Genomic DNA, 57,671 nt, shown 5'->3' on the forward strand with positions numbered 1-57,671 from the left:
GCTTATCACGTTTGATTTGTCATTAAGATCGATATGAACCGGGGTTGGTGCAATGTGGGACGAATGGTGTCACAATGAGGTTCAAAACCTGCTATTAGCTGGAAGTGCGCAACGGGCTTCGACCGGCAAGGCAGGAACTACGAAAACGTGGCGGCAACCGAACCGGGGGGGCACGCTGCGCAAAGGATGAAGAAAGGGGCCGGCGGCGACATTGATAGAAAACACCGGAGGAGGGCCGATTCAATCATCTGCCGCCCCCCCTGCGGTGTCTTTGATTATTAAGTGGAAATCGACGGTTGCGGCAAACGGCCGCAACCCGCGCCGCTACCAGTTTTCCGCCAGGAGTTCGAAATACCCTTGGGGCATGACGCAAGCCGGGCACTTGGACGGGGCCTCGGTCCCTTCGTGCAGGTACCCGCAATTGCGGCAGCGCCATACGGTGGCCGCTTCGCGGGCAAAGGTGCGCTCCGCGATCAGGTTGGCGGCCAGTTCGCGGTACCGCTTTTCATGCTGCTTTTCGGAAACACAGATGGCCTCCCAGGTGTCGGCGGCCCGTTCGAACCCTTCCTCCCGCGCCGTCCGGGCGAATCCGGGGTAGAGTTCACTGTGTTCGAAACGCTCCCCCTCGGCGGCGGCCAGGAGGTTGTCATAGGTGCCCCGGATGACCCCCGAGGGAAAGGCGCCGGTGATTTCCAGCTCGCCGCCGTTGAAAAACTTGAAAAATCGCAGGGCGTGCTCGCACTCCTGATCGGCGGTCTCGTCGAAAATGGTGGCGATCTGAACAAATCCCTCTTCAAAGGCGTGCCGCGCAAAGTAGGTGTACCGGTTGCGGGCTTGGGACTCGCCGGCAAAGGAGAGCATCAGATTACGGGCGGTTCGGCTGTCACGAAATTTTGCCATGGCGGCTCCTTGGCCTACTCTTCGATCTCGATGGCATCGGCGCCGCACTCTTCCGCCGCCTGGCGCACCAGCGCCTCGTACTTCTCCGGTATCACGTCGAACTTGACCACGGACAGCAGTTGATCTTCATCGTACGCGAACACTTCGGGACACAGATTGTTGCAGTTGCGATCGCCCATACATTGCTTGGTCACACGTGCCTTCATAAGGTTCTCCTTTGTGTCGTCGGTGAAAAAGATTGCGAAAACTGGTTCAAGTAAAGGTCATCGACGGATGATTGTCAAGTTGAACGATGACACCTGTTTCTCGTTGTTTGATTCTCGTGAATGGGAAAAAATTACATTGCCGACGCGACGGCCTCCACCCGGCAGGGGACGTAACGATGCATGGGGGTGCCGACAAAGTCCCGATGGGTGTTCTTGGTCAATCGATTGACGTTGACGCCATAAACCGTCCCGTCATGGACCAGGCCGAAACCGTGCGGCAGGATCACTTGGCCCTCGGCGGCATCGGTCGTCACTTCGGCCTCGATGATCTCCTCCCCTGCTTCGGTGATCACTTTCACCATCTGCTGGTCGGAGATGCCCAGTGCCGCCGCATCCGAAGGGTGTATGGCCAAAGTGCAAGCCCTTTTTCCCTTGTTCCAGTCGGGATCCCGCATGCCGGTGTTGGCGTTCATGTCCATGTGCCTGCCGGCCATCAGAATCAGGGGAAAGCGATTGTCGGGCATGAGCCACCGCGCTTCGTCGGTGGGATTGACGGTTTTGATCCAATCCGCCACTTCCGGGTTGTGGAGTCGAATTCTTTTATTCGGGGTCGAAAGGTTGGCCGCCAGATTCTTTTCCGGATCGCGTATCCCGATCAACACCCCTTCGGGATGATCCATGACCGCCTGACAGATCGACAGGCCCTGTTGCGGCCCCTCGGGAAATCCCGCCTTTGCCGCCGCCTCGCGGCCGGCTTTGGAAAGCTGCATGAATGCGGGCAGCACGCCGGCCAGGTGCACCGACCCCATGGCAGGACCGAGTGTTTTGGCAATGACGAAGTTCAGCACTTTTCCGGCTTCGGGCGTGGCGGTCAGGTAAGCCATCAATTCCCGGCCGTAGCCCATCAGGTTGCCGCTTTTGGCCGCATCGTACAATGTATCGGGAATCGGGGGAATGATGCCCATCGCGTCGGCCAGCAGGGTGTAGATCTCGCCGTTTTCCTTTTGCTCGCCCTCCGGCGCCACCACCGGCGCCGTCATGCGGGCGTGGATGTCGGAAAACCCCTGGCCGGGGAATCCGTCCCAGCACTCGAAACCGGTCTTGCAGGGAAGCACATAGTGGGCCAGGGCGGCCGTTTCGCTCATGACGATGTCGGCCACCACCAGTAGATCCAGGGTTTGGAAGGCCTTTTCGTAGGCCGTCGTGTCGGCATAGGAGCGCAAGGGGTTGGTGGCATAGCAGAGCACGGCCCGCAGGCGTTCGGGATGGTCATGCATGATTTCTTCCGGCAGGACATTGGGTGGGAACATGCCGTTGATGGCGGGGATATCCGTCTTCAGTGTGCGCCACACCTTCGGATCCCTGGGGTCCCGCCCGGGTCCGCCGCCGAGCAAGTAATTGCCGCCGGGCACGCCGATACGCCCGCAAAGGGTCAGCAGCACGACGATCAAATAGGAGACCAGGGCACTGTGCCGGTTCATCAGGATGCCGAGGTCGTCCAATACACTCGACCGCCGCGTGGCGAGCGCTTTGCAGACCTCCACCACCGTCTGATATTCGAGGCCACAAAGCTTCAATGCGGCTTTCACGTCGAAATCGGCAAACCACGGCAGGATATCGTCCAGACCGTCCGCATGCCGCTCACCATAGGCCTTGTTGTACAAACCTTGATCGAGCAAGATGGCGATCATGGCTTTGATCAGAAGGGCATCGGTACCGGGGCGGATCGCCAGGTGGACATCGGCGATCCGGGCGGTTTCCGAATCCCGCGGGTCCACAACGACCAGCAGCCGATCCGGATCCTTGGACATGCGTGTCAATCGTCGCCGGGCCTGCTGAAAATGGTGGCTCATCATGGGATTTTTGCCGATCAGCATCAGCACATCGCAATTTTCGAAATCGGATTCCATCTGGATGTTCTGATTGCCGAAGGTCAGCCCGTGGGCCCAGTACCGGCCGGCAAACTCCTGGTTGGCGGCGGAGTAGTTCCAGCGGGAACCCAATCGACGCATCAGCCGGATGGGAAAGGGCATACTCAAGAAACTGAATTCACCACCGCCGACCAGGGATGCCAGTGCACGCGGGCCGTGTTGATCACGGATGGCCTTCAGCTTTTCCGCGATTTCGCCGATCGCCCGGTCCCAGGAGATCCGCTCGAAGCGGTCCTTCACTTTCTTCAGGGGATACAGCACCCGGTCCTTGTTGTGCTGATGATAGGCGACGTTCAAACCTTTGCGGCAGATATAACCCTCACTGAACGGGCTATCCTTGTCGCCGCGCACCTTGGCGATGCGATTGTCTTCCACCCGGACTTCCAGCCCGCACCGATTGGCGCACAATACACAAGCGGTTTTCTTCCATGTCATGATCGCCCTCCTTGATGGTGAACCGGCCGCCCTTGGGCCGTCTGCGCCCTATTGCCGAATACCGAAGATGTTTTTGAACACATCGATCTCTTCCCGGTCGCCTTCGATCCGCAGGGATCGCGCAAGGCGGCTGCGCTCGCTTCGAGGCGATGAGAAGATGGTCGCCCAGTTTTCAAGGGTTGTCGTGACCGTGACGGCGGCACCAACGGCAGTGTCATCCTGTCGCCGGCTGAACCACCGCCCTTCATCGTAGCAAAGCAGATAGGTTGCCGAAGGGAATCGCACGGCCCAACGGGTATCGCAGGGCAACCGGCGCCCCTTTTTGTTGAGCGCATAGGTCAGCCCACGCATCATTTGGTCGGGATGGACCACCTCCCCGGGCTGCGGCGGCCGCATGGCCCAGCGGAAACCCCAATCCATGAGCGCCTCGATAACGGGCCCGAGTTCGCGACCCGCGGCGGTCAGCTGGTACCACACTTCGCGCCGCCCGGATTGTTTGTCGCGCGCGACAATGCCGGCGGCTTCCAAATCCCGCAAACGCCGCGTGAGCCATTTGGGGGTAATGTTGTTCAGGTAGTGGAGCAGGTCGGTGAACCGCTGCGGGCCATGCAACAGGTCACGAATGATGAGCAAGGCCCACTTGTCGCCGATCTTTTCGAGACTGCGGGCCACCGGGCAAAAATGGAGATAGGATTGGGCCATCGAACATCCTTTATATTGGATAGTATCTTTTAGATACTACGATGCAAGTGGGATGTCAACGCGGAAAAACAGGTGCGGTGTGTGGACAAAGGCGCACCCCGGCAGCGGTTCCGTCCATTCAATGTGCGCGAATGGCGAAGGCGGTTTTTGGGGCGGATGGGGTTTCTCTATTTGCGTCAGCCCTCTAAATGAAATGTGGTTATGCACAAAGCCCAAGAAAGATGAGAAGCGGGCAAAAGCCGTATCGAATCTATTGCCGGAGGCTTCCCCATCCCGTTCGGACTGGAAGCCTGCATCTCCTCTAATATCCAGAATACCCTCGGACTACCTTGCCGACAGTTCGCCTAATCGTGCCTTCACTGTTGCCCTGGCCTTCTCGGTTGCATCTTGATCCCATACGATGGTGGCACCTTTTTTGAAGCATTCGGCCAACGCTTCCCGAGGCGGCACCGGTCGAAGCATACCAGGGAGCACCAAGTCGCAATCCGCCGCGTTCAATACATAACGATAATCGCGCACAGCAGGGTTCATTTCAGCATAGCCCCCCTTTTTCGTTTGCAACATGGGCGCATGGGGCTCGTGTGTCTTGAGGCCGATGTCGACGAGCGCCGCGCACCCCGGAAGGCTTCGGATCGATCGATGGTGGTGCAGGTAAACAGGAGAAAGGTACTTGTATTCGTCCTTAAAGGGCAGACAGTAAGAAGTCAAGCAAAAACATTGGTTTGGAATGACTTCGGCTGGACATTTCCCCTTTCAACCCTGGAAAATTGACAAGCGCTGCTTAAGGGACATTGCCCGGTAAAGAATCTCGGCCCGTCCGGCCGCCTGCAGCTTTCGGGAGAGCTGTTTCAGATGCTTCTTGACCCCGTCCACGCTGATGGCCATGGCCATGGCGATATGGCGGTTGGTGTATCCCAACGGCAGAAAAGACAGCACCTGGATCTCCCGCTCGGTCAGCCCGGCCTTGGTGAGGATCGAAAAGTTCTCCGAAGGCGCCTCGACGGCGAAGCAAAGCAACAGCACCGGTGTGGCCAAGGGGCCCTGGATCACACACGCTTCGCAAACGACCCGCCCCATGGGTGAAGGCAAGGCATAGGTCCATGGGCCGGCCAAGTGGCCCGGCCGCCAGCTTGCAGCAACGCAATTGACCACCCACTGCCAAATCGGTTCGGGCAGCGGTGCCGCCGTCCGAGCACCAAAGGCCCGTTTGAAAAAGGCGCGTGTGCCCGGCAGTATGTCCAAGACCGCCAGGCGCTGGTCCAACACCACGGCGAAGCGGTTCTTTGCGCCCATCAGCTTTTCATAAGTGACACGTTGCAGGGCATTGTCCTGGTGGAGAAGAACCTGCTTCGAGGCCATGATCAAGACGGGGGCCAATCCTTCATAGAAGCATTTTTCTTCGGTTGTAAAATGCTTGCGCGGTTCGCAGCGGTTCAGGTTGATGGCCACAAGCCGCTGGTCGTCCTTGACGGTGTTCAGGCTCATGACATGGGCCGTGTCCGCGTAACGCAGCGCAAAATCGCGGCAGTAGTTTTCGATTTCGTCGGAAGAGTCCCTGAATTCATGGGAGCGGATGACATGCCCGGCTTCATTGAGCAGATTGCGCTGCCGGAAACTGTCCAGATGTGCAATCTCCTGATACTTCTCATCCCAATTGAAAGGCAGGTGGGGGTTGGTGGTCACCGATGTCGCGGCGCCCTGCATTGAAGCGCTGTAAAACCCGACCCAATCCACGGGGATGAAGCGGCGCAGGGTTTGCTCGATCACCAAGGCGATTTCCGTGTAGTTCTCCATTTCCGCAATGGCGGTGCTCAGTTCGATGGCGGCTTCGGGAATTCTTGCGATCAAGTCCATAAAACGCTCCTGCGGTTGGCATGCGGTTGGATCACACCAATGGCGTGAACGGCGGCTCGTTCGTAGCCGGTGGTGCCGCGGTATCCGAATTTTCAGTCTTCGCGGCCCGAATGGGCAATACCACCCGGAGAAGCGCACCTTGGCCATTCGCGCCCATAGCCGCGATGCGACCCCCGCAGGCGACGACCATCTTTCGACATGCACTCAAGCCCAACCCCATGCCGGCATGTGGTTTGGTGGAATAAAACGGTTGAAACACCTTTTCGCAATCCTCTTGCGCAATGCCCACCCCATCGTCGCCCACCTCGATCAGTGCCTCGCTGCCTTGGCGGGCCACCCGTATTCGTATCTCGCCGCGGCCGCGGCCCGTTGCATGGATCGCATCCCGTGCATTCAACATAAGATTCTGCAGCACCGAATGGATCTGCCCCGGCTGCGCCGGGACAAACACCCCGTCGGCGATATCCAATTGAAAAGCGATACCTTGTCGGCCCCAGGTCGTTCCATAAATATCGACCAGCTCCCTGACAATCTTGCCCGGATCGCAAATGGTGCGGATCCCGGATTGTTGCAACATGGCATAGTCCATTAACCGATCGGCAACATTCAATCCGCGTTGCACCGCCTGATCGATCGATTTCAGGGAACCCCGAACGCCCCTGCGGGTCTCGTAAAGCCCGCGCAAGGTTTGCACCGCCACCTTGCGTTCATCCAGTGAGAGGCCATATGCGCACCGAAAACAGTCCAGCAGTTGCCCCATGGGGTTTTCATCGCCCACGTCTTGCGTCAACCGCTCCACCTGCCGCAACCGCAGTTGCGCCGCCCCCAAGGTGTTGCGAATCTCATGAGCCATGCCCCCGGCGATGAAACCTTCCGTCATCATGCGCTCCCGGGCCAGCAATTGCTGTTGCATGGCTTCGATCCGTTCGGTCCGGGATTGGATGATGCGCTCCTGGTTCAAAATGGTCCGCCGGTGCTCCTCCTGGATCTCTTCGGCCTTTGTTATTGCATTTCGCACTGCGGGAATATTGAATACCAGGGCGCGGTACATCCGCTGCCAAAACGCCGGATAGCGATGGTGCAATTCAAAATCGACCACTTTGAAGTGCGCATCCCTCTTCTGCCATTGGACATCGATTTCGGTGGCCCCGGCCAGCACGGCATAAGCGTGAAACACGCCCGCGTGCCAATCCATCCCGAAATCGACCATTTGAATACCCTCGTGGTGCACCAAGCGTATGACGGTCCGCACCCGGCTGCTGTGGAGCAGATAGGTGTCTTTGGTACGGTTGAACTTCCGGGACTCTCTGACGATTGTTTTCAGCAGATGTTGGGTGCCGATCAGCGGGGCGATGATCGCCGCACGCCGGATGGGGTGCGCCAAATGCGCCAGCCGGCCAATGGTGTACCCCGGTCGGGGTTCCGGGATGCGCGTCTCGATGGCTTTGTAAAAGACCATCATGAAACGATTGGAAAACCAATAGCGCGCGTCCGCGAGGTGTTGCAGGGAAACGGGTTCCAGTGCACCTGTTTGCAGATTGTGCAACAGAAAAGGGCCGCCCCGGTTGATCTCGGCCATCATGGCCGCCAAATCGATATCAGGATGGTGTTGCCTCAAGTAACGGATCACCCATAGGGTGTTCAGTCCCGATATCTGTGCGGGCATCGTCGCCGACTGAACATCAAAGTCCATGGCGTCACCCGGACTGCGGATCGCGCACTGCCGCGGACGGAAACAGGAGCCGAAAGGTCGCGCCTCCACCGGCATCGCTTTGGACTTCCATCCGGCCACCGCAACCGGCGACGATTTTGCGACAGGCACTCAACCCCAAGCCCATGCCCCTGTGGGGTTTGGTTGAAAAAAAGGGCTCAAAGATCCGCTCCAGCAAATCGGCATCGATTCCCACGCCATCGTCCGCCACTTCGATCACCGTTTCAGGGCCTGCGCGTTCGACACGCAAGCGGATGCGGCCTCGATCGCGACCGGTTTCCACAATCGCGTCCCGGGCATTGAGCAGCAAATTCTGCAGCACCGAATGAATGCGCTCCGGCGCCCCGCGCACCTCGGCCCCGTCGCTGAGCGCCAGGTCCAGGGCGATGCCTTGCCGCGCCCATTCTTCCCCGTAAATGCCCGCCAAATCCGTTGCGATGTGACTCACATCGGCACTTCGGCCACCGTCCTCAACGCTGAGCGTGGCATAATCCATCACCCGATTGGCAATGGCCAGCCCCCGTTGAACGGCCCGGTCGATCTGTGCCAAAGCGCCGTGGATCCGCTGACGGTTCTCATGCAAAACGCGAATGGCTTGCACAGCCGCCCGCTGGTCGTCCGGCGCTGTTGCGTCGGCCCGTGTGATGAAGGCCAACAAACGGGCCAGGGAAGGATCGCCGGCATTTTGATCCACCGCCACGGCCGCCTGCCGCAGCCGCAACTGCGCCGCCCCCAGGGTGTTGCGAATTTCATGGGCCATGCCTCCGGCAATGTAGGTTTCCGTCATCATGCGCTCCTGGGCCAGCAATTGCTGCTGCATGGCTTCGATCCGTTCGGTGCGCGCCTTGATGATGTTCTCCTGGTTCAAGATGGTGCGGCGATGTTCCTCCTGAATCTCTTCTGCCTTTTGCAGCGCCTCTTTAACAGCGGGAAGATTGAACACAAAGGCCCGCAACAATCGCTGCGGCAGCCACGGGTTCCGGTAGCGGATTTCAAAATCGACGGTTTTCAAATCGGGATCCCGACCTTCCCACCGGATCTCCACATCGCGGGCACCGGTCAGGGCGGCATAGGCATGAAACACGCCCGCATGCCAATCCATGGCGAAATCGTCGACCATGATGCCCACATAATGCACCAGCCGAATCACCGTACGGGTCTTCCGGTTCTCCAGCAGCAGAATATCTTTGGTTCGGTTGAACTTGTTGGATTCCTTGACAATGCGTTTGAGCAGTTGCCGGGGCCCGACCAAGGGGGCCAAGAAGAAAGCGGATCGACGAACCGGGTGGGATTGGTGCGCGATGCGGCCGATGGTGTACCCCAGTCGGGGTTCGGGAATACGGGTTTTGATCGCCTTGTAGAAGGCCATCATGAAGCGGTTGGAGAACCAATAGCGCCCATCGACCAAATGCTCGATGGCCACTGGCTCGCACTGTTGGGTTCGCAGGTTGACCACAGAGAACGGTATCGGTTTGTTCACGGCCGCGAGCATGGCCGGCAGATCGATCTCTGGATGATGCTCCTGCAAATAGCGGATGATCCAGACGGTGTTCAGCGCCGACACTTGCAAGGGCATGGGTTTTGCGGCGTTATCGCCCTCCGGGGTGGGTGCTGCCCGTGTCACGCGTGCATCCCCGTTCAGGCCGGCAAACGCGATGGGAAACCCGCCGCACGACGCACGCAGTCCAGCAGCCGGTCCGGATCGTCCTTGGTCACATAGCCGAAGGGCCGGTAACGGCTTTCGATGTCTTCGCGCACAAAATCACCGGGATAACCCGTGTTGAAGATGATGGGAGCTGAATGTCCCGCGGCCCTCAAACGGTCGGCCACATCCAGCCCGTTGAGGTCGGCCATCTTGATATCCAAAACAATGGTGCGGATATTTTCGTCAATGCGCCGAAGCGCTTCACGCCCACTGCCGCAGGCGGTGACATGAAACTCCATCGCCAAGGTATCGGTAAGGGCGCTGAGGTAGAGCACATTGTCGTCCACAATGAGCACGTGGGGCCGCGGATCGGCAGGTGCCGCCTTCGGCTTTATGCCCAGGGAGGCCTCCACGGCCGCCAGTTCCGCCTCGAAGCCGCCGAGGGTGTCGCTATTGCCGGCAGGGGCGGATTGTATCCACTCTTTTTGCGCCGCCTGGCTGCGAACCATAGATTGCCCGGACGCCCCAACTTGCAGCGCCACCAGCTGCCTGCAATGCGGACAGTCGGCCAAGTGGGCCACCATCCACGACAGGTCCGATGCGGACAATCCACCGTCCATATAGGTGGCCACCAGGACCTCGCCGGGGCACTCCGGTGACGGCGACCGATCCATCCGGTCATCCGCCAGGCAACCCAGCAAGCGTTCAAACGTTTTCTCCGAGGGATCCATATCCACCATCTCCGCGGGCGGACGGTTCAGCTCGCGATAGCACTCCTGCCGCAGGCGAATTCCATTAGGAAAACAAATCCAAATCATTCCGACGTTACCAAAAAAACTCCGCCGGATATTACTCTTGGACACACAACCGATCCCATTCTTACAAGAAATCTTACAAAAAGCCGGCCTTGCGCACCTGATCCCGCAAACGCGCCTTGATCCGAAAGATTCGGGTATAGAGCGCGCCTTTGCTCAATCGGCACACCTCGGCCGCCGCATCGTATCCAAGGCCGTCCTCGAAAATCAGGCGAAAGGCCAACCGGTCCATATCGGGCAGTTGCGCCACGGCCTCGCGCAGGAATGCAACCGCCTCCCGATGCATCAATGCCTCATCTGCCGGCAATCGATCGTCCGCCATGGCGCTCTCCCGCTCCTCCAAGGATGCATCGGCAGAGCGGGACCGCTTCAGATGGTTCAGTACGCGCCGCACGGCCACAGTGTGCAGCCAGGTGCGCAAGGAACAACCATTGCGCCCTTGAAATGAACGCAGTTTAGCACCGTTGTGTTCAAAAAGAGCGGCAAAAAGCTCCTGGGACAGATCTTCGGCAACCCACTCACGGGGAGCGCCGCCCCAACGTCCGAGCACCGCTTGGATGGCCCGCAAAACGCCGGGCTGGTATTGCAGGATCAGTTGTTGACGGTAACCGGGCAAATCATCCGCACAGTTTATGGCAAAATCCGCATCCGTTGATTCAGGCATCCACGCTGTTTCCCAATCTATGGTCAAGGAGGAATTTTCGCTTCAATGCCCCGATATTAAAACCAATCAGATGCAATTGTCAAATCGCGCCGCTTGATTTCTCGAAATAATGTGTAAAAAATTTGCGCAGCGGGTGTCTTTTTTTGTAACGTCCGATCTGTTCATTCTGCCCTATCTGTTCATTCTGGATGATTCGGAAATTGATGGGTCAGGCCTGAACAAAAGGGGGTGAGAAATGGAAAGGACGGTCCATCGTCCCAGCGCGATAAGCACTCGATCGGCAACCATTTTCATCTAAAAAAGCCATGAGGTTGACCCATGGGTGGAATTCATCAGTTGCAGTGGATTGTTACATACTTCAGTAAATTGATCGAAACGGAAGAGGTCTATTTCGCACTATTAAACGTCCACCTGGAGGTGCTTCATCTTCCTAAAAGAACCGCCTACTTTTTGCAAAAACACTATAATACAAATGATATTGGAGGGATACCGGAGGATCTGCTGAAAACCATCCAGCGTGAAAGGCATGTTCCGGAAGACAGCGCCTCCCCCATGCCCACATTCTCTTTTAAACAATACCCGCCCGGAGGCCACTTTCTCTGTCGCGGATTCCCCATCACCTTGAACGGTGGCAAAAACGCCATTCTTCTGAAACTGATTCCCTACGGCCCCACAGAAGATTTTTCACACTTGACCGGTATCGGCCTCACACCCCGGGAAGTCGAACTGCTCTCGTTCCTGCCCTTGGGGTACCCTAACAGCGCCATTGCCATGGCAATGGACATTTCCGACAACGGCGTCAAGAAGCATCTCAACAGTATTGCCGCAAAACTCAACGCCAAGGGAAGAACTGAAATCCTCTACAAAGCGATGTTGAAAAAGCGGGAGATTTTTGCACTCGCCTAATGTCGGTTGTGCATTCAAGTCTTTAGGCAAAACAAAAAAAAGGGAGGCTCACACTGGGCGGTTGCCAGCTGCCCCCCCCGGATAAAAGCATTCTTAATGGGTACGAACCCAATCGTAAGTTGCTGCACTGCTGTAGAAGTTACCGGCTACTGAAAATGCGTTGTTGCTTGGATTGGCGGAGAGGGTCCCGCGCACAAACCTTGGTTGTTTGCGTATGCATCGAAATATCGGCTATTATCATTGTATGACCAGTTTCCATTTCCCGAATAATAATTGACGGATGGATCCACCTCCGTATGGGCAAAAATACCATTGCCGAACAAGGTTACATCGATGTAATATGTGCTTGAATCATAGGCACTATCGGTGATGGTGATTGATTCGCCAGTTTCAGGCAAGAGCTTCCTGCACTAACACCTCCCAAGGCCTTGTTTCTTTATATCCCAACCAATTACGTTGTTTTAGGTTAACACGAGAGATATTGATATTGAATGTCCAAGTATGCCACGTATATCTTCTATAGTCTCCCATAACAAGTTTCTTTCAATCCAGCTCAGAAGAAGAAATAGTTTTAACAGACAAAACGGAAGCATTTCCCGTAGGGAACACCAATATTTTTCCATAAGCGACCTGACCATCTTTAGATGAAACGGCTTGCAGGAAGCCGGACGGACCGCCCTCGATATTCGAAGAATACCAATTATTCATGCTCCCGCTACCGTCATCTAACGCAATATAGTCGTAGCCAAATGGTCGCGGTGCATAGTAGTAATCAAAATTTGTTTCCATCCATACCATTGTAAATTCATCAATTGGAATATCAACATCAACAGATTGTTTCGCGTTGTATATCAATTCGAATTCCTCAAAGGGTGGTGGCCCATTTATGAAATTTGTATAAGGTATCCCTCTGTACCCGTAAACATTGAAGTGTGCTTCAGATTCAGGCAGCAACGGGAACTCGCCACCACCCTCGCCACCATCGTTGAATCCGGACACCTGAACCGGTGTTAAACGATCTGTGGTTGTCCCGTCGCCAAGCTGGCCATAATTATTTCGACCCCAGGACCAAAAGGTACTATTAATACTGCGTGCAAGACTATGAAGTCCTCCGGCAGCAATCATTTCTATTCCATGGAGTCCAGGCACGCGAACCGGTGTAAATCTGTCGGTAGTTGTACCATCTCCAAGTTGTCCGTAGTTGTTTAAACCCCATGCCCATACTGTGCCGTCATCTTTTAGAGCAAGACTGTGAGCACCTCCAGCAGAAAGACTGACTATACCATTAAGCCCTTGCACCTTAACAGGCTTGGCATTGTCATTCGTTGTACCGTCTCCAAGTTGCCCATAGATGTTCGCACCCCATGCCCATACCGTACCGTCATCTTTAAGGGCAAGACTGTGATCGGCTCCGGCAACAATGCTGATGACACCACTAAGATCTAAAACCTGAACCGGAGTAGGTCGATTAGTGAATGTCCCATCTCCAAGCTGACCACTATCATTACGGCCCCAAGACCAGACGTTGCCAAATTGAAGGGCTAGACCATGATATCCACCCGCGGCAATGCTGCGAATCTGAGAGTTAAACAATACCCGAGTCGGGACTGTGCGGCTGGAGGTTGTGCCATCCCCAAGTTGCCCATAGTCATTGGAACCCCAAGCGTAAACTGCAGAGTTCTCCAGAGCATAACTGTGATAAAAACCTGCGGCTATACGAGATGCCTTGGTTAGTTCTGACACCTGAATCGGGACTGTGCTGGTCGTGCGGTTGGTAGAAATTCCATCTCCAAGTGGCCCCCGACCCCAAGCCCATACCGTTCCGTCGCTTTTAAGGACAAGGCTGTGCAACAGGCCGGCGGACACGCTGATTCCTCCATCAAAACCTTCAATCTCTATAGGCGTAGAGCTGTCGGTCAGTGTCCCATCTCCAAAAGTACCCTCATTAGCACCCCAGGCCCATAACATTCCGTCGTTCTCAAGAATAAGATTTTGATAAAAGGCGCTTGCTGCATCAATGTGTTCGAATGTCAAAAAATGTATCCGGCACAGACTATCTGTTATGATCGGTGATCTATAAATGTTTCCAACCCATGAACCACTGCCACCGCAATCCGTAATAACTTTTGCGCCAATCAAGGGCGAGTTGGCGTCAAAGGAAAATGTTGCTGTGTTGCCGCAGTCCACGGCGTGGCGTTCATAAACACCAAGATTATTTGATGTAGTTTCAACAAAACATTGTCTTGGCGTGGACAATTCGAATGTGAAACTCACGGAACATGGTTCGGTAATTACCGGCGTTGTATAAGTATCGCCAGACCAGGAACCGCCAGGACCGCAGTTAGTTGTTGCCGGACCGCGCTCATAGCCTGCGTTGGGGCTTACGGTAAATGTTGTCATTGAGCCGTTGTTTACCGTCCGGCTATTTGGCGATACGCTGCCGCCTGTGCCTGCGCTTGCCGTAACAATAATATCGCCCTTTTTAAAAACGAAAGTCACCGAACAGCTATTTTCAATAACCGGAGTAGTATAAACGTTACCTGACCATGATCCACCGCTTCCACAATTAGTTTCAACACTATCAATTGAAAAACCATTTTCAGGCATTATGTGAAAAGTTGTCACCGTCCCTTGCTGCACTGACCTGCTCGAAGGTGTCACACTTCCACCGCTGGTCGAATTGGTCGTGACAATATGAAGAGCGTTATTGCCAATGGAGTAAGATGCTGTGCTTACTTCTGAGATATCATGGCCGGAATATGCAATTGCCCTAAAGACCGTATCTGCGTTGACCATAATCGGCGTACGATAAGTGAAACCATTTGTGATCGTTGGTATACTTCCGTCAGCTGTATATCTTATGATTGCCCCTGGTGTTGCGGTTGAAATAGATACATATTGTGCCGTTGAATATAGGCCTGGCGGCGGGTGATATTCGGGAGGGGCAACAAAAAGATCTGAAGTTGTGTTAACCAGTGAATAAATAGATGTAATTTTAGTACCATTCGAAGCCCAAATACGAAAACCGTCAAAAAGAAGGCTGGTCCCTTGATGACTTTGGCCATGATGGGGCTCCTTGTTTATGCTCAAAAAATCATATACCTTTGGAGCTTCTGAATGCCTAACATCATAAAGTATCACATCATAGCTTCTACTATATTCTCCAAAATCGCTATTATAAATACCGCCACCCACCACCAAGAAGCCATTAGAAGCGGCGAAGCCGCCGATCCCCTCGATATGACTCTTAACTTCTCCAACCTTCCTCGCAACCCCTGAATTGTCAAGCCGATATATTTCGATTGGTGATTTATAGTGCCCATTTATGTAAAATCTATCGGAATCCGTTTCTAATCTACATCCCGAACATGTGATGTAGTCGACCATTTTAAAATCAGAGCTGGAATTAATATCATAAATACCCACTCCGTTAGCGTGGTTGACGACCAGATATCGCGCATCAACAACGCCTCCCTCTTTCTCGGTTTTGTAAGCCTCATCGATTTCGCTCGAATATACAACAAATAGATTTGAACAGTCTGAAATATTGACAACATTGAGGCCTTTAGTACCGATAATATAAAGAAGGTCGTTCTTAACTTCCATAAACTGTACGTGCCCACAAGTCGAGAGTGGAATACTATCGAGCTTGATATAGTTTGTTTCAGATGAAACATCGAAAACTGATATTTCATTATCTGATGACATGGCAAATAAATAGCGGCCATGGATTGCAAACGCGTTTAAATTGGTAGTGTTCAAATCAATCTTGTAATATAGCTTTCCGGTGTCCTTGTTAAGTACAGAAAGACCGATATATTCACCTACACGCGGCCTACGCTCTAATCCATAAATACGGCCGCTGGAAATCTGAGCCTGCGAATAATCAAGCCATACAAGATCTAAAGTAATGTCATTTAGATGATCAATTTTCCCGTAACGAGAATAATTGAATTGCTCGGCACCCTCGCCACCGCCGCCCCCCCCACCTCCACCACAACCTAACACAACAAACCCAAAGAAAAGGCAGATCAGAAGAATAGGTAAAACATCATATGATCTTTTGGTCCTGCATTTTATTTTCAACATAGAAATTAAACCCCATTATAGAGCTCTTCAGATTAATACCTGTTTCCTTGCCACGTAAATAGGTACCGAATTATCATTTTAATTCATCGTGCTGGTTCTGATCTCCGACCCAAGCAATAGCAATATTGAGCATTTTCCGTGTCCAATACTTGCGAAAACTCTCCTGAAGCGACACTTACTTTTACACGCTTATACACAAAGCCCAAGGACATACCACCGAACTATCGAACTAGAATATTTCCAACGCGTATCTGGGCAGACTGACCATACTTAATGGGACCCCGTTGGATTTCGCCAATATAAACTCTGTCAAATTCTTTCACATCAATTTCAAGGTTGGAAGAATCAACAAATACACTACCATCTTGTCGGAAAATTCTAATACTCATGCTTCCACTGACTTGATCCTTCGATATGACAACATCATACCACTCATTGATTACTGGGATAGTTGGGCTTAGGAATTCGGTGCCACTTTCTGTACGTAACGTGAACTTTTTAATAACATTGTCCGACCAGTTAATGGTGAAGCTTAGTGAATATAAATCACCACCAACGGGAAAATTCGTGCTTGAGCTGACAAAATATAGACCGGGATAATGGCCCCAGTCTGGCTTAACTGGATTAATTGAAAATTCAATATAGAACCCATCCGACTCTTTAACAGGTTCAAAAACAGGGCCTTCTGATAGGCAATACCACTCCGTCGTATTGTCAACCACATGAGCGAAATAACTTCCATTATCCCAGCCCAAATTGCAGACAGACGACATCCCTTCTGAGAAATGGAGTGCATACTCTGGATCAGTGTTAAAATTTTCTTGGAACCTAATCTGGCTATTCGAATCCGTTCGGACCCAATTGTATGTTGCTGCACTGTTGTAGAAATTCCCGGCTACTGAAAATGCGTTGTTGCTTGCATTGGCAGATAGGGTCCCCGTGCACAAACCTTGGTTGTTGGCGTAGGCATCGAAATATCGATTGATTTCATTGTATGACCAGTTTCCATTTCCCGAATAATAATAATTGACGGATGGATCCACCTCCGTATAGGCAAAAGTTCCATTGCTGGACAAGGTTACATCGATGTAATATGTGCTTGTATCATAGGCACTATCAGTGATGGTGATTCGCCAACTACCGGCAAGGTTTTCCTCAGTGATTGGTGTGCTACTACTACCGTCTACATTAAATGTCGCCGTGACGCTGCGCGCCTGATTCATTGTAACTTGGCAAGTGCCTGATCCGGAGCATTCACCGCCCCAGCCAGCGAATGTTGACCCGCTCGCCGCGTCCGCAGACAAGGAAACCGACTGACCGCCGGCAAATGAAGCGCCGCATGTTGAACCGCAGCTAATCCCCGCCGGGTTGCTGGTGACCGTGCCCTGGCCGGAACCGGATTTGCTGACTTGCAGCGTGTGTGTGGTCGATGATGCGACAAAATCGAAGTTTACCGAACATCCTGACGTGATGGTCCCGGTGGTGTAGGTATTTCCGCTCCATGAACCGGCCGGACAGCTACCGGTTGCATTCCCGCGGGTGTACCCGGAATTGGGGGTCACCGTGAATATTGTTGCCGATCCGTGGTTAACTGTGCGCGAAGTCGGGGAAACCGAGCCACCTGTTCCCGCCGTGGCGGTAACGGTGTGCTGTGCTACGCCCGCTGTGTATGCAGAATATAGATTGGCGCCGCTGAAGTCGGCAAAAGCATGAATCATGACATACCAATACCCGGACTGAGGATTCTGTACGATGATGTGTTTACTACGATCATTACTAACCACTTTGAAGTCGGAATTTTTCGTAGTCGGACGGGTGCCATGTCTAAGGTACAAATCCGCGTTCCTAGGAGAGTCAGCGCCAGGTGTGTGCCATATAGATATTTCCAACTTTGACGAGTTTGCCGGAACGAAAAACTGGTAATAAAATTTCTCATCTTTCCGGCCACTTATGTCATTAATTGTTCCGTGGTTTGTTAGCGTTCTGTCCGACCCGCCGCCTGCTTGTACAAAGCTGAAAAACACCGAACAGTCAGATGTAATTTGCTTTGTTGTATAGGTATTGCCGGACCAGGACCCGGAGCCACCTGCACAATTTGTTGAAACAGTATTGCTCCGATTGTAACCGCTTGCGGCAATGACCGTAAAGGCTGCTGTCTGTCTGTTGCTGACCGTTTGTGTTGACGATGATGTTACAGATCCGCCCGTGCCTGCGTTCGCACTGACGGTGTACGAAGGTGCTCTCATTGTATAATTTGCGCTTGCGACTTGCGATATGGCTGTGTCATCATAAGCAACTGCCTGGACAACGGTGTTTGTTGTAACTGAAAACGGTTCAGTGTAGATGGTTCCGTTTGTGCGTGAAGGTATGCTGCCATTGGTTGTATAGCGGATCGTCGCGCCGGGTCTCGATAGATCTACGACCAGCGCGCTGGTATATTCGCCCGCGCTTGGGCTGATCATAGGTGCACTGACAAAAGCATTATCGGGAATATCGCACCGATTTGCTCTGTCAGAAAAAGCGTCGACCCAACGCTTCACTGCCCGAAGATCCTGGTAGGTCTGATTGGGAATCAGAACGTCTACTCCCGAATATTGCTCCTGAAACCAGCGACCGCCATTCGAACCATAATATCCTCCGTTTAATGCATTTTTTGGGGCATTTTGTATTTGAAGGCGGGTGACGTTTATGCGATTTGTATCATTGAATGCTTTGAAATATTTATTGATAACATTCTGACTTTGTTGATTAAGCAATGCGATCACTTTTAGACCATTCGACCCTAATACGACCTCGTGGCCGGCATCTACAAGACGATTGTATAATTCTATATGTTCCCGGTTAGCTGAACCAAGGCACTCTTTCGATAACGCAGCCAGTTCGCCAGAGACATACTGCTCATCTGCAGGAAGCTTGGGGGATCTGGCAAGCAGGAGCAGCTTTTCCGCTTCCGCATAACGTGACATTTCTTGAAATACGGAACATCTTTCGGAATCGGTCATCTGTGCGGCCAGGATCGTATTTTCAATATTGCGAAATCTGGTTTCTATGTCCCCTTGGCTTAAATGGATCATTTCGTAGGCCGCCGAGGGCAACCAAAAACCAAATCCGTGTCCGTCATCGATTAGAAGGCGAGAATCGAGATATGGTTCATAATTCCCGCTACCCAACTCGTTTCTAAATTCCTCTATGAGGGCCATTTTTTCGATGCCGTTTACAGGCATAACGTTTGCTATTTTTAGCGCGACAACGATTACCTTTTCACGAAGATTTTCATACTCGATTCTTGCATCTACCGAGCTAGACAAGGCTCCATAGCGAAATGAAATGCCTGCCAGTTGATTCAGGTTTTCTTCGTCCGCCCCGATTTCCATAAAGGACGCGAGCGCCCGGCTTGTAAATTTGGTAAAATACTCGATGATTTCATCATTTTCTGAAAGGCCGGCTTGCGCATCACCCTTGGGGGCTGGAACCATTGACATTCTTTTGATTCTATCATCGTCATCAATATAATCGATAATAAAATTCTTTATGAATTCAAATGATTCCTTTGTGTTGACCATGAGTTCTTCCACATAGAAGGTCATGCCCAAATTGTAATTGCCATTGGGCCTAATTGCCAGGAAGGTAGGCGACAAACTGCTAAGTGAAAAGGACGCCACCCCTTCAACCGGCGCAGAGGTGTCCGGATAGACATAGCGCGCTTCTTTCCCGGCTGGATCAATGTGAATCAGAATAACATCATCTGCGCTTTGGCCATCGGCAAGATTGTATGTGATGGTAACCGGTTCGTTCGGTTCACGTCCAAGGTTAACGTCATAACCCTTAAGCACGCCAACCGGCAAACCGGAAGGCAGTTGTGTCATTTCGTGAATTGTAACGTGCGCACCATCTTCAAAAGCATCATATGGAATATCAAGGCTAAGATCCGGCGCTGTGATGGTGAATTCGCCTTGCGGAATGGTCCGGGAAAATACCTCTCTGGATTCGGTAACCAAAACAGGCAATGAAACCGTGACCGCTGAGACGCCCTTGCCTGCAAGGCTCAATGTAACATCACCAGTGGCCGGACCACCGGCGTCGACCACAACATCATTGCTGGAAACTGTCGCACCTTGAAGTCCGGTTCTCTCAACGATGGACAAGGAATAGCCTGCGAGCGGTCCAGTTCGTGGCAAAGATAATGTTGTCGATTCGCTCGCTTTAAAAATTGCTGGCCAACGAATGAATATGTATTCCCCAAGAAGATTTGCTCGACTTTGAGCGAGGCTGATTGGCGAACGATCATAGTAGGCGGAGCGAATACTTGCGGCAAAACGATCCACATTTGGATACCCGGTCGGCTGCGGATGTCCATTTCCGCCGACAGATATCATGTCGTCGAGGTATGCCGCTGATATATCCTGGCCGTCTGCCTCTGCAAAGATCAAAAGCGCTTCCGTATAGTTGCTAATAGCGCAAAGATTAGAGGTATAGCGGTCTCCTTCGCTACGGATGTCATCGGCTGATACGAATGAGCGTATGACAAGGTTGTTGACCGGACTTTCGGCGCTCAATACCAGATTATCATCCGCTGCCAGTGCGCTGGCTGTGATCTCCGCCTCCCAATAACCATTGGAATCAGTATTCGCCGTTGCCAATATCTGCGAGGTCTCTGCTGAAAGGACACTTACTTTTGAGTTGGACACGCCGGTGTCCATGATTACGGAACCATATATGGTTATTGTTCTGGCTTCTTCTCCACCGCCACCGCCACTACCACCATCTCCGCCGCCACCGCCACTACAACCAGACAATGTCACCGCTGCCGTGAGGAAAAAAATCAAGTAAATCAGAACACAACAAAGGGCGTTTACCTTTCCATTCAATTTCATCATAATCCGTACTTCTCCCTTTACAAAGGTTGTCCCTCAGATATCGTAGCGTTTACAGCTTCCTCGGTGTCGGCAATGATAGTCCGCTCGTTTTCTATCAATCCCTTGGCTTTCCGAGCCTGTCTTAGTATGGGTTCAATATTTCCGACATTGTTCAACGTATATTGCAAATCACACAAGCATGGATAGTACCCGAATGGGTACCGTCCCTTTTTACACCACTCTTCATGGGCGAAAACAGCGGGCGGTAAATCTTCTGCATCTTATGCAATAGGGCCACCAAACTGCTCAAAGGAAATAATCACTCAACGCCGGAGTTCAAACCAAATAGCTCAAAGCACCCCATGGGCCCATGAGCAGCTCATCAATAGTTTTTCGATTTGATTTTTACATGGTGCCCTAATGTTATCCCTTGGCGGAAGTCCCTTTCGTTTTGGTTCGTTTTCCGTTATTGCTGCCATTAACCTTTGGTACAGGACTCACGATACGATAGCACCACATACACTATTTTCCTCGAATCTCTAAAGTTACAATCTGATTTGCCGATAAGCAAAAATAACGCCTATCTTTAAGAACACATGGCAGAAGGTTCCAAAATCGAGATTTTTGCAAATCGCAATCGCACAATTACAGACCATTACAACACTTTTCCGAGTCCTGCTAATTGATATTTGAAACCGCAAAGGCAATGTATAACTACCAACTACCCATCATATTATCTTGAGGAGGAGAAAAGAAATGCTCAAACAACAATGTCCTTCATCATTTTTCCTTCGTGTGTTTTTGTCACTTATTATGATTATTATGCCTGCAATTTATGGTTGTGGAGGAGGTGGAAGTGTTGAATCGTTCAATAACAATAATGAAAGTGAGCTGCAAATTCTCAGTGATCATTTTTTTGCAACCACAACAACCGATAGTTCTGGAAAAGCCGTTCTGGACACATTTTCCTTTAATAAGGATATTGAATTGGAGGTTACAGATGAGCAGGGACATCCACTCTCAGAAATTGCTGTAGAGTATGAGCAAAATGAAGGTGTTGCTACAATAGCTGTATATGATCCGCAAGCCATCTATGCCCCTTTAATTTACGCGGTGGATCTTATTAATTCCGACCAATGGATTGTTAATAATGGCGGTCCTGCATTTGTAGTAGTATCTGGCCCAATATTGGTGGTTGGTTGCGCGTTAGCGCTTTACACAGGTTATAAAGCAGGTGATGCTCTCTATGAGCTAACAGATTTTATAATAGAAAATGTAAGTGAGGTTGACTATACCAAAACAACTATTCGTTGCACCGTTGGAGAATTAGCTTCTCAGATCCCTAATGTTGTTACATTGGCAAATCTTCCATTCGCTGTTTCAAGTAATGTTGCATTTGTTTCAACCGGAGGTTTATCTTTAGGAATAAAGAAACTCACTGTGCGAAAAGCGATTACACTTAATTTAATAGACACTGCAAATGAATCAATTATGATGCATTTGATCGGCTATTTATCGGAGATGGTTGGCAGACAAGTGGGAGAGAATGAATTGATTGAAATATCAATATTTCATTTTGCCTTCTTATTTTATGGTTCCAACGGCCTTATATCGATTGATTTTGTCAATACAGATGACCCTGTTCCGCCAATCGAACCACCAGACCCCGACCCATCTCAAATGTCAGATTTTGTCGGGACATGGACCGGGAACCTGGCATTCAACAGTAACTATGACAATGATACCCGTCCCATGCGAATCGAATTAGCCATATGGAATAACCAATTAGAAGGGGTACTCATTAACCAATCAAGGCCCCAAGACCAAAATGCATTAGTCGGTTACGTTCAAAATGGTGTTTTCTACTTTAATATGCTTGTTAGCCAATCAGATAGCAACAACCCTGATTGTGCGGGTTGGGATATTGGAGGGACGCTAAGATTGGATACTGAAAAAACAGCGATGACATTCGATGCAGCAGGTTATGTGTGCGGTCCTGGTCAAATTACTTGGGGTACACTTAATGGAGTAATGAATCAACAATAGCATTTTCATTAAAACTTGTGCCAGCGTCGGTTTTGCTTTGCAAACCACCTTTCGCTGGGGGTAACTAAACGCTGCTATACAAGCACACGTGGTGCGGGGGGATCGTGATGGAGCCCCCGCACCACGTCCTCAGCGTAAGGCTTATAGTCCTGAGGTCAGCAAAAGATAGCAGCCCCCAAGGGACCGGGATTCCCCCCTGGAAGCTACAAATGGGAATGATGATGAAAAAATAGGCTTCAAATCCCATCTATCACGTCAACTGCCACGCCGCCACAACACCTCAATGTCCAACTGATGGGCCATTCGGATGGCGGTTCTTAATTTCCTGGCTGCGGGCCAGATAGACATCGAAAGCCTGCTGGCCGCCACTATTTTGTCTTTCGACAGCCTCTATCTGTTGAGGCGGAAGAGGCTATGGGCTGACGTATCATAATGCCGAATCCGGCGGGCGCATGGCATGCAGGCGATGGGTGACACGCCACCGGATGATTCCCCATCAGCGGTTCTCGATCAGGCGTCTTCTTGGTAGCAGGCGGCATTTGGCCGAGCGATCCTTTTCAGGTGGCCAAATGGCCCTCCAGCACATCGGTCAGAGCGACAAACTCGGCCACGGTGAGGGTTTCGGCGCGGCGGCGGGGATCGATGCGGGCGGTTTGCAGCACTTGCAGGGCGGCGGCATTGTCCAGGGGCAGCAGGCCGCCGGCCAGGGCGTTGCGCAGGGTTTTGCGGCGTTGGCCGAAGGCGGCCTGGACCACCTGTTCGAGCAGGGCTTCGTCGCCCACCGGGGGATGGATGGCGGTTTTGAAGTCGATAGCCAGGACCACGGAATCCACTTTGGGTTTGGGAAAGAACAGCTCCGGCCTGACGGTGCGCAGCACGGTGATGTCGGCGCAGTATTGGAGCATGACCGAGAGGCGGCCGTAGGTTTTGCTGCCCGGCGGCGCGCAGAGGCGGTCGCCCAGTTCTTTCTGGAACATCAGAATGGCCCGGCGCACGGCCCGGCGTTCGTGGATCAGCTTGACCAGGACCTGGGAAGAGATGTTGTAGGGCAGGTTGCCCATGACGGTGAGGGGTTGACCCATCTCGTCGGCCAGTCGGGGCAGGTCCAGGGTGAAGATGTTCTGCTCGAGCACGGTCACCTGTTCGAGGCCGTTGGCCAGCAGTTCGGCACGCAGCAGGGGCGCCAGTTGGGTGTCCTTTTCCACGGCAATGATGCGGCCGGCGCGGCGGGCGGCGGCGATGGTCAGGGCGCCCAGGCCGGCGCCGATTTCCAGCACCGCTTCATCAGGGCCGATGCCGGCCAGATCGACGATTTGGGCGGCCAGAGTGGGTTCGGTGAGAAAGTTCTGGCCCAATTCCTTGCGGGCGAGCAGGTTCCAGGCTTTGAGCAGGGTGCGTGGCGATGTCATGGCTTGGGGCCGCCTTTTCCTTGACTTTTGATGCACAATTCATTAGCTATCAGCTTATATGCCTGATAGTTATCAAAATATCAACTGCAACGGAAACGCAACGGGCAAGACGGAGCGCGGCATGGCCAAGAAGAAGGGCAAATCGGTCAGTTTCGATGCGATGGTGAAATTTTTCATGAACAGTTACAGCATTCCCACCAAGCGGGATGTGGAGCGCATCATCGAGCGATTGGACCGGGTGGAACGGGCCCTGACGGCCTTGAGCACCAGCCGCAGCCGGCGCAATGCCGAGGCCCGCAAGGCCGAGCGGGCGGCGACGGTCACCGCAGCCGACATCGTGCTGGATGTGATCGGCCGCTATCCGGATGGGGTGGGGTTTGCCGAGATTCAGTTGCAGACCGGCCACCCGGAGAAAAAGTTGCGCAATATTCTTTTCCGTTTGCATAAGCTGGGAAAGATCCAACGCAAGCGCCGCGGCGTCTATCTGCAGGCTTGACCTCCCCGCCTTGTGTTTTCCCTGAACCTGTAACGAAAGCAGCCCCATGACCCCGACCAACGACCGACCTTCGACCCCCGAGCTGACCGTGGGCCAGGAGATCCATGGCTATCGCGTCATTCGCATCACCCCGCTGCAGGCGATCGATGCGACCCTCTTTCTGCTGGATCACATGGCCACCGGCGCGCGGCATCTGCATATCGCCAAGGCCGACGCGGAGAACGCCTTCGGCGTGACCTTCAAGACGGTGCCCACCGATTCCACGGGGGTGGCCCACATCCTGGAACACACGGTGCTGTGCGGCTCGGAGAAGTATCCGGTGCGCGACCCGTTCTTCTCCATGCTCAAGCGCAGCCTGAGCACCTTCATGAACGCCTTCACCGCGTCGGATTGGACCATGTATCCCTTCGCCACCCAGAACCGCAAGGACTTCTACAACTTGCTGGATGTCTATCTGGATGCGGCCTTTTTTCCGGTGATCGACGAATTGAGCTTCAAGCAGGAGGGCCACCGGCTGGAGTTGGAAGGGGAAGGCGAGCAACGGCAGCTGGTGTACAAGGGGGTGGTCTACAACGAGATGAAAGGGGCCATGTCCTCTCCCGACCAGGTGATGAGCCGCTCTTTGCTCAACGCCCTCTATCCGGACACCACCTACGGCAACAATTCGGGCGGCGATCCGGCGGTGATTCCCACCTTGACCCACGCCCAACTCAAGGCCTTTCACCGGCGCCACTACCACCCGAGCAACGCCTATTTCTACACCTATGGCGATCTGCCCCTGGTGGACCATTTGGCGGTGATCGCCGACAAGGTGATGGGCCGCTTCAGCCGCATCGATCCCAACACCGAGGTGGCGGGCCAGCCCCGCTGGAGCGCGCCGCGCACCGCGCGCTACACCTATCCCCTGGCCCCCACGGAGGACCCGGTCAAACACAGTCAGGCCGGCCTGGCCTGGCTGTTGTGCGACATCCGCGACACCTTCGAGGTGCTGGTGCTGGCGGTGATCGAACAGGTGCTGTTGGGCAATCCGGCCTCGCCGTTGCGCAAGGCGCTGATGGACTCGGGGCTGGGCAGCGCCCTGAGCGACGCCAGCGGCTTCGACGCCGACAACCGGGACACCCTTTTCGCCTGCGGCCTCAAGGATGTGGACGAAACCGATGCCGAGGCGGTGGAGCGGATCGTGTTGGACACCTTGACGCGATTGGCAACGGAAGGCATCGACCCGGAAATGACCACCTCGGCCATTCATCAGATCGAGTTCCACCGCAAGGAGGTGACCAACACCCCCTACCCTTACGGCCTCAAACTGCTGCTGATGAGCATCGGCAGTTGGCTGCACGGCGGCGATCCGGATCGCATCCTGCAGCTGGACGCCGATTTCGAACGGCTGCACCGCGAGATCGCCGCCGGCCCCTTTCTGGAAAAACGCATCCAAACCTATTTCCTGGACAACCCCCACCGGGTGCGCATGGTGCTGGCACCGGACCCGCAGCAGGCGGCCCGCGAACAGGAACAGGAGCGCCGGGAGTTGGCACAGCGCCTGGCGCAATTGGATGACGCGGCGCGGCGCAAGATCGAAGAAGATGCCCGACTGCTGCAACAGCGCCAGGAGAGTGAAGAGGATGTCAGCAGCCTGCCCACGCTGGCGCGCTCCGACATTCCCCCCGAGGTGCAAACCTGCGCCCCCACCGCCTTGGATGGCGAACTGCCCTTGTGGCACTATGCCCAGCCCACGTCGGGGATCTACTATCTGACCGGCGCCCTCGGCGCCGGCGCCGTCGAGGACGCACTGCTGCCCTGGGTGCCTTTTTTCTGCTACGCCTTCACCAAGATGGGCACCCGCAGCAGCGACTATGTGCAGATCGCCCGCCGCACCGACGCCGCCAGCGGCGGCCTGGGGCTCAGCGCCCAGGCGCGGGCAATCTACGGCCGCAGCGGCGCGTGCCTGCCCCTGGTGCAGCTCAGCGCCAAATGCCTAACGCGCAACATCGATCCCATGTACGGTATCGTGGAAGAGCTGATCGCCGAATTCAGCTGCCACGACCTGGCGCGTCTCAAGCAGTTGTTGGGAGAGTATCGCTCGGCCCTGGAAGCCATGATCGTACACAACGGCCACCGGCTGGCCATCTCCCTCTCCGCCCGCGGCTTCGGCACTGCCGGCGCCCTCGGCGAAACCTGGGGCGGCATCCACCAACTGCGCACCGTCCGCGAGACGGCCAAGGCGGCGGACGAGAAGGGATTGCGCGACCTGGCCGATAAACTGACGGCCATTGCCGGTTCCCTCTTTACGCCCGACAACCTGGTCATGGCCGCCGTCGGCGAAACCGAAGCGGTGGCCGCGGCCCGTTCGCGCACGCTGAGCGGTGCGACTCTGGCCGGATTCAAACGGCCGGCGCAGGATCTCACATTCGCCCTGCTGCCGCCGCAAACCGCGCCAAGGGCCTACCGGGAAGGCTGGAGCACCTCCAGCGCAGTGGCCTTCGTGGCCCTCACCGTGCCCACCGTCGCCCTGGGCCATCCCGACGCGCCGGTGCTCAGTGTGCTGAGCAAGCTGCTGCGCTCGGTCTACCTGCATCGCGAAATCCGGGAAAAGGGCGGCGCCTACGGCGGTTTCGCCCTCTACAATCCGGAAAGCGGCCTGTTCAGCATGGCCTCCTACCGCGATCCGCACATCGAACGCACCCTCCAGGTCTATGCCGGCGCCGCCGATTTTCTGCGCGCCGCCGGATTGACCGACGAGGACATCAAGGAAGCGCTGCTGCAGGTCTGCTCTGAAATCGACAAGCCCGATCCGCCCGGCGCCGCCGCCCGCAAAGCCTTCCTGCGCCGGGTGGTGGGCCTGGACGACGACACCCGCCAGGCCTTCAAACAGCAACTGCTCCAGGTGACCAAGGCAAAAGCCCTGGCCGCCGCCGACACCTATCTGACCCCCGGCCGCGCCCCGACCGGCACCGCCGTCATCGCCGGCCGCGACCACCTGGAAACAGCCAACCACCAGTTGACCGACAACCCCCTGACGCTACACACAATATAACCCAGTGAAGGTGCCCGGCCCCCGGGCACCTTCACCCAACCCAAAAAACCCAATAAACTCAACAAACTCTATAAACCCGAAAAACGCGACTCACTTGACACGACTGCTCAACGCCCTCATCGATCATCGCAAGATCTGCTTCTGGTGTGCCCTGGGGGCGACGGTGGTCTGGGTTTTTTTGGCATTGCGCCTGGAGATGGACCGCCGGTTCGACGCCTTGATCGACCTGGAGGCGCCCCAGTACCGGCGTTACGCCACCTATCTGGAACGCTTTGGTTCGGACCGGGTGATCATCGCGGCCCTCACCTCGGACAACGGCGCCGATCACCCGCCGGTGCTGGCGGGGTTGGCGCGCACGGCGGAGCGGTTGGCCCAAATACCCGATGTGGTGGCAGTGACCACCCTGCTGGACATGGCCACGGTGCAAAACGCCGGCGGCGGCATCACGCCGCGGCCGCTGGCGGCCGAAGGGCCGACGGGGCCGGTGCTGGATTACGAACTGCTGCAACGGATGCGCAGCACCTGGCCGGCGATCCATCAACTGATCTCCCTGGACGGCCGCACCCTGGGCGTCCTGATCCGTCTGCAACCCATCGACCGCCAGCAAGTGGCCACCACCGTGTTGCTGGAACAATTCCGCACCATCGTCGGCGAGGCCTTCGCGCCCCTTGCGGTGGAATTGCACATGAGCGGCGTGCCGGTCTTCCTGGAAGCGGTGAGCCGCTATAACGCCGCCCATGCCTGGCGTTTCATGCTGCTGTCGATGGTGGTGGGCTTGCTGGTGCAACTCTACATTTTTAAAGGCGTCCTTGTCCCCTTGGTGATTTTAACCATCTCCGGCACGGCCGTCCTTTGGGTCGTCGGCTTGATGGGGCTTCTGGGCATCACCTTGAACCCCGTATCCAGCATGGCCTTCGGCATGCTTCTGATCCTGACAGCCATGGCGGTGATCCACCTGGTCACCCACTATTACGACCGCTTGCGCGATACCGCCGATGGCGAAACGGCCCTGCGCGCGGCGGTGCACACCGTGGCTCGGCCCAGCCTGATGTGCGCCGTTACCACCGCCGCGGGCTTTGCCGCCATCACCCTGTGCACCATATCAGCCGTGCGCCAATTCGGCCTGATCATGGCCCTGGGCGCCATATTGGCCTTCGTCCTGGTCTACCTGCTGCTGCCTTTCCTGTTGTTGCGGCTGCCCGCCTTAACCCCCCGCGCCATCGCCCGCCGCGAGAGCGACTTGCTGGCCAGGATTCATGAAGGACTGGGCCGCCTGGTCCTGGCCCGTCCGGGCTTGTTCGTGGCCGGCGGCCTGCTGTTGCTGGTCCTGCTGTTCATGGGCATGCCGCGCATCACCGTGGACACCCGCTTCCTGAGCCTGTTTCACGACGAAGCGCCGGAGATGGTCAGCCACCGCCTGATAAAAGAGCGTTTGGCCGATCCGGACGCCATCCACGTGATGGTGGAAACCGATCCGGACCGACCCCTCAACGCCCAAGCGCTGCTGGCCATTCAAGGGTTGGAACAAGCGCTGTTGCAACTGCCCGGCGTGACGGCCGGCCACTCCTTTTTCCGCGTGCTGGAAACCTTCCACCAGGGGCTGTTCGGCATCGATGGCGGATCGCTGTACGACTCCCCATACCTATTTCAGGAGATGTATCGCCGGGCCCTGTCCCATCCCGACAGCCGGCGCCTGTTCGAAGGCAGTGTCGATTTCGACAGCCGCTGTTTCTGCATCTCCCTGTGGACAGAAGAGGAGAACGGCACGGATTTCGACCAACTGCTCCAGCGCATCGACGCCCTGGCCGATCAGCAGCTGCAAGGCGTAGGGCAGGTGTGGGTCACCGGCAGCCTGGCCCTGGCCCATGCCCAGTCCCAGCGGCTCATCGCCGCCCAGTCCCGCAGCCTGGCCCTGGCCCTGGTGCTCATCGCCCTGCTGTTGATAGTGCAATTCCGGTCGTGGCGCCTGGGGCTGTTGAGCCTGATTCCCAACCTCTTTCCCCTGGCCGCCCTCTTCGGCGCCATGGGCTGGCTGAGCATTCCGCTGGACAACATGACCATCATGGTGGCGGTGGTCTCCTTCGGCCTGTCGGTGGACGACACGGTCCACTACCTGACCCATCTCAAGACAGGACTGGGCCAAGGAACGCAGGCGGCGCCAATCCGGGCCGCCCTGGCCCATGCCTATCGGGTCAGCGCCAAGGCGCTGATCGCCACCTCGGCCATCATCGTGCTCTCCTTGCTGACCTTGGGTCTTTCACCCTTCAAACCGGCGGCCGCCTTCGGGCTGTTGGCCGCCCTGGCCGCCGCCGCGGCACTGGCCAGTGATATCCTGTTCATGCCGGCCCTGATCCTTTGGTCGCGACGGCTGCAAAACACCCTCCTGGCTGGATTTCGCACTTCATCGGTGTTAAAACGAAACGAAAGTGGATCCGGGCGTTCCTTATTTTAGGGGAACTTCCAGCCAAACGCACCATGATGGATCGCGCCGATGCAACTTTTGGGCGAACCATCGGGTGCAATGGCCGCCGGACGGATAACGCCTGCCACGCGCCTGCGGCCTTGTCCTTGCTTTATGGCGCCGATGGAGAGTCAACAAACCATGCCCGTTGAGCGAACCGCCGCCCATGCACCACCGGATTCCATGCCTTGTGAAGCGCCACATCCTGACACACCGCTGGAGTGGTGGTTTGTGCAAGGCTGGTTCGAAGGACGGCACACACCCCGGCGCCACTTTCTGTCGGTCCTGTTCAAAATCCAAGAAACATTGCCGGATGGCGCCGATACCACGGGTCATCTGCTGCTGACCTCGCACCTCGACCCCGCCACAAGGCGCCATCAATACCGCAGCGAAATCTGCCCGGCGGTGATCGACATCTTTCTGTCCAAGCTGGAATATCAGCAACGACACAACCTGGACGCCGACATCATCGCCATACTGGCCGATGAACTCCGCCGATACGGCCCTCCCCACCCGATCCGCCTGGAATCCGCGCCGGTGCATCACACCATCGACCGGCTGGATTGTTCATGGGGCGACACACGCATCCGGCAAACCGAAAATCGAATCCACCTCCTGTACCGCTCACCGGAAGATGAAGCGATCTGTTCTTTGCACTGCGAACCCGTTTCCCACCGTTTTTTTGTGTCCGCCGACAAAGCGCGCGATTTCAAGATGAACTATGCTTGCACACCCCGGCTGACGCTGGCCGGTTCGGTCGCCGGCCAGGCGGTGCACGGCGAGGCGTGGTTCGACCACCAATGGGGGGACCACGGCTTGCTCAACAGCGGCGCGGACAAAAAGCGGGTGCTGGGTTGGGAGTGGTTCGGCATCAATCTGGATGACGGCACGGACATCATGCTGTATGTCAGCCGTGACATGCAGGACAACACAACGACCCTGCAACAAGCTTTTGTTTCCGATGGGATTAACGGCCCCCGACTGTTGACGGACTTCGCGGCGCATGCCACCCGAACCTGGGAAAGCGGCACCACCCGTTGCCGTTACCCGCTGGATTGGGAGCTGCACCTGCCGATGCAGGCACTCCACCTCACCCTGACCCCGCTGGCGGATGACCAGGAAATCCCGTTGTTCGGCACCATGCGCACGGTTTGGGAAGGCGCCTGCCGCGTCACGGGATTTCGCGGCCGACAGCCGGTAGCCGGTCGTGCACGCCTGGAGCTGCACGGCTATGGGTACATCCACCGCTTTCAGACCTACCTGGACCGCTGGATCGAACACATCGACGACCTGATCAAGGCGTTTCTGCCTCCCGTGTTGGACCACGACAGCTGTGCCCGCTTCGTGGACCGCCCCGAGCCCGGTGAACCGGAGTTGCACACCACCATGCTGGCCGAACCGGTCTGGGACATGTTCAGTCGGGGCGGGAAACGGTGGCGCCCCATATTCGGTTTTCTGCTGCTCGAAGCCCTGGGTCGATCCCACAAACCCTTTGAACAACTCCTGGCGGCCACCTTCGAATTGAACCACCTGGGCTCTCTGATTATCGACGACATCGAAGACGACTCCCTGCTGCGGCGCAAGCGGCCTTCCATCCACCTGCAATACGGCCTCGACCTGGCCATCAACGCCGGCAACACCCTCTACATGCTGCCACTGTTGCTGCTGGAAAATCACCCGGCCCTCACGGTTGTCCAGAGGGAACAGATTTACCAAGTAATTATAAGGCATTATGTTAAGGCCCATTTCGGACAGGCCATGGACATCCACTGGTCCAAATTCATGTCCCGGGACCGTTTGGAGCACTGGCTGTCCGATGGCCTGGCGCACAAGGTGCTGCGCATGTATGCCGCCAAAACCGGCGCCTCGGTGGTGGGTGTGGCCCAAACCGCCTGCATCATCACCAATACGCAGGGTGAAGCGCGGCGCAAGTTGATGGCTTTTGCCGAAGCCTTCGGCGTGGCGTTTCAGATCCTGGACGATGTGCTCAACTTCAGTCCCTCGCACACCTGGACCAAGACCGTCGGCGAGGATCTTGCCGCGGGCAAACCCACCTACGTGATTATCCAGGCCCTGGAGCAGGTTCGGGGAGATGCGGGCACCCACCTGCGACGCCTGATGTGGGATGCTGATTTGCGGAGCGACGCGGCCGCGCTGGACAGGGGGATTGAGATCGTCCAGCATTCAGGCGTGCTGGAACAGTGCCGGGAGGAAGCCCGGGCCATGGTGCGCGGCAACTGGGAAGCGGTGGCCGATATCCTGCGCCCCTCCGAGGCCAAAACCATGCTGCGCCTGTTGTGCGCCAACCTGACCGATCTGACCTTCGTCAGCTAGGGGCTCGCGATACAATAAATTCGCATTTGAGGCGCCATGATTTGGGTCGGATTGGTTTGATCAAGTGCGCTGCTTACGCCCTGTCAGGGTTTGGCCAGGGTGCCGATCAGTTCCCGCAGCCGCCGCGACAAGGAGTCGGGCACCTGGGCTTTACCCGCCTGGCGGCACAGGGCAACGGTGCGCTGCAGCGTGGTCATGCACACTTTGCAGGCGTGGCAGCGCTCCAGATGGGCTTCGATCTCGCGGCACAGGCTGCCGTCCAGCTCGTTGTCCAGGTATTCGGACATGCGGGCGAACAGCTCCCGGCAGCGTGGATCCGGGTGGGTATGAACAGGATGTTCACTCATCGTCGTAATAGCTTTTCAAGCGGTCACGCAGAAAGAGGCGCGCACGGTGCAGGCGCACTTTCACGTTGGCCGGTGTCAGGTTCAAAATTTGCCCGCTCTCCTCGGTGGAGAACCCCTCGATATCCCTCAACACCAGAACCACCCGGTACTTGTCGGGCAATTCGAGGATGGCCGCCTCCAACCGGTGCCGCAACTCGTTGTTGAGCACCCGGTCCAACGGCAGCGCCGCCCAGGAGGGAACCGCCTGCTCCACGGCGGCTTCGTCGGCCGGCAAAAATTCATCCAGGGAGAGCTCCCGTTCGGGTGCGTATTTGGACTTGCGACGCTTCTTGATGCAGATGCTGGCGGCGATGCGATAGATCCAGTTCTTGAACTTGGTTTCATTGCGAAAACCATCCAGGTACCTGAATACATTTAAAAAGGTATCTTGAACAAGATCCTCCGCATCGCCGGCCACGCCGCACATTTTCATTCCGAAATTGTACAGGGCCCGCTCGTAGCGCCGGACCAGTTCGGGGAACACGGCCCTCGGATCGCTTCGGGCGGCCCTTAACAATTCGGCGTCGGGATCACTCTTTGTCGGGCAACGGTTCGCTTCGCTCATCTTGATCCTTGCGTGTCACCTGACACGCATCACGCATTCATGTCGAAATCCCCAATCGGGGCAGGATATAGATCTGCAACGCCAACCATCCCCCCAACACCACCAACAATATGATCAACTCTTTCATAGGGCCTCCTTTAAGGCTGTTCATGCCACACCTTTGAAGAGACGAGGGGCCGGTTTTGGTTACAGAACGGGGCCCGGGGTGACGCCCCCTTTGCACTGCAAATGCAAATGCATTGCTCGCGCGCCCTTATTGTCGCGCCCGCAGGCTGTGGGCATCGATTTCATATTTCTTGATCTTGTAGTGAATCGCCCGGCGGCTGATGCCGAGGAGCTTGGCCGCCTCCTTCTGAATACCGCCGGTCTGCTTCAGGGCACGAATGATGGCGCCCCGTTCGGTATCCTCCAGGGAAAAGGAGTCGTCGGCCGCCGGCGCCTCGGCGGTCACGGCAAGGGTAGGCAGTCCCGACTGATGCATATCCTCGGGCCGCAGCACATTGCCGCGGCACAGCACGATACCCGCCTCGATGGCGTTCTTGAGTTCGCGCACATTGCCCGGCCACGGATACTTGGTGATGTAATCGACGGTCTCCTTGGGCACCTGCACCGACGGCAGGCCGCTCTGGCACGCATAGGACTGCACGAAATGCTTGGCCAGCACCGGGATATCCTCGCGGCGCTCCCGCAGCGAGGGAATTTGCAGGGTGACGACCCGCAGCCGGTAATAGAGATCTTCGCGGAAATTGCCCTTTTTGATCTCCTGTACCAGATCCGCGTTGGTGGCCGCCAGCACCCGGCAATCGACGCTGTTCTCCTTCAGATCACCGATGCGGCGGATTTTGCGATCCTCGAGAAAACGGAGCAGGCGCACCTGCATATCGGAAGAGATGTTGCCGATTTCATCCAGAAAAAGGGTGCCCTTGTCGGCGGTATCGATCAGGCCGCGCTTGTCGCTGACCGCATGGGTGAAAGCGCCGCGCACATGCCCGAAAAGCTCGCTCTCCAGAAGGCCGGCCGGCGTGCTGCCGCAATCGACCACCACGAAGGGGTGCTTGTGGCGGGCGCTCAAACGATGGATCAAGCGGGCGATCCGCTCCTTGCCCACCCCGCTTTCGCCCAGGATCAGCACATTGACATCGCTTTGAGCCACCCGCTGCACCAGGGTGTACAGCTCTTTCATCTTGGGGCTGGCGGCGGCCTCCATGTCCCCGATCAAGGCATCCTCATCGCCGTTGCCGGCGGCGCGGGGCTGTTCGGAGAGCACTTGCCGCAATTTGTAGACCAGCTGACGCCCGTCGAAGGGCTTGGGCAGATAGTCCACGGCGCCCGCCTTGACCGCCTGCACCGCGTCGGCCACCGTGCTGAAAGCGGTCAAAAAGATGATCGGCAGCCCCGGTTGCAGATCGCGGGCTTTGGCCATCACCTCCATGCCGCTCATGCCGGGCATCTTCATGTCGGAGATCATCAAATCCACCCGGTTGTCCTTGAGCAGGCGCAGCGCCTCCTGCCCGCTTTCGGCCGTGAGGATGTTGAACCCGGACGATTGCAGGCGCGCTTCGAGCACCTGCAATACATGGGGATCGTCATCGACGATCAGAATTGAAGACGGTATTGGATTGGGCACTTGTGCCATATGGATAATTCCTCGGTCGGGCCGGCCATGGCGGTCCACCAATGGGGAATAACCCCACGGCCTTTGGTTGCCTGAAGCGATGTGGCCCGACGTTCAATGCGTCTGATGGATCAATGGATCAATCGGTTGAGGGAATAGCGCTTTTTCGTTCCTGGATCCGTTGGTCGATCTTTTCGAAGGCTTCGATTTGCTGATTCAAGCGGTCGATCTCATTTTCAAGCGTCTTGATTTGATGTTCTTTGTTTTTCACCTGCTGCTCGGTGGCATCCAGACGCAGGGTCATCTGCCGCAGGGCCTGGTTGGCTTCCACCATGTACCATTTGGGCGCACCCGGGTTCGGTTGCCCATTGCCCCCCGGCGCGTCCAGATCCGGTGGCATGTGGGAAAAGACCATCTTTTCCCGAACCAGGGGCGCGAACAAGCGTGCATCCTCATAGCCGACCGCCCCGGGATCGGTATCGAGCCATGCCTCCCAGAGCGCCAAAGCCCGAGAATAATCGGATACCGTTTCGGCGGCCATCAATCGGGCGCACGCCTCACCATAAAGTGCCATGCGTGCCATGACAGGGTTGCCGGTCTGCTCGCGCAGGGTTGCAAAACGTTTGGCGGCCCCTGTGTAATCGCCTTGCGTGTAACAGCGAACCGCTTCCTCATGGGATTGCAGGGCAGGTGCCGGCAGTTCTCCCGGAGCCGTCACCGCCGGCGGTCGGACCGGCCAAGGGCAGCCGGTCACCATCAGCGTCAAACCGCAACACATTATAATAAAGGCCAAAACCGTAACCGACCGGGGTCGCTTGGCATACGCCATGTTCGGCAGCCCACCGGCAGGGGCGTTTCGGCTAAAAACTTCGGTATGGGGCATTGGCATCCAATCCAGCTCAGCACCCTGCGCAGCGCAGTGAGGTCGAGGCCATTCCGACCACAAGACCCATCCGGCCTTTCGCCCGCAGGTCCGAGGGGTGACGAAAACAATCTATGGATTCTATATCATGTCCACCGGCATGTGCAATAGATAGTAGGGGCACGCCATGCCGTGCCCGACCCGAGGCGCGATCATGATTGCAGCGCCCGCAGCGGCGTGGCACTGGCAACGGGTTGCCAGTGTTGCGCAGCAACAAGAGGTCATGCGCATCACTCCCGAAACACCCTATATCCCCACATTTCCCTCGAACGCCGTGGGGCAATGGCTACCGGATCAAAATCCTTTCCACATGATTTCTGCACCCGATTGCCGGGCCATATCCCCCCACACATCTAAACGACAGAATTCATTAACTTAACACTTAACACTTAAAACTTAAAACTGCCCGCAGGGCACCAAGCCGCGATCATGATTGCAACGCCCGCAGCGGCTTGCGCTTGGCGTACCAGCGCCGCCCGCCCGCCCCCTGTTCCGCGGGTGCGAACAGCGGCAGCGTGAAACTGAAGGTGGTGCCTTGTCCCACCCGGCTCTCGACCCAAATGGTGCCGCCGTGGGCCTCGACAATGTTCTTGGTGATGCTCAAACCCAACCCCACGCCGTCCAGATGCTCCCGGACGTTGGTGGCCCGATAGAATTTATTGAACAGGTTGCCGATCTCCTCGTCCAGAATCCCCGGACCGGTATCCACCACATTAAAGGTAATCTGTTGCTGGACGGACTGCAACCCTACGCGAATCCAGATTTTAGCACCGGGCTCGGCAAACTTCACGGCATTGCCGATCAGATTGAGAAACACCTGCCGCAGATATTGCCCATCGCCCCGCACGTCCGGTGTTTCGGGCGGTATTTCGGTCATTACATGCACCTGCTTGGCTTCGACGGAAGGCTTGAGGCTTTGCACACAATCGGCCACAAGGGCATAGGTGTCCACCGGCCCATGGTTGAGTTGCAAGGCGCCCGGTTCCAGGCGCGAGGCCTGCATCAGGTGATTGAGCAGATCGCACAAGCGCCCGATCTCGGCGCCGGCGATTTCCAAAAACTTTTGTTGCCGGTCATTGATCGGCCCCATGACTTGCTCCTCAATCATGTTGACCGATTCGCGGATGGAAGTCAACGGGGTGCGGATCTCATGGCTCAACATGGAAATGAAATCGGAACGCAGCTGCTCCTCCTGCCGCAATCGATCGGTCATCTCATTGAAGGCCGCGGCCAGCTCGCCCAATTCGTCCTTGGAGTGAATTTGCAACGGGGAACTGGAACGATTCTTGGTGATGGAACGAATGCCGCGCATCAGCTCTTTGAGAGGACGGATCATGGAATAGGAGAGGAACACCACCCCCAAGAGCCCCACCAGGCTGGCGATCCCCAATCCGATCAGCGCATTGTGGGCCGACTGCACGCCCCTGCGATTCAGCTCGCGGGTGGCGTTTTCCACCTCCAGGGAGTTCTCCAGGCGGGCGGCCGAGATCTGCTCGATCCAATCGTTGATCACCGTCTCGGGGATCCAGAGGGTGCCTCCCGGCGCCACGGCCTCCGGGGGCGGCTGCGCCGTCGCATCCACCGGCATGGGCGGAAACTGTTCATAGGCATCGGCCACCGTCTGCCAATGGGGCGACAGGTCGGCACCGTGATCGGCCAGTACCAGCACCCGGTTCAGGCCGGCCTCGAACTCCTGGCGGGCACGGATGAAAAATTCGAGATAGTCCTGGCGCTGCAGGAGTTGGTATTTTTTCTCATTCTCTTCCATGCTGATCAGGTTTTCCAGCATGCGCTTGGACAGATCCGAGACGGCGTAGTTTTTACTGACGATGCTTTCAGAGAGGTGAACCACTTGCTGAAAGTTGACATAGAGCAACAGTATCGTGCCGTAAAAGAAGGCCACAATGGCAAAAAACCAGATCAGCAGCTTGCCCGTAATTCCGTAGCTTGGGTCCATAAAGTTTGCTCGTCCGCCTGTTTTACCTCCCCACGGGATCGGCGCCCCGGGCCGGCACCAAATGCCGCCCCTGTCCCATGGAGGAAGCCCACTCTAGCAGAATCGTTGCCACAAATCAATTTGGATGGAAGTGCGAAATTCCAGCGGGACACGGCACCACAGTGCCACCGATAAAAACGCGCTTGGCAATATCGAAATCGGGATCGGGATCGCTATCGAAAACCAGGCGGCACACATGGCAAAAATGGTACTCAAATGGGAAAATTTGGGTAGGATTTCTGTCCCCCCGGCCATGGTCGGCAAACCGCAAACCCGCTGTATCGGCAAGGCCGGCGCCGGTTGCCGGGCATCGGCCCCCGGTCACCGGACAGCGGCATATAAATTGCTGGCTGAAAAAATACGGCATGCGCCGTGACAAACCGCGGCACGGACCGACAGCCGCCCAACCGAAAGGAGCTGCAACCATGATCAGCGGGGCCCTATCCCGGCAGCAGGACGAAAGACGACTCAGCATAGAAAGGCGTCGGTTTTGTTACTCCAATCATATCCCCGAAAGACGCTCGGGCCACGAGCGGCGCAACACGCCTGCGGCTTTCGAAAGCGACGCCACAATGCCGGTGCGACTGCAACTGATCCGTCCGCACACGCGGTAAACGACCCGGCGGCGGAAACTGCGATAAGGTGATCCCGCCTTCAGCCCCCCACCCACTTTCCGGTCCGACCAACCCACCCGGCCGGCCGCAACGTAGCCGTGCCCAATTCTTGAACCGCCTGCGTTGAAGCGCAATGCTTGCACTGTATCGTATTCTGCGAGAATAGCAGAAGGCGACGCATTCCCCTTGACTTGAACACCGCCAGAGGCTAAAAAAGCCACCATATCGGCACCAGCGATTATGCCACCCCCGCCCACTTGCTTGATACCGCCTTAACGGAAAGGAAGATGATGCTGCGATTGGGCGCGCCACCCACCGAAACCAGGGAAATGGACCTGGACGATATTTTTTTCGCCCGTCTGAAGCTCTTGTTGATCATGGCCAAGGCCTATCTGAATGGCTGGCCCATGGGCGAACAGCGGCGCCAAGCCATGTTGGCGAATGCCCGCCATGTGGAAAGCGAATCCATTGATCTGGGCCGACTGGCGGAAGGATTGCACCCCGGGGAGAGCCCACCACCCGCGCCCACCGAATTCGATCACCTGTTTTATCAACGTGTTAAATTGTTGGCCATCATGATCAAGGCCGTGGCCAAAGGCTATCCCATGGGCGAACAGCGCAAACGCGCCATGCAGGAAAACTTGGACGCCATTTGCCAGACCCTGATTCTCAACCGGGGCGAAGCGGACATGGCCTTTTTGAAGGTGGCGTAAACGCCTATGGACAGCACCCGGGCCTCGACACGCTGCAACATCGTGATCGTGGATGACGACCAGCTGGTGCGCGACTTTGCCGCCCATGCCGTGATTTTCCATACCAATCGCCGGATCGTCGCCTTGGAAAACGGGTTCGACGGTTGGCAATATATCCAAAACCGGCGCCACGAAGTCGACATGGTTATCGCCGACGCCCATCTGCCGGACATGGACGGCCTGGAATTGCTCACCCTGGTCAAGCAGGACGATCCCGGCAAACGCTTTATTCTCACCTCAAGCAACGGAACCCATGAACAAACCGCCGGCCGGCTGGGCGCCGATGCCTTTCTGGCCAAGCCCTACGACGTGCAAGACCTGCTGCGCATCATCCAGGAGCTGGTCCGCACCCACGGTGCCACCCGGCCGACGCAAGCCACCATCGCTTTTCCGACACCCGACCATAAGCCATCTTGATTCAACGAAACCTCTTTCGGTGCCGATCCCGATAGCGATTTGGATTTGGATGATATCGACATGGAATGCGCATCTTTTTCAGTCAGCGGTGCCGCTCTGCAGCCCTTTGCTTTGACAGACGTTACCCGCTTGTTATAGTTTGAAAAAGAGGCTGCGACAGGTTGCCGTGGGACAAACGTCCGGGAGGTTGATATGAAAATGCGAATCTGGTGGCTGGTGGGGCTTTGCCTCATTCTGAGTGTCACGATCATGAACGCGGACACCATTTACACCTGGACCGATGAAGAGGGGGTCCGCCGGTTCAGCGACCAGCCCCCGACCGAGGCCGCCGATGTGGAAACATTTGCGGCCGAGCCCGCCGCCCCGGCGGATCCGGGCGCCCGCGACAGCTATCTGCGCATGCTGGAGGAGGCCGAACAAGATCGCCGCCGGCTTGAAGCCCAGCGGGAGCAGGAAGCGGCCGAGGCGGCCCGCAAGGCCGAAGAGGAGGCCCGGGCACGGCGCCAGGCGCGCATCGAGGCCGAACGGGAACGGTTGCAACGGCAAATCGACGAACTGAACAACCGCATGTTGGGCCCCTATTTCAGCCAGGGCATGCGCCAAGCGCAAATCGATGCCATCCAAGAAAAGATAGATGCCTTGGAAACGGAGGAGTGAGGCTCGCCCGCATTAATCCTTGTGATTGCCGTTACTGCCCGACTGGTCTCCGGCAGTGCCTCTCGAACGCGCCATCCGGATCTTGCTTTCCAATGTTTGCCGCCGCCGGAAAGCCGCCTCCGCCTTGTGAATCAGATGGTTGATATCCGTCGGTTTCATCAAAAAATCGAATGCCCCGTTTTCCATACCTTCAATGGCGGATTCAACAGTTGCGTGGCCGGTCAACATGATCACCTCCGCCATGGGGAATCGGCGCTTGATCTCCCTGAGTGTTTCTATACCGTCCATGCCCGGCATCTTGACGTCCAAAACCACTACTGGAAAATCAATATCCAACAACATTTCAAGTGCTTGCCTTCCGCTGGAGGCGGTTTTAACTTGATATCCAAGACGCCTGAGCAGTTTGCTTGTGGTGCTCAAAAACCGCTCTTCGTCGTCGACAAGCAGTATCACCATGTCCTTTTCCATGGCCACCCTTCTTACCTTGATCCTTTGGAGGTGGCACCGGCAAGGGCGAATCTGGCGGACACCCTCGCCGGCCATTCACACCCGGTGCACACGAGCGATGCTCAGGGCCGCAACACACGCTCGATTTCGAAAAAGAGATCCTGCTCGCGCAGTATGCCGACCACCTCGCCGCCCCGCATCACCACCATGCGCCGCAGGGCGCGCGTCACAAAACTATAGGCCGCCTCCATGAGGTTGGCATCGTCGTTGATGGTTTCGGGCACCGGTGACATGATCTCGCTGACCGGCCGCTTCGCCAACAGCGCCACTTCACGGTTGAAAGCCCCGCGCCAGAACATGGGGGAGTATTGGATGGCATCGGCCATGGAGGGTTTGGGGGCGGCAAGATATGCCGGCATGATGGCCCGCAGCAGATCCAAAATGGCCAGCACCCCTTTAATGCGCCCCTGACGGTCGAACACGACGATTGAACGGTGGCCGGTCTCCATCAAACGGCTGGTACAGGCCGCCGCGCCGAAGGAGGCGCGCAACTGTTTCACCGCCTCGCCCACGCTCTGTTGCTCGTCTATGGTGGTGTACTCGCCGATGGGGACCATGGCGTCCCGCACCAGTTTCTCCTCCCGCGGTTTGTCGTGCCCGGCAAAGCGGAAGGCTTCGTCCACCTTCGAGGACAGCAAGTCGATGTCGCACGGCTTGGACAGGTAATCGAAAGCGCCTTGGGCCAACGCCTCCTTGGCCGAGGGCATTTTGCCATGCCCCGTAAGCATGATGACCGGCAGATCGGGCTGGCGCTCCTTTATCTTACGCAGTACCTCATGGCCGTCCATGCCCGGCATTTTGACATCCAACACGACCACGTCCGGTTTCTCCGTCAGCTGCTCGAGCGCCTCTTCCCCGGTCGCCGCCATTATTGTCTCGAAACCTTTCTTTTGCAATATTTTCTGGGTGGTGGCCCTGAACTGGGCCTCATCGTCCACCATCAAGATGCGAATTCCTTTCGTCATTGGTCAAATCTCCTCTTGTCTCCTGTGTTGGGATATGAGGTTGGCTTGTGCATGGTCCTCTCAGACCCCCGCCAAGTGTTGCAGCCCATAAAACAAAAGCAGCAGCATTACAGTGGCACATAGAATCGCCCCGAAAGCCTTCCACCCCCCGATGCCGCCTGTCCTGGTCAAACCGAGACCGATCAGACCGTATTTCAAAAGCTCGGCCCAGGGTGCAAGGCCCGGAATCCAGGCGAACAGCACCACCACGTTGGCATAGGCCGTTACAGCCAGCAACAAGGCGAAATCGAAGCGCCCCGGCGCCCAGACGCGCAACACCGGATACAGCAACGACGCGGTGATCACCGGCATGGCCAGCGCGTTGAGCATATGCAGCCCAATGAAGATCGAACCGCCGGCCTGCATCAACAGGGATGCCGGCACACTGTGGATGATTGTCACCAATCCCATGAAAATCAGGGCGTCACGCAAGCGCCTGGTGTCCGCCAGGGTCCCAAAAAAAACGCCCGGCCGCACAAGCAGTTGACCGACATCCTGGAAAAACCGTCGCCCCATGGATGGCCGGCAGCAGGTTGGGTTGAATTGGGTGCTTTCAATCGTCATTGTTCTCGCCTTTCCGCCGCGCATGCTAATATCCAGGCAGGCCGGGAAAGCCCATCCAAGACCAGTAGGTGGATGCCAGTAGCATTAGCCCGGCCATGTTGGTAAACCAAAGAATGATGCCCACCCGCAGGAAGTCCTTGGGTTCCAAATAGCCGCTGGCATAAACAATCGCGTTGGGCGGGGTCCCGATCACCAAACAGTAGGCAAAGGATGAGGCGATGGAGGTGCCCATGGCCACGAAGGGGATCATCGAGGTGCCGGGATGAACGATGCCGGCCATCGCCAATGTCACCGGCCCCACCGCCGCGCATGCCGGACCATCGGCCATGAGCTGGGTCATCAAGCCGACGATGATGTTGCCCGACAACAACAATCCCAGGCCTTCCCCCAATCCCAGGGGCGCTGTAAGATTCAACATGGTCTGCGCGATCCAATAGGCACCACCTGTCTCCACCAGAACACGGCCGAAACAAATGGCCCCGGCGTACAACCACACGACCCCCCAATCCACGCGGGTTTGATAATCGCGCCAGTTAACGACCCCGGCAAGGATATAGGCGATACCGCCCATCACCGCCAGTACGCCGATGCCGAAACGAATGCCGGTCCATTGCAGGATCAGATTCTTTTCCGTGACCCAGGTGAAAAGCATCACCACAAAGATCACCACGGATATAATTTGGGGGCGGGTCCAACCGCCGCCGTCTTTATTGACCTCGCTCTTTACCACCGTCATGGCGTGGGACAGATCGGTGATCGCGGGTTTGAAGCGCCAGTTGATCACAATCCAGGTGATGGGCATCAGCCACAGCAACAGAGGCGCACAGTACATCACCCACTGCCCGAAACCAATGGATACGCCGAACATATCCTCGGCGTAACTCATCATGATAATATTGCGGGCGGCACCTGAAGGCGACAAGGATCCGCCCAGGTTGGCGGCCATGGCCACCGTGATCATCAACATCTTGGCCAGCTCGGGGTCTTCGCGGCCGGTGGCCTGGGTGGTGGTGACATAGAGCAGGATGCCGATGGGCAGGAACATGGCCGCCAGTGCATGGTCGCTCATGAACATGGTCAAGGGTGCGATGATCAATATGATGATCATCGATATCCATCGCACATTGGGCTTTTTGAGTCGTCCGAACATAGCCATGGCGATGCGCTTGTCCACGCCGGTCTTCACGAAGGCCACTGCGAACATCAGGCTTCCCATGATGAACCAGGTGGCATCGGACCAATACAGCCCCGGCATGGTGCTGCGGTCCACGATGCCGGTGATCAGAGCAATCACACCGATACTGAAGGCCACCATGGGCAAGGGAATCGCCTCGGTCATGAAGCAGAGCACCACGAATAGCACAATCCCGACCGCGGCCTGTACGTGGAACCCGCCCTTACGCGCCTCGACTTTCTCTCCTTCCGTCAAATCGTCAAAAGTCAATCGTTCCGTACGCAGCTCATGGCCCCTGCGCATCAGGGCGCGGAATTCCTCGGCGGGAATGGCGCTTGCGAAGGCCCGCACCTGTTCCAAATGTTCCGGGGTCGAAGGAATGCCTTTGCTCTCGCACCAACGTTGGTTGCGGCGCAGAAATGAAGGCTGACCGAAGGATGAAGACTGCACGCTCTGCTCCATCATTCGCACCATCTGGATCTGCCACTGTTCCAACTCCCCCGTGGGGCTATTGAACAGCTCCAGGGCGAAATGGTCCTCCACATATTTCGGTCCCATGGTGTACTCCACCCCGACATCCAACATGCTGTCCGGCGTCGGCATGAGTAGTAGAGTCAAGAGCAACACCAATGGCACGGCAAAGAGTTTCCAATTGATATACTTGTCATAACCGGATACCTTGACCTTCTCCTTTTTATCGCTCATTGCTATCTCCCTTTTGCGCTTGGGCACATTTAAAATCAACCTCTAAACGCCATGGGCGCAAGATGATTGCAAATCCCACCTTGAATTATCCAACCCCCAAAAACCGATTTAGAAGATAAAGGGCAATGAGAACCATTGTGGCATAGAAGTAAATTGCCCGCTCCTTTTCCCTGGATATTCGAATTGCTCCCTGTTTGAAAAACCCTTTCAATGCAGCATTCATGGCACCTCCTGTAAATAAATTCATTAAATTACGATTCAGCAGTCCGCGAGCGTCGAAAAGAAAGGCGCTATCCTAAGCCGCACGCCCTTCCTTCGGCCGGGCAGACCATTCCAGCTCATCCCACGGCACCCGCCTGGGGCAAATGGATTAAAAAAGTGGTTCCTTCGTTCTTTTGGCTCTCTACTTCCATGTGCCCGCCAAGACTGTCGACAATGCCATAGCAAACCGACAAGCCGAGCCCCGTGCCTTTGCCCACCGGCTTGGTGCTGAAAAACGGCGTAAAAACCTTTGACAAATTCTCCGGACTGATGCCGGCACCATTGTCGCTTACCCGGATGACCACCTCGGCATCCCCGTCGGCTTGAGCTGTCACCTCGAGCAATCCTCCTTCCACGCCATGTTGCTCTAAAATGGCATCCATGGCATTATTGAAAAGATTCAACAGCACCTGCTGCAACTGAGATGCATCCGCGTTGACCGGCGGCAGATTTTCAGCCAATTTCTCCGCCACTCGAATACCGTGCACCTCCGCCTTTTTAGCGACCATGTGCAGCACATCCGGAATGAAGGACTGCAGATGCATGGGCTCGATGCGCGGCGTCGTCTGGCGCCCGAATTTCAACACCGACTGGGTTATATCCGCGCAACGGCTGACCTGCTTTTTGATCTGCGCGAATCCATCTTCTATCTCAGCCAACGTTTCCGAAGGCGGCAGTGTTCCATCGGCTTTGAGTTCCTCCATGTTCATTTCGATCAGCGCATACTCGCTTTTAATTATCTGCAAAGGATTGTTGATCTCATGGGCCACTCCGGCCGCCATCTGTCCAAGCTCCGCCAGGCGCGTCGCACGCACCAATTGCGCGTTGAGCTGCTGTTGATTCTGCTCTGCCGCCTGCATGCGCCGCAGGATCACTTGGGTCAGTGAAATGGCCAGCAGAATAATGCCGGCGCCGCCGACCACCAAAGTCAAAAGAATCAGGTAACCGGCGGTCCGCATCGCTGAAAAGGCGTCGGCCACCTCTTGCCGGACCACCATGCGCCATTGACCGTTTTTCAAGTCCATGGTGAAGTAAATATATTTAAGACCGCTCTCGTCCGGACTGACGAAATAGTGCAGGCCATGATCCACTTGGGGCATAAGAAAATGGTCGGGAGACGGTTCCATCAAATTGCCGCCGGAGCGCCGGTCCGTTTGCAGAACGCCATGAGAATTCATGATGTAAGCTTCGCCGGTGCGGCCAATGCGGACATTCTTGACCAACTCGTTGAAGAAGAAGCTATCGATGGTGGCGCGGATCACCCACCTTCGCTCACCTTCCTGGCGGGTAATGGCGATAATAAAATGGGGCACATTGCGATACCCTAAAAAGACATCGCTCACATAGGTGCCGTATTCCATCACCTGCTTGAACCACTCGGCATCCTTATATAGTATGCCCGCCAGGTGATACGGGCCTTGATAAGCCAAGTGCAGCCCCCGCTCGTCGAATATTCCCAAGTCGCCGAAAGCCGGTGATCGTTGCTGCAAGGCGATGAAAATCCGTTCTAGATTGTCCGGTTCAGCCAGTTCATCGAAGCTGTAGGTATTGAGCAGCAATTCCAAGTCGGCCTGCCGTTCGAACAGGAACCGTTCGATCATCCGACCGTGATCGGTGATGATGCGCTTCATGCTTTCGGTGGTGGTTCTTTCGATGGAGGTTGTGAAATAATAGTATCCTATACCTAGGATCAAAACCATTATCGCCAGTGGCACAAGGATCATGCTGATCAGCAGCATGTTCTTGATTTTGGCCTGTTCCCGATTGGTGGTTGTTGTCATGTGCGACCGTTCCTTTTCGGCATCTCCCTGTAAATGGATGGCGCCCATATTTTTCGTCGGACGTGCCATGCAACTCAAAGCAACGGCCATGCCATTCTATGCCACCCCCCCCGATTCGAATATTCGTTTTAATTACTAAGAGATAAGGCATCCATGGAGCAAAGCATGACCGCCGTCCACGGAAATATCCAGCAGAGGGTGTCAGTGATTTTTGCACGCTGTAAATCGGACAAGGAAATCGAAACAAAGGGCGCGCCTGTCGGCGCGCCCTCTCTTCGCTTACTTTTTAAGGTTCTTTTGGGGTGTTGCCGCCGCCCTTGTGCCTCCCTTCAACGATTGGCGCCGCGCCGTAGATAGTGGCCGGTCCTATCGCGGTCGGCCGCCAATCAAATCACTTGTCCACCACCAGCTCATACCCCGACATGGTCAACTTGGCCGGTGTTTTCATGTTGTCGATGTTTCCCGGCATATTGACCAGCGGATACCAAACCATCATGGACAAACTCAGCAGGATGATGCCTAGAAACGCCCGGAAGACAAATACCTTGAAGGCCTCCCACTGGGTGAAATAACCGAAGCCATAGGCGATCAAGGTCGGCGGACAACCGATGACGAACAACACGAAGGTGGTGGCTAGCGGCACGCTCATGGCGATGGGGACCACCGGTGTGCCGGCCAGGTCGGCCATGGGCACCACCACCGGCACCAGCAGGGAAGTGGCGGCCGCATTGGCCATGAAGCTGGTGATGAAAGCGCTCAACCAGGACGCACCGGCGGCCACGACCGGCCACGGCGCTCCGGTGAAAAGAGGAAATATTTGCGAGGCGATCCAAGCGCCGGCGCCCGTATCCAACATGGCGATGCCGAGGGAAAAGCCGGCCCCGAACACCATGATGGGGTTCCAGGGATACTCCTCGAGACACTTTTTCCAATCCACCACGTTGAAGATCATGCAAACAACGATGAAAAGTCCGCCGACGGCGGTGATGTGAATTTTGGTCAGATCGGTGAAAAACCAGAGCAGGAAGGTGACGCCCAGGAACCACGAAAGCAATTTTTCGTTCCTGGTCAGCGGCGGCATCTGCGCAATGGCGATCTCCGCGGGCAACTCCTTGATCTTGGGGGGATAGATGATCCATATGGCCAGCCAGGTCGCCAGTCCAAGGAGCATGGAGGGCACGAATTGATACAGGGCATACTCCATGAATCCGATGTTGTAACCCGTGATCTGGGCGAGCAGTTCGGCCGAGGCCGGTGAGCGGCCGCTGCCCAGGAAGGTGGCACCGCCGCCGCAGGCCGAACCCAGAGGGATCACGAACATGAAATGTTTGGTGAAGTTGTTGGTCTTATCGGGGGTCAACCCCATTTTCAAAAACATGGGCATCATGGCATACAGCAAAACAATGGTGATGGTGGCGTCATGGGTCCAGGCCGCCAGAAAGGTCGCCCCCATGCACAAAGTGAAACTCAGTCGCTTGACCTTGACGCCGCCCAACTTCAACAACCCGCCCATGATGCGATTGGGCAATGTGGTTTGTCCCAACATCACACCGAGCATGATAATGAAAAAGACGAACACCACGGAGCGGTTGGCGTAAGGCCCCCACGCTTGGGCGGCGGGTTGGATTTTCAGGACGATCATCCCGCATCCGACCAAAATGGCCGTTACGCCGATGGGGATGGCCTCGGATGTCCAAAGCAACACGATGGTGACCAGAAAAGCCAGAAAACGATGGGCGTTGGGAGACAAGCCTTCGGGGGTGGGCAACAACCAAATGATGAAGCCCACGGCAAAAGAGATGGCGATCCACATCCAGGCCAGCTTGCGACTCTTGGCGGCAGCGCCCCCTTCTTCCAGTTCCGCAATATTGATATCGACACTCATGCGCGCCTCCTATCGAGTCATTGGGTGATGATGTGGACGATTTCAAAGAAGAGATCCTGCTCTCGCAAGATGCCGATGACCTTGCTGCCGGACGTGACCACCAAGCGGGTCTTTTGGGTCTTGTACAGCAGCTCCGCCACATCCATCAGGTTGGCCGCCGCATCGATCATGACCGGCGGCTCCAGGTCCAGTTCGCCGACCTTCTTATCGGCCAGTGCCTTGAGTTGAATGGAGAAAAGGCCGTATTGGTTGCCGCTGAACACTTGGGAAAAGCGAACGCTTTGGGCCATGGAGGATTGCGGCACCGACAGGTAATAGGGGCGTACCGCCCGGATCAGGTCTTTGATGCTCAGCAGGCCGCGCAGCCTTTGGCGATCATCGAAGACCAGCAGGGAACGATGGCCGGCCTCCCGGATGCGGCTGCTGGAGGCCAATTCGCTGATGGACTTGAAGAGCGTTTCCACGGCTTGCCTGACCGTGGCGTCAATCGTCACCGAAGAGTAATCTTCGATGCCGGTCATGATGTCCCGGACCTTCTTCTCTTTACGGTCCGCCTTGCTTTGCCGGACGGCATAGGCCTCATTGATCTTCGCGGCCAGCAAATCGATGTCGCAGGGCTTGTTCAAGTAATCGAAGGCGGCCAACTCTTTTGAATTGACCGCCGATTCGAGGCTCCCGTGCCCGGTGAGCATGATGACCTGGGTCTCCGGCGCGATCTTCTTGATCTCCGCCAGCGCCGCGTGACCGTCCATGCCCTCCATCTTCACGTCCAGCACCACCACGTCCTGGGGCGCCTCACGGATGATGCGCAACGCCTCTTCCCCGCTAGCGGCAATGGTGGTCTCAAAGCCTTTCCTGGTCAGGATGGCGGACGTCTTCTCACGAAAACGCGCCTCGTCATCCACCATCATCACTTTTATCTTCTTCTTCATGAGTTGCTCTCCTTTTTCACAGTGCTTTGCGTTTGGGTGTCCGGCGAATGATCGCGCTGTATGACTGGATGTACCGACGGGGGCCTCCTTATTTACAGTAGATGGTTCAATCAACAGCCGGTTTCACGGCAAGTGGTGGTGCCGGTGCGATGGCTATCGCAATGGCCGTGCCATGATCAAATTCGGATCGGAAAGATTTTAATCTATTTTTTTTGTTTGATTCCAGAATGTTACAGTCTTGCACCAACAGGTGCATCGAAGGTGGAAGAAGTATTGTCAGCCTTTTTTACAGTCTGTTAACGAACCCCTTGCGTGTCGCAACACGCCAGGATCGACAGAAATGCAGGACAAACGGGCAAAGGTAGGAGGATGGGGCATTTGACAAGAATGTACGGCAGGCATTCATCCTGACTGAATGGATCTTCATTCAAAAATTGCGGTTTGACAGGTGGCGGGCCCTTTGGTATTTTGAATTTACTGCAATCTGAATCTAAACGGATGTGCCGACGTTACAGCGCTCACACGGAATTGCGAGGTCCGTCATAACACACACGACCAAGCCAAACTTTCAATTCGATACAAAACAACGGCCGGCATTGTGAAACAGGCCGCCGGTTGTTCACGGACGACCCGCACCAGACGTGCCGATGATTAAATAAGGACGTCCAGCCGTCTGTATGTGGATACACATAACGCTCGTGTGTTATTAAAATCACCTGTTCTTGATTTAAAACATTTCGGCTTTTTGTGCGATCCAGCCAAAAGTTCCACCTGTGGCTGCATCGCCGTTCGGGACCACTGCCGGACAGCAAAGATTCCCATCCGCAAAGCCAAATCGCAAAGGAGGCAAGACGATGAAACGACGCAATCGCGTGAGCCGCTCCCTCAACCCCCGTATTCGCAGCGCCATGCTCCTGCCGGCGGCGATCCTGATACTGAGCCTTGCCTTGGCGTACACGGCATGGGCGGCGGCCGAACCGCAGTACGGGGGCACTTACCGGATTCACAGCACCCCTATCCGTTCCCTGGACCCCCACATGGAGACCGCCAGCCAGACCACCATGGTGACGGTCAACACCAACAACGGTTTGTTGTGCTTCAGCCCGGACATGACCGGTGTCGAGCCCGACCTTGCCGAAAGTTGGCGCCAAATCGACGACCTGACCTATGAATTCAAGCTGCACAAGGGGGTGCGGTTCCACGATGTACCGCCGGTCAACGGCCGGGAGCTGACCGCCGCGGACGTCAAATACAGCATCGAGCGGATCGCCGGCATGCACGGCCGCGCCTCCGACTTCAAGCACAGTTACTATTTCGAGGGCAAGATCGACAGCATCGAAACACCCGACGACCACACCGTCATCATCAAAACCAAAAAACCCTATGCCGCCTTTCTCAAATACATCGCATCCCCCTGGTCCGCCATCGTGGCCAAGGAGGTGGTCGAGCAATTCGGCGACCTGAAACGGCACGCCATCGGCACGGGACCTTTCATCCTCAAAGAGTATGTCATGGGCTCGCATGTCACGCTGGTCAAGAACCCCGACTATTTCAAGGCGGGCAAACCATACCTGGACGGCATCCATATCCGCATCATGACCGACCCGAGCAGCGTGGTTTCCGCCTTCATCGCCGGCCGCCTGGACGGCGCCCAGGTCACCTACCACTTCATGCCCACCATCAAAAAGCAGGTCCCCGACACCATCGTCGAGCAGTTGGAAGGCACCTACATGTGGACCTTGCGCTGCCCGCCCTGGATCGAAGGGGTCAAGCCGCTGCAACCCCCCTTCGACAAGCCGGAGGTGCGCCAGGCCATCGCCATGGCCATCGACAAGCAGCGACTGCTGGAATTGGCCTGGGGCGGCTTCGGCAAGACCCAGGTGGGTCCGGTGCCCTCGGCTGCGATCTACTCCCTGTCGCAAGAGGATCAGGTGCCCTACGACCCCGAGAAGGCCAAAGCGCTGCTGGCCCAAGCCGGCTACCCGGACGGTTTCAGCGCCGAATTGATGACCTGGAACCTGTCCTACATGACCCAACCGGCCCAGATCCTGCAGCAGATGCTCAAGGAGGTGGGCATCGAGATCAAACTCAACCTGCTGGAGTTCGCCCAATACTTCAATCGGGCCTACCGCTTCGATTACGAGATGGCGCTGCATCTGATGACCGCCGGCGTCGATCCGGAAGAGTGGCTGATCCCCTATTACGGCAAAGTGGAGGAAGCCACCTACTACAAGTGGAGCAATCCCGAACTGTGGGATATGATCGACCGCCAGCAGCACATCATGGACCCGGCGCAGCGCGAAACCTTGATCAAGGAGATCCAGCGCAAGGTCATCGCCGATGCGCCCAACCTCTTTCTCTACACCCAGGACCGGTTCCTCATCCGCAAGCCCAACGTGCATCTGAAACGTTACCTGCTGGATGTCCAGGGGCTGATGGGCGAGTATATCTGGATGGCGCAGCAGTAACATTAAAGGCCACCGCCATGGCGTCGTCGCTGCGGCCGCGGCGGCGCCCGAAGCCACAGGGGCATGACACGCGCCTATGAAACGCTATATCACCAGACGGCTCTTGCTGCTGCTGCCCACTTTGCTGCTGGTCTCCTTCCTGGTCTTTTGCATCGTGCGCATCATTCCCGGCGATGCGGTGACCCTCATGGTGGCCGAAATGGGCTTCGCCGACGACGAGGCCGAGCTGCGGGCCGTCCTCGGCCTGGACCAGTCCTTACCCCGCCAATACTGGAACTACATGCGCAACGCCCTGCGGGGCGATCTGGGCACCTCCCTTTGGAGCGGTCAGCCGGTGCTGGAGGAGATCACCCGGCGCCTGCCCCTGACCTTTCGCCTGGCCCTCATGGCACTGTTCTGGACCTTGCTGACCGGCATTCCCCTGGGTGTGCTGTCCGCCCTCAAGCAAGACACCTGGCTCGACTACCTGCTGCGCAGCGTGTCGGTGGGCGGGCTCTCCATTCCCAGTTTCTGGCTGGCCACTTTGCTGGTGGTGTTCGGCGCCATCTGGTTCCGCTGGGTGCCGCCCATCGACTTTATCCCCTTTGGCGAAGACCCGCTGGCCAGCCTGGGCCAACTGGTGGTGCCTTCGCTGGTGTTGTCGGTGGCCCTGTCGGCCAGCATCATGCGCATGACCCGCACCATGATGCTGGAGGTGATGCGCGAAGATTACATCCGCACGGCGCGCGCCAAGGGCTTGAGCGAGTGGGTGGTGGTGATCCGCCACGCCCTGGCCAACTCCCTGATCCCGGTATTGAGCATCATGGGCATTCAGATGGCCTTTTTAGTGGGCGGCACGGTGATCATGGAGAGCATTTTCGTTCTGCCGGGCATGGGCAAATACCTGCTGGACGCCATCACCTGGCGGGACTACCCGGTGATTCAGGGCATCAACCTGTTCATCTGCACCCTGATCATCTGCATCAATCTGGTCATCGACCTGCTTTACGGCGTTCTCGATCCACGCATCCGTTATTGATCCATTGCTGATGCACCGGCACTGATGCACCGGCTTTGCAAGACGGCTTGACAAGGACGACAATGAAGAAGCAACCGCACAAGCGCACACGGGATACCATTGCGGCGCTCAAACCCCACTACCTGCCCGCTTCCGCCGACGCCGGCGGCGCCGCGCCGCACCGCTACCACTGGCTGATCGATCTTTTCATCCAGCTGGTCAAAACCAAGCCGCTGGGCGCCTTCGGCGGCGCCCTGGTGCTGACTTTGGTACTCATGGCCCTGGCCGCACCGCTCATCGCCACCCACGACCCCAACGAGATGCACGGCATGCAAACCCTGGTGCCGCCGGGCAGCGACTTCTTCTTCGGCACCGACGCCCTGGCCCGCGACCTGTTCAGCCGCATCGTTCACGGCGCGCGGGTCTCCCTCACCGTGGGGTTGGGCGCCGTCGGGCTGAGCATTTTCCTGGCCACGGTCATCGGTGTGCTGTCGGGCTACTTCGGAGGGGTGCTGGACACGATTCTGCAGCGCTGTGTGGATGCGATCATGTCCTTTCCCTGGCTGATCATCATGCTCACGGTGATGTCCATCCTGGGCCCGGGAACGGGCAATGTCATCCTGGCCCTGGCCCTGGCCGGCTTCGCCGGCAGTTCGCGGGTCATCCGCAGCGCGGTGCTGGCCATCAAGCACAGCGAGTATGTGCTGGCGGCCCGCTCCATCGGTTGCCGCCAACCGGCCATCCTGATCCGCCACATCCTGCCCAACGTGGCCGCCCCCATCCTGGTGCTGGCCACTCTGGGGCTGGGCAACGCCATTCTGGCCGAAGCGGCCCTGAGTTTTCTGGGCTACGGCGTGCCGCCGCCGGCGCCCTCCTGGGGCCGGATGCTCAGCGGCGACGGCCTGGACCACATGCTGCGGGGGCCCTGGCTGGTCATCTTCCCCGGCCTGGCCATCAGCGCGGCGGTGTTCGGCTTCAACATGCTCGGTGACGCCTTGCGCGATCTGCTCGACCCGCGCCTGACCGGCGGCGCGAGGGCCAACAAATGATGCCGACACCGATGCAAAACCAACAACAGGCCAAACCGATCCTCGAAGTCCATGGGCTGATCGTGCGCTTCACCCTGCGCGACGGCGCCCTGATCGCCGTGCGCAATGTGAGCTTCGATCTGTTTCCCGGCGAATCACTGGGGGTGGTGGGCGAGAGCGGCTGCGGCAAGTCGGTCACCTTTCTTTCGGTGATGCGCCTGATTCCCACGCCTCCGGGCAAGATCGACGCCGTGAAAATGCGCTTCAGCGGCATGGACCTGCTGGATGCCTCCAAAAGACAGATGCGCCGCATCCGAGGCAACCGGATCTCCATGGTGTTCCAGGACCCTATGAGTTCTCTCAATCCCGTCCTGACCATCGGACGCCAAATGCGGGAAGGCATCCAGCTGCACCTGGGGCTGAGCGGCAGGTCGCTGGACGACCGCTGCATCGAGCTGCTGGACAAGGTGGGCATCTCCGCGCCGGAAATGCGCCTCAAATCCTATCCCCACCAGCTCAGCGGCGGCATCCGACAACGGGTCATGATCGCCATGGCCTTGTCCTGCAACCCCTCCATCCTGCTGGCCGACGAGCCCACCACCGCCCTGGACGTCACCATCCAGGACCAGATCCTGCGGCTCATCCGGGACCTGACGCGGGACCTGGGCACCGCCAGCGTGCTGATCACCCACAACCTGGGGGCCGTGGCCGGCACCACCGACCGCATCATGGTGATGTACGCCGGCCGCATCGTGGAAAAGGCGCCCACCCCGCTGCTTTTCAAAGACCCCCGTCACCCGTATACCCAGGGGCTGTTGCGATCCATCCCGCGGGTGGACCAGCCCGCCGGCCGGCGCCTCTACTCGATCAGCGGCGCGCCCCCCGACCTGCTCCGGGAGACCATCCAAGGTTGCGCCTTCGCCCCGCGATGTCCCCTGGCCGAGGAACAATGTGTGGCGCAGGCCCCCTCATTGGAGCCCTTCGCTCCCGAACATCTGGTATCCTGCTGGAAGGCCGCCGATGCACATCAACACGGATAAGATCCTGCAAGTGCGGGACATGAACATTCATTTCACCTTTGGCGGCGGCCTACTGAAAAGCGGCCGCAAGGCGGTGCTCAAGGCCGTCGACGGGGTCAGCTTCGACCTGCTGACCGGCGAAACCCTGGGTCTGGTGGGCGAAAGCGGATGCGGCAAATCAAGCACCGCCAAGGGCGTGCTGCAACTCTACAAACCCACCAGCGGCCAGGTGCTGTTCAAGGAAGAAAACTTGTGCGACTTGCAGGGCGAAGCGCTGCGGCGCATGCGACGGCAGATGCAGATGATTTTCCAGGACCCTTACGCCTCCCTCAATCCCCGCATGACCGTCCTGCGGATCATCGAAGAGCCCATGAAGGTGCACCGCACCCATGGCAACCGCAAGGAGCGCCGCGAACAGGTGATCGAAATGGTCCAACGGGTGGGGCTCAATCCCAGCGACATCCACCGTTATCCCCACGAGTTCAGCGGCGGCCAGCGCCAGCGCATCGGCATCGCCCGCGCCCTGGCGGTCCGACCCGAGCTGGTGGTGTGCGACGAGCCGGTGTCGGCCCTGGATGTCTCCATACAAGCCCAGATGATCCATCTCATCGAAGCGCTGCGCGACCAGTTCAACCTCTCTTATCTCTTCATCTCCCACGATCTGTCGGTGGTCAAACACATCAGCCACCGGGTGGCCGTGATGTACCTGGGCATCATCGTGGAGCTGGCCGCCAAAGAGGAGCTCTACGCCCGACCGCTGCATCCCTACACCCAAGCCCTGCTCTCGGCCATCCCCATTCCCGATCCGGAGGTGGAGCGGCAACGCACCGCCATCGCTCTGGAAGGGGAGATCCCCAGTCCCTTGGCCCCTCCCCCGGGCTGCCGCTTTCACCCCCGCTGCCGCCTGCGCGAAGCCGTCTGCAGCCGGCAAACCCCCCAATGGCGCGAAGTGGCGCCCGGCCACCACGTGGCCTGCCATCTGGTGTGAGCATCCGGCCGTACAACGTCTGGCCGTTCCCGCAAACCGCCGCGCGGAACGGGCGTCAAAGCGCATACAAAGGGGAGTTGAATGGACCATCGCCGGCGCCGTCCGACCAGATCGGTCTTTAATTTTATCCCACTTGACGATATGGTGTTGGCGGATCTCAACAACGCCATCGTTGCGCGCATGGCGAAAACCAACCGACAGCGGAAAGCGGATGTGCCCATGACCTACGCGGAGTTCAGCAAACTGGTGACCATCTCCAAAAAGGATATATTCCAGGAAACCATCGCGGAAAACCGCGAAACCATGCGGGTGAAAAAAGAGAAGACCGTTGCCAAGAATCTGGAAAAAATCTTCAGCGCGGTCTTGAAAATCAGCAATCGCAAGGGGTTCAAGGCCATGAGCATGCGCGACCTGAGCCGCGAAAGCGGCCTGAGCATGGGGGCCCTGTACTCCTACTTTTCCAGCAAGGACGAGCTGCTGGAGATCCTGCAGCACCAGCGGCGCTCCATTTCCGAACGCATTCTCAGGGAACGGGTCAATGCGGCCGGCACGGCACCGGAAAAGCTCAAGGCAGCCATTTTCACCCACCTCTATCTGAGCGAAGCCATGCAGCCGTGGTACTATTTTTCCTTCATGGAGGCCAAGAACCTGAACAAGATCGAACGGGAAAAGGCGGTGGCCGGCGACCTGAACCTGGAACGGGTGTTCGAAAGCATCATCCAGCAAGGGCACAAAGAGGGGGTGTTCCGCGCCCAGAACCCCCAATTAACGGCCAGTACCATCCAGGCCATGCTGCAGGACTGGTACCTCAAGCACTCCAAGTTCGCCAAACGCAACATCACGGTGGACCAATACGCCCAATTCGTGCTGGATCTGCTGACCGCCTTTCTGGCCAAAAAATAGAACGAACGCTCGATTTTATTAATTGACACGCATTTGGACCCCTGGTAATATTCCGGGATTCACCCTACCATTATAATGGTGAATGGCCCGGCTGGATCGCAGGTCGTCGGACCCCGCGCGGCGAGTGATGACACCGATCCCGCCCACAAACACCCAGTTTGCCGGCCACGGCCGGACAAGGAGGCGCCATGAGGAGCAAGCAGGACTACATCGACGGCCTGGCCAAGATGAAGCGCAACATCTATTTCAACGGCGAGCGGATCGATCGCGTCGACCAACGCCAGATGGATTGCATCAACACCATCGGCACCACCTACGACGAAGCGGCCAAGCCGGAAAACCAGGAGCTGTGCACCGCCATCTCCCATCTGACCGGCGAACGCATCAACCGCTTCAACCACATTCACCAGAACACCGACGACCTGCACAAAAAGCAGGACATGACCCGCATGCTGTGCCAGAAGGTGGGCGGCTGCATCCAGCGCTGCATGGGCATCGACGCCACCAACGCCATCTACAACGTCTCCTACGAGGCGGACAAGATGAACAACGGCGCCACCGAGTATCATGAAAACTTCAAGAAGTGGCTGACCCGCTTCCAGAGCGAGGACCTGATCGGCTGCGCGGCCCAGACCGACGTCAAAGGCGATCGCATGCTGCGGCCCGCCGATCAGCCCAATCCGGGCGCCTATGTCTACATCAAGGAGCGGCTCAAGGACGGCATCGTGGTGGAAGGGGCCAAGCTCCACATCTCCGAGGCCTCGGTGGCCGATGAAGTGCTGGTGGTACCCACCCGCGCCCTGCGGCCCGAGGACAAGGATTACGCCGTGGCCTTCGCCGTGCCGGGCGACTGGGACGGCCTCAAACAGGTGGTCACCATTCACAACCTGCGCCCGCGCGAGCATTACAAACGGGGCTTCGTGCCCGGGGCCACCGACTCCTACATGATTTTCGAAAATTGCTTCATCCCCTGGGAGCGGGTCTTTCTGGCCGGCGAACATCAGCACGGCGGCGTGCTGGCCCTGCTGTTCGCCCTG

The 57,671-nt window shown here is 56.7% G+C and carries 42 protein-coding genes (1 of these 42 only partly in view); 17 read left to right on the plus strand and 25 right to left on the minus strand.

Annotation, left to right across the window (positions count from 1 at the left end; genetic code table 11):
- Positions 1–324 precede the first annotated feature (324 nt).
- From rbr to MRX98_RS06505, 10 genes are all read right to left on the minus strand, one after another.
- Positions 325–900: a rubrerythrin gene (gene rbr / locus MRX98_RS06460; RefSeq protein ID WP_246904072.1), complete on the minus strand. Its 576-nt coding sequence runs from the start codon at positions 898–900 to the stop codon at positions 325–327.
- A gap of 14 nt (positions 901–914) precedes the next feature.
- A complete protein-coding gene (locus MRX98_RS06465) occupies positions 915–1,106 on the minus strand; it encodes a ferredoxin (protein WP_246904074.1) in 192 nt (63 codons plus the stop codon).
- 131 nt (positions 1,107–1,237) lie between these two features.
- Positions 1,238–3,472 (minus strand): molybdopterin-containing oxidoreductase family protein, encoded by a 2,235-nt coding sequence (locus tag MRX98_RS06470; protein ID WP_246904076.1) that lies wholly within the window; start codon positions 3,470–3,472, stop codon positions 1,238–1,240.
- Between the two features lie 48 nt (positions 3,473–3,520).
- Entirely contained in the window at positions 3,521–4,174 is a 654-nt protein-coding gene (locus MRX98_RS06475; RefSeq protein WP_246904077.1) for a winged helix-turn-helix transcriptional regulator, read from the minus strand.
- A 324-nt stretch (positions 4,175–4,498) separates the two neighbouring features.
- Positions 4,499–4,738 carry a hypothetical protein gene (locus MRX98_RS06480; RefSeq protein ID WP_246904078.1) on the minus strand — a complete coding sequence of 80 codons (240 nt, stop codon included), beginning with the start codon at positions 4,736–4,738 and terminating at the stop codon, positions 4,499–4,501.
- 189 nt (positions 4,739–4,927) lie between these two features.
- Complete coding sequence (locus MRX98_RS06485) at positions 4,928–6,028, minus strand: helix-turn-helix transcriptional regulator (protein ID WP_246904079.1); 1,101 nt, start codon at positions 6,026–6,028, stop codon at positions 4,928–4,930.
- Between the two features lie 31 nt (positions 6,029–6,059).
- Positions 6,060–7,721: a sensor histidine kinase gene (locus tag MRX98_RS06490; protein WP_246904080.1), complete on the minus strand. Its 1,662-nt coding sequence runs from the start codon at positions 7,719–7,721 to the stop codon at positions 6,060–6,062.
- A gap of 4 nt (positions 7,722–7,725) precedes the next feature.
- Entirely contained in the window at positions 7,726–9,363 is a 1,638-nt protein-coding gene (locus MRX98_RS22160) for a sensor histidine kinase (protein WP_246904081.1), read from the minus strand.
- Between the two features lie 14 nt (positions 9,364–9,377).
- Positions 9,378–10,115 (minus strand): response regulator, encoded by a 738-nt coding sequence (locus tag MRX98_RS06500; RefSeq protein WP_246904082.1) that lies wholly within the window; start codon positions 10,113–10,115, stop codon positions 9,378–9,380.
- A 160-nt stretch (positions 10,116–10,275) separates the two neighbouring features.
- Positions 10,276–10,863: an RNA polymerase sigma factor gene (locus MRX98_RS06505; protein WP_246904083.1), complete on the minus strand. Its 588-nt coding sequence runs from the start codon at positions 10,861–10,863 to the stop codon at positions 10,276–10,278.
- Positions 10,864–11,181: 318 nt separating this feature from the next.
- On the opposite strand from MRX98_RS06505, the gene MRX98_RS06510 reads away from it, so the two are divergent.
- Positions 11,182–11,769, plus strand: coding sequence for a helix-turn-helix transcriptional regulator (locus tag MRX98_RS06510; RefSeq protein ID WP_246904085.1), 588 nt, complete (start codon positions 11,182–11,184; stop codon positions 11,767–11,769).
- Positions 11,770–12,312: 543 nt separating this feature from the next.
- Here the strand turns inward: MRX98_RS06510 and MRX98_RS06515 are convergent.
- Together MRX98_RS06515 and MRX98_RS06520 are read right to left on the minus strand one after the other, a co-directional pair.
- On the minus strand, positions 12,313–15,858 hold the full coding sequence (locus MRX98_RS06515; protein ID WP_246904088.1) for an RCC1 domain-containing protein: 3,546 nt from the start codon (positions 15,856–15,858) through the stop codon (positions 12,313–12,315).
- A 221-nt stretch (positions 15,859–16,079) separates the two neighbouring features.
- The gene (locus MRX98_RS06520) at positions 16,080–20,735 is read right to left on the minus strand and encodes an InlB B-repeat-containing protein (protein WP_246904090.1); all 4,656 of its coding nucleotides are present in this window, start codon (positions 20,733–20,735) and stop codon (positions 16,080–16,082) included.
- A 735-nt stretch (positions 20,736–21,470) separates the two neighbouring features.
- Here MRX98_RS06520 and MRX98_RS06525 point away from each other — a divergent pair.
- Complete coding sequence (locus MRX98_RS06525) at positions 21,471–22,760, plus strand: hypothetical protein (protein ID WP_246904091.1); 1,290 nt, start codon at positions 21,471–21,473, stop codon at positions 22,758–22,760.
- Positions 22,761–23,317: 557 nt separating this feature from the next.
- Here MRX98_RS06525 and rsmA read toward each other — a convergent pair.
- Positions 23,318–24,169 (minus strand): 16S rRNA (adenine(1518)-N(6)/adenine(1519)-N(6))-dimethyltransferase RsmA, encoded by an 852-nt coding sequence (rsmA, locus tag MRX98_RS06530; protein WP_246904093.1) that lies wholly within the window; start codon positions 24,167–24,169, stop codon positions 23,318–23,320.
- Between the two features lie 121 nt (positions 24,170–24,290).
- On the opposite strand from rsmA, the gene MRX98_RS06535 reads away from it, so the two are divergent.
- The 4 genes from MRX98_RS06535 to MRX98_RS06550 all read left to right on the plus strand — a co-directional run bounded on the left by MRX98_RS06535 (position 24,291) and on the right by MRX98_RS06550 (position 32,494).
- Complete coding sequence (locus MRX98_RS06535) at positions 24,291–24,665, plus strand: hypothetical protein (protein WP_246904094.1); 375 nt, start codon at positions 24,291–24,293, stop codon at positions 24,663–24,665.
- A gap of 46 nt (positions 24,666–24,711) precedes the next feature.
- Entirely contained in the window at positions 24,712–27,699 is a 2,988-nt protein-coding gene (locus tag MRX98_RS06540; protein WP_246904095.1) for an insulinase family protein, read from the plus strand.
- Between the two features lie 94 nt (positions 27,700–27,793).
- On the plus strand, positions 27,794–30,151 hold the full coding sequence (locus tag MRX98_RS06545) for an efflux RND transporter permease subunit (RefSeq protein ID WP_246904096.1): 2,358 nt from the start codon (positions 27,794–27,796) through the stop codon (positions 30,149–30,151).
- A 150-nt stretch (positions 30,152–30,301) separates the two neighbouring features.
- Complete coding sequence (locus MRX98_RS06550) at positions 30,302–32,494, plus strand: polyprenyl synthetase family protein (protein ID WP_246904098.1); 2,193 nt, start codon at positions 30,302–30,304, stop codon at positions 32,492–32,494.
- A gap of 83 nt (positions 32,495–32,577) precedes the next feature.
- On the opposite strand, the gene MRX98_RS06555 is transcribed toward MRX98_RS06550, so the two are convergent.
- The 5 genes from MRX98_RS06555 to MRX98_RS06575 form a co-directional block, all read right to left on the minus strand.
- Positions 32,578–32,841: an anti-sigma factor family protein gene (locus tag MRX98_RS06555; RefSeq protein WP_246904100.1), complete on the minus strand. Its 264-nt coding sequence runs from the start codon at positions 32,839–32,841 to the stop codon at positions 32,578–32,580.
- Entirely contained in the window at positions 32,834–33,445 is a 612-nt protein-coding gene (locus MRX98_RS06560; RefSeq protein ID WP_246904102.1) for an RNA polymerase sigma factor, read from the minus strand. The genes MRX98_RS06555 and MRX98_RS06560 overlap by 8 nt, the downstream gene beginning before the upstream one ends.
- Positions 33,446–33,698: 253 nt before the next feature.
- Positions 33,699–35,081: a sigma-54-dependent transcriptional regulator gene (locus MRX98_RS06565; protein ID WP_246904104.1), complete on the minus strand. Its 1,383-nt coding sequence runs from the start codon at positions 35,079–35,081 to the stop codon at positions 33,699–33,701.
- A 118-nt stretch (positions 35,082–35,199) separates the two neighbouring features.
- A complete protein-coding gene (locus tag MRX98_RS06570) occupies positions 35,200–35,826 on the minus strand; it encodes a hypothetical protein (protein WP_246904106.1) in 627 nt (208 codons plus the stop codon).
- A 583-nt stretch (positions 35,827–36,409) separates the two neighbouring features.
- On the minus strand, positions 36,410–37,939 hold the full coding sequence (locus tag MRX98_RS06575; RefSeq protein ID WP_246904108.1) for a sensor histidine kinase: 1,530 nt from the start codon (positions 37,937–37,939) through the stop codon (positions 36,410–36,412).
- Positions 37,940–38,403: 464 nt separating this feature from the next.
- Between MRX98_RS06575 and MRX98_RS06580 the strand changes: the two genes are divergently transcribed.
- The 4 genes from MRX98_RS06580 (at position 38,404) to MRX98_RS06595 (ending at position 40,418) form a co-directional block, all read left to right on the plus strand.
- Positions 38,404–38,592 carry a hypothetical protein gene (locus MRX98_RS06580; RefSeq protein WP_246904110.1) on the plus strand — a complete coding sequence of 63 codons (189 nt, stop codon included), beginning with the start codon at positions 38,404–38,406 and terminating at the stop codon, positions 38,590–38,592.
- A 287-nt stretch (positions 38,593–38,879) separates the two neighbouring features.
- Positions 38,880–39,305 (plus strand): hypothetical protein, encoded by a 426-nt coding sequence (locus MRX98_RS06585; RefSeq protein WP_246904112.1) that lies wholly within the window; start codon positions 38,880–38,882, stop codon positions 39,303–39,305.
- Positions 39,306–39,311: 6 nt separating this feature from the next.
- The gene (locus MRX98_RS06590; protein WP_246904114.1) at positions 39,312–39,761 is read left to right on the plus strand and encodes a response regulator transcription factor; all 450 of its coding nucleotides are present in this window, start codon (positions 39,312–39,314) and stop codon (positions 39,759–39,761) included.
- A 192-nt stretch (positions 39,762–39,953) separates the two neighbouring features.
- Complete coding sequence (locus MRX98_RS06595; protein ID WP_246904116.1) at positions 39,954–40,418, plus strand: DUF4124 domain-containing protein; 465 nt, start codon at positions 39,954–39,956, stop codon at positions 40,416–40,418.
- A 12-nt stretch (positions 40,419–40,430) separates the two neighbouring features.
- Here MRX98_RS06595 and MRX98_RS06600 read toward each other — a convergent pair whose 3' ends face one another.
- From MRX98_RS06600 to MRX98_RS06630, 7 genes are all read right to left on the minus strand, one after another.
- Entirely contained in the window at positions 40,431–40,886 is a 456-nt protein-coding gene (locus MRX98_RS06600; protein WP_246904118.1) for a response regulator, read from the minus strand.
- A gap of 101 nt (positions 40,887–40,987) precedes the next feature.
- On the minus strand, positions 40,988–41,890 hold the full coding sequence (locus MRX98_RS06605) for a CBS domain-containing protein (protein ID WP_246904120.1): 903 nt from the start codon (positions 41,888–41,890) through the stop codon (positions 40,988–40,990).
- A 60-nt stretch (positions 41,891–41,950) separates the two neighbouring features.
- The gene (locus tag MRX98_RS06610; RefSeq protein WP_246904122.1) at positions 41,951–42,493 is read right to left on the minus strand and encodes a hypothetical protein; all 543 of its coding nucleotides are present in this window, start codon (positions 42,491–42,493) and stop codon (positions 41,951–41,953) included.
- A gap of 25 nt (positions 42,494–42,518) precedes the next feature.
- On the minus strand, positions 42,519–44,372 hold the full coding sequence (locus MRX98_RS06615; protein ID WP_246904131.1) for an SLC13 family permease: 1,854 nt from the start codon (positions 44,370–44,372) through the stop codon (positions 42,519–42,521).
- Between the two features lie 338 nt (positions 44,373–44,710).
- A complete protein-coding gene (locus tag MRX98_RS06620) occupies positions 44,711–46,414 on the minus strand; it encodes a sensor histidine kinase (protein ID WP_246904139.1) in 1,704 nt (567 codons plus the stop codon).
- Between the two features lie 391 nt (positions 46,415–46,805).
- Positions 46,806–48,299 (minus strand): SLC13 family permease, encoded by a 1,494-nt coding sequence (locus tag MRX98_RS06625; protein WP_246904141.1) that lies wholly within the window; start codon positions 48,297–48,299, stop codon positions 46,806–46,808.
- A 17-nt stretch (positions 48,300–48,316) separates the two neighbouring features.
- Positions 48,317–49,231 carry a CBS domain-containing protein gene (locus MRX98_RS06630; protein ID WP_246904143.1) on the minus strand — a complete coding sequence of 305 codons (915 nt, stop codon included), beginning with the start codon at positions 49,229–49,231 and terminating at the stop codon, positions 48,317–48,319.
- A gap of 854 nt (positions 49,232–50,085) precedes the next feature.
- On the opposite strand from MRX98_RS06630, the gene MRX98_RS06635 reads away from it, so the two are divergent.
- The 7 genes from MRX98_RS06635 to MRX98_RS06665 all read left to right on the plus strand — a co-directional run.
- The gene (locus MRX98_RS06635; protein ID WP_246904145.1) at positions 50,086–51,699 is read left to right on the plus strand and encodes an ABC transporter substrate-binding protein; all 1,614 of its coding nucleotides are present in this window, start codon (positions 50,086–50,088) and stop codon (positions 51,697–51,699) included.
- Positions 51,700–51,775: 76 nt separating this feature from the next.
- The gene (locus tag MRX98_RS06640) at positions 51,776–52,717 is read left to right on the plus strand and encodes an ABC transporter permease (RefSeq protein WP_246904147.1); all 942 of its coding nucleotides are present in this window, start codon (positions 51,776–51,778) and stop codon (positions 52,715–52,717) included.
- Between the two features lie 62 nt (positions 52,718–52,779).
- Entirely contained in the window at positions 52,780–53,745 is a 966-nt protein-coding gene (locus MRX98_RS06645; protein ID WP_246904149.1) for an ABC transporter permease, read from the plus strand.
- A gap of 11 nt (positions 53,746–53,756) precedes the next feature.
- On the plus strand, positions 53,757–54,764 hold the full coding sequence (locus MRX98_RS06650; RefSeq protein WP_246904151.1) for an ABC transporter ATP-binding protein: 1,008 nt from the start codon (positions 53,757–53,759) through the stop codon (positions 54,762–54,764).
- Positions 54,745–55,731: an ABC transporter ATP-binding protein gene (locus MRX98_RS06655; protein WP_246904153.1), complete on the plus strand. Its 987-nt coding sequence runs from the start codon at positions 54,745–54,747 to the stop codon at positions 55,729–55,731. Before MRX98_RS06650 ends, MRX98_RS06655 begins: the two co-directional genes overlap by 20 nt.
- Before the next feature lie 81 nt (positions 55,732–55,812).
- On the plus strand, positions 55,813–56,634 hold the full coding sequence (locus MRX98_RS06660; RefSeq protein ID WP_246904155.1) for a TetR/AcrR family transcriptional regulator: 822 nt from the start codon (positions 55,813–55,815) through the stop codon (positions 56,632–56,634).
- Positions 56,635–56,822: 188 nt separating this feature from the next.
- Positions 56,823–57,671, plus strand: the 5' portion of a protein-coding gene (locus MRX98_RS06665) for a 4-hydroxyphenylacetate 3-hydroxylase family protein (RefSeq protein WP_246904157.1). It continues 648 nt past the right edge of the window; only the first 849 of its 1,497 coding nucleotides appear in the window; the start codon lies at positions 56,823–56,825; its stop codon lies beyond the right edge, outside the window.

The sequence above is a fragment of the Desulfatitalea alkaliphila genome (assembly GCF_022968795.1).
GTDB classification, from domain to species: Bacteria; Desulfobacterota; Desulfobacteria; order Desulfobacterales; family Desulfosarcinaceae; genus Desulfatitalea; species Desulfatitalea alkaliphila.

Excerpts from the sequence above, each read along its gene's own strand:
- rbr (WP_246904072.1), bottom strand. The coding sequence starts at position 900 with ATGGCAAAATTTCGTGACAGCCGAACCGCCCGTAATCTGATGCTCTCC.
- MRX98_RS06465 (WP_246904074.1), bottom strand. The coding sequence starts at position 1,106 with ATGAAGGCACGTGTGACCAAGCAATGTATGGGCGATCGCAACTGCAAC.
- MRX98_RS06470 (WP_246904076.1), bottom strand. The coding sequence starts at position 3,472 with ATGACATGGAAGAAAACCGCTTGTGTATTGTGCGCCAATCGGTGCGGG.
- MRX98_RS06475 (WP_246904077.1), bottom strand. The coding sequence starts at position 4,174 with ATGGCCCAATCCTATCTCCATTTTTGCCCGGTGGCCCGCAGTCTCGAA.
- MRX98_RS06480 (WP_246904078.1), bottom strand. The coding sequence starts at position 4,738 with ATGTTGCAAACGAAAAAGGGGGGCTATGCTGAAATGAACCCTGCTGTG.
- MRX98_RS06485 (WP_246904079.1), bottom strand. The coding sequence starts at position 6,028 with ATGGACTTGATCGCAAGAATTCCCGAAGCCGCCATCGAACTGAGCACC.
- MRX98_RS06490 (WP_246904080.1), bottom strand. The coding sequence starts at position 7,721 with ATGGACTTTGATGTTCAGTCGGCGACGATGCCCGCACAGATATCGGGA.
- MRX98_RS06500 (WP_246904082.1), bottom strand. The coding sequence starts at position 10,115 with ATGGATCCCTCGGAGAAAACGTTTGAACGCTTGCTGGGTTGCCTGGCG.
- MRX98_RS06505 (WP_246904083.1), bottom strand. The coding sequence starts at position 10,863 with ATGCCTGAATCAACGGATGCGGATTTTGCCATAAACTGTGCGGATGAT.
- MRX98_RS06510 (WP_246904085.1), top strand. The coding sequence starts at position 11,182 with ATGGGTGGAATTCATCAGTTGCAGTGGATTGTTACATACTTCAGTAAA.
- MRX98_RS06515 (WP_246904088.1), bottom strand. The coding sequence starts at position 15,858 with ATGTTGAAAATAAAATGCAGGACCAAAAGATCATATGATGTTTTACCT.
- MRX98_RS06520 (WP_246904090.1), bottom strand. The coding sequence starts at position 20,735 with ATGATGAAATTGAATGGAAAGGTAAACGCCCTTTGTTGTGTTCTGATT.
- MRX98_RS06525 (WP_246904091.1), top strand. The coding sequence starts at position 21,471 with ATGCTCAAACAACAATGTCCTTCATCATTTTTCCTTCGTGTGTTTTTG.
- rsmA (WP_246904093.1), bottom strand. The coding sequence starts at position 24,169 with ATGACATCGCCACGCACCCTGCTCAAAGCCTGGAACCTGCTCGCCCGC.
- MRX98_RS06535 (WP_246904094.1), top strand. The coding sequence starts at position 24,291 with ATGGCCAAGAAGAAGGGCAAATCGGTCAGTTTCGATGCGATGGTGAAA.
- MRX98_RS06540 (WP_246904095.1), top strand. The coding sequence starts at position 24,712 with ATGACCCCGACCAACGACCGACCTTCGACCCCCGAGCTGACCGTGGGC.
- MRX98_RS06550 (WP_246904098.1), top strand. The coding sequence starts at position 30,302 with ATGCCCGTTGAGCGAACCGCCGCCCATGCACCACCGGATTCCATGCCT.
- MRX98_RS06555 (WP_246904100.1), bottom strand. The coding sequence starts at position 32,841 with ATGAGTGAACATCCTGTTCATACCCACCCGGATCCACGCTGCCGGGAG.
- MRX98_RS06560 (WP_246904102.1), bottom strand. The coding sequence starts at position 33,445 with ATGAGCGAAGCGAACCGTTGCCCGACAAAGAGTGATCCCGACGCCGAA.
- MRX98_RS06565 (WP_246904104.1), bottom strand. The coding sequence starts at position 35,081 with ATGGCACAAGTGCCCAATCCAATACCGTCTTCAATTCTGATCGTCGAT.
- MRX98_RS06575 (WP_246904108.1), bottom strand. The coding sequence starts at position 37,939 with ATGGACCCAAGCTACGGAATTACGGGCAAGCTGCTGATCTGGTTTTTT.
- MRX98_RS06580 (WP_246904110.1), top strand. The coding sequence starts at position 38,404 with ATGATCAGCGGGGCCCTATCCCGGCAGCAGGACGAAAGACGACTCAGC.
- MRX98_RS06585 (WP_246904112.1), top strand. The coding sequence starts at position 38,880 with ATGATGCTGCGATTGGGCGCGCCACCCACCGAAACCAGGGAAATGGAC.
- MRX98_RS06590 (WP_246904114.1), top strand. The coding sequence starts at position 39,312 with ATGGACAGCACCCGGGCCTCGACACGCTGCAACATCGTGATCGTGGAT.
- MRX98_RS06595 (WP_246904116.1), top strand. The coding sequence starts at position 39,954 with ATGAAAATGCGAATCTGGTGGCTGGTGGGGCTTTGCCTCATTCTGAGT.
- MRX98_RS06600 (WP_246904118.1), bottom strand. The coding sequence starts at position 40,886 with ATGGAAAAGGACATGGTGATACTGCTTGTCGACGACGAAGAGCGGTTT.
- MRX98_RS06605 (WP_246904120.1), bottom strand. The coding sequence starts at position 41,890 with ATGACGAAAGGAATTCGCATCTTGATGGTGGACGATGAGGCCCAGTTC.
- MRX98_RS06610 (WP_246904122.1), bottom strand. The coding sequence starts at position 42,493 with ATGACGATTGAAAGCACCCAATTCAACCCAACCTGCTGCCGGCCATCC.
- MRX98_RS06615 (WP_246904131.1), bottom strand. The coding sequence starts at position 44,372 with ATGAGCGATAAAAAGGAGAAGGTCAAGGTATCCGGTTATGACAAGTAT.
- MRX98_RS06620 (WP_246904139.1), bottom strand. The coding sequence starts at position 46,414 with ATGACAACAACCACCAATCGGGAACAGGCCAAAATCAAGAACATGCTG.
- MRX98_RS06625 (WP_246904141.1), bottom strand. The coding sequence starts at position 48,299 with ATGAGTGTCGATATCAATATTGCGGAACTGGAAGAAGGGGGCGCTGCC.
- MRX98_RS06630 (WP_246904143.1), bottom strand. The coding sequence starts at position 49,231 with ATGAAGAAGAAGATAAAAGTGATGATGGTGGATGACGAGGCGCGTTTT.
- MRX98_RS06635 (WP_246904145.1), top strand. The coding sequence starts at position 50,086 with ATGAAACGACGCAATCGCGTGAGCCGCTCCCTCAACCCCCGTATTCGC.
- MRX98_RS06640 (WP_246904147.1), top strand. The coding sequence starts at position 51,776 with ATGAAACGCTATATCACCAGACGGCTCTTGCTGCTGCTGCCCACTTTG.
- MRX98_RS06645 (WP_246904149.1), top strand. The coding sequence starts at position 52,780 with ATGAAGAAGCAACCGCACAAGCGCACACGGGATACCATTGCGGCGCTC.
- MRX98_RS06650 (WP_246904151.1), top strand. The coding sequence starts at position 53,757 with ATGCAAAACCAACAACAGGCCAAACCGATCCTCGAAGTCCATGGGCTG.
- MRX98_RS06655 (WP_246904153.1), top strand. The coding sequence starts at position 54,745 with ATGCACATCAACACGGATAAGATCCTGCAAGTGCGGGACATGAACATT.
- MRX98_RS06660 (WP_246904155.1), top strand. The coding sequence starts at position 55,813 with ATGGACCATCGCCGGCGCCGTCCGACCAGATCGGTCTTTAATTTTATC.